Genomic DNA, 57,302 nt, shown 5'->3' with positions numbered 1-57,302 from the left:
CAGGAAGAGCTGGCTGGCCACTTTGCTCGCCGTTGCACCCATGGAGATCGACTGGATATCGAGCGGCAGGTCGGGCTCCAGCGGCAGCGTCACCAGCCCATCCAGACCGTGAAAGGCGGCGGTAAACTCATCGACCACCGCAGAACGCTGCATTGCCAGAACGAGATGGGGTACGGAAACCAGTGTGTTGCCCGTCACCGTATTGTCGAAAGGCAATCCGCGCTCCAGAAGCGCCTCGTTCAGCACACGCCCGATGGGACCGCGCGGGGTCAGTCCCAGCATTGGCACGGAACTCAGATCTTCCAGCCTGACACGGTCCAGCCGGGTCAGCGGCCCGTCCTTCGGGCTGAGCACCACCAGACGGCCACGCCCCAGCGGCTCAGTGGATATGTCGTCAGCCTGAAACCTGCCGATGACGAGCCCGACATCAACCATGCCCGCACGTATCGCCTGAACCTGCTGCTGCGCCGTCCCCACATCCACGGCCACGCGCAGGCCCGGCATCGCATCCAGCACCCTGCGAAGCGCGGTGGGCACGAAATAGGGAGCGAAAAGCCCGACCGACATCACCAGAAGGCGCGTGCCGACGCCCTTTCGCAGCGAGTCGATGCGTTGTTCCAGCCGGCTGATCCCGTCATAGAGAAAACGGCTCTCATTGTAGATGGCGTCCGCCTCGACGGTCGGGATCACGCGCCCCTTGTCGAGCACGAAAAGCGTCAGGCCGATGGCCGCTTCAAGGTCACGCAGATGGCGGCTGACCGTGGGTTGCGACAGGTTCATTTGCCGCGCCGCCGCCGTAATCGACTGCCGCTCGTAGACCGCGCAGAAAACCTGCAAACGCTGCAAAGTCAATGGTTTCATGGCCGCGCTGCCTCCACGTTTTTCCGCCACTCCATAGAGAAATGCTATGGAATAGTGAAAACTTTTCTATTTTCTAACGCAAGCGCTTTCGCCAGATTTGTGTGAGCCATCGGGGAGGGGAACCCAAGAGCCATGCAGGCGCCGCTTATCATCGCATTCACCGTTTTCGGCCTCATGGCCGGCGCCGCCATTGCCTATGTCATTGGCGCTTCCGCGATCCTGACCTTCATTGCGGCCGACCGTCAGATGTATATGGCGGTGCTGCCCCAGCGGCTTTTCAGCCAGCTCGATGTGTTCGCCTTTCTGGCCATGCCGCTGTTCATCTTCGCGGGCGATTTGATGAACCGTGGCGGTCTGGCAACCGCGCTGATCGATTTCTGCATGTCCTTCCTCGGACGCCTCAAGGGCGGCCTGGGCCATGTCAACGTGATGACTTCGGTGTTCTTTGCCGGCGTATCCGGCTCGGCGGTCTCCGACGCCGCCGCACTCGGCAACTCGCTGGTGCCCGAGATGCGCCGGCGCGGCTATTCGCTCGACTACGCCGCGGCCATCACCGGCGCATCGTCGATCATCGGCCCGATCATCCCGCCGTCGTCCATCCTGATCTTCTATGGCGCGCTGATGGAGACGAACGTCACTGCGCTTTTCGCCGCCGGCATTCTGCCCGGCCTGCTGCTGGCCGGCGTTCTGATGGCGATCAACGCCTATTACGCCCATCGCGACAACCACCCCGGCGGCCCGGGCGAGGACGTGCCTGCATTCTTCCCCTCGCTCCTGAGGGCCCTGCCCGCCATGACCCTGCCGGTGATCATTCTCGGCGGCACGCTGTTCGGCTTCATGACGCCGGCTGAAGCGGCAGCGGTGGCCGTGATTGCGGCTCTGGTGGTCGGTTTCACCCATGGCAATCTCACCTGGAGCCAGGTGGGCGCAAGCCTGCAACGCACGGCGGTGATGCTTGGCGGGCTGTTCATCATCCTGTGCGCGATCTCGACCTTTTCCTACATCGCCGCGCTTCTGCAATGGCCGCAGGCCATCAAGGCAACGGTGGAAGACTGGAACCTCAGCCCGCTGCAATATCTGATGCTGATCAACCTGATCTTTCTGGTGGCCGGCATGGCGATGGATGTGAAGGCCGCCGTGGCGTTGTTCGCCCCGATCTTCGCACCTGTCGCAATCGCCATGGGCGTCGACCCCGTACATCTGGGCATCGTGATCTGCTTCAACATCACCACCGGCCTTCTTTCGCCGCCGCTCGGAGGGGTTCTGCTGATCCTCGCGACCACGGTGCGCATGAATTACTGGCGGCTGATACGCGCCACCCTGCCCTTCTTTCTGGCCGAAGTCGCGCTGCTGCTGGTGCTCACCTATTTCCCGGAGATTTCTCTGGCCATTCCACGCCTGTTGGGGCTCGCCTGACGGAAACCGAAACAAAACGGAGGAGAAAAAATGAAGTTTTTACCCAAAGCCCTCGCCATCTCGGCGCTTGCGCTCATGACCGCCGCTGCACAGGCCGCTGACATCAAGATCGCCATGAACGGCGCCGACGATACGGCGACCAACCCGGAAGCAGCCTTCGCCCACGGCTTTGCCGATGCGCTCAAGGGTACCGAATTCGAGGTCTCCATTTTCCCGTCCGGCACGCTGGGCTCGGAAAAAGAGCGTTTCGACCAGGTTGCCCAGGGACTTCTGGAGGTCAATCTCGCCGCCCTTTCCACCGGTTTCGGCATGTCCCCGCTGATGAAGGGCGTCCAGCTTCCGTTCTTCTTCGAGAACCGCGAACAGATCGACGCCGTGCTTTCGGAAACGGACATGCTTGAGCAGATGAACGGTCCGCTTCTCGACAATGGCGTGCGTTTCGTGGACGTCAATTACATCGGCATGGACATCGGCATTCACAATTCCAAGAAGCCGATCGCCAAGGTCGAGGACATGTCCGACCTGCGCTTCCGCGCGCTCAACAGCGAGCAGATCGCACTGCAGGAAGCGCTGGGCGCGACCGGCACGATCGTCTCCTGGTCGGAAGTGGCAAACGCCATCCAGACCGGCGTTGCCGATGGCTATTTCAACCCGCCGAACTCGGCCATCCGCACCGGCCACACAGAGTTTCTGAAGCACTTCACGCCCGCCGACATCACGCCGTCCTCGCGCATCGTTCTGATTTCGGAAGACTGGTACACATCGCTGGGTGATGAGGAAAAGGGCCAGATCGACGCTGCCCTCGCTGCCGGCCAGAAAGCGAACAGGGACTGGGTCAACAACTGGGCCAGCGAAGTGCGCGCAAAGCATGAAGCCGCTGGCGTGACCATCACCGAGCTTGCCGAAGGCGAACGCGGAAAGATGGCCGAGCTGGCCCGCGCCACCTGGGCAACGTCTCTGCCGGACGACCAGCTGAGCATCTGGACCGAAGCCCGCGACTCCGTCGCAGACTAAGCAATGGCCGCCCCCATGAAACACATCGCCAAATCCGTCATCCGCTTCAGCAACGGACTCGATCGTCTGGCCACAGTGATGGCCGGCGTGGCGCTGGTGATCCTCGTGGGGGCCGTCATGCTGCAGGTCCTGGCGCGCTATGTCTTCAACCAGCCGCCGGCCTATACAGAGGAGCTGGCCCGATACGCGATGATCTGGGCCGGCCTCATGGGCGCCACGATATCGTTCAAGCGCCGGTTCGATCCGGCGCTCTTCACCGGGGAAGGTTCACGCAACGCCCTTCTCGGATTAGCCGCCGCGCTGATGCGGTCGGCCGTGGTTCTGATCTATCTTCTGCCGATCCTCTGGTACGTTTTCTACGGTCCCAACATGAACCCGGCGCGCGGTTTTCTGCTGCGCCACAGCCGCACCATGGCCGACGCACTGCCCTTCAGCACCTTCTGGGTGGCCGTGGCCGTTCCAATCATGATCGTCTTCATTCTCGTTCATCTCGCCGCCCGATGGTGCGGCGATGACGGCGTGCCGCCTGCGGACAGCGACGCCACCTGACCTTCGACACAACAATACAGGAGCCTTCCCATGCACGCTGATCTCATCATCCGCGGCGCAGACATCATCGACGGTACAGGCGCCCCCCGTCGCAAGGGTGATGTGGCCGTGTCCGACGACCGCATTGTCGCCACCGGCGACCTGAAACACTGGACCGCCGGACGCGAGATCGAAGCAAAGGGCCGCGTCGTAGCGCCCGGCTTCATCGATCCGCATGTGCACCATGATGCCGCGATGCTCACCCAGCCCGACATGGAGTTCATGACATCGCAGGGCGTCACCTCCGTCATCAACGGCAATTGCGGTTTCTCCATCGCGCCGCTCGTGCCGAAGGGCGAGATCCCCGCCCCTCTGCGCATGATCATCGAAGATGAAGCGCTGCGCTTTGAAACCTACGCCGCCTATCGCGACCGGCTTCTGGCGGAACCGGCAGCGGTCAATGCAGCCTGCCTGATCGGGCACTCCACGCTGCGCGTGAACGAACTGTCCGACCTGAACAAAGCAGCCGATGCGGCGCAGCTGAAAGAAATGTGCCGCAAGCTCGACCGTGCGCTGGGCGAAGGCGCAATCGGGCTTTCCACCGGCCCTTTCTACCCGCCCGCACGCGCCTCCACCACTGAAGAGCTGATCGAGGTGGCGAAGATCACGCAGGCGCACGGCAAGCTCTATGTCACCCACATGCGCGACGAGGGCGACCGCGTGGTTCAGGGGCTTGAAGAGACCTTCACCGTAGGGCGTGAATCCTGCTGCGGTGTGCATGTTTCCCATCACAAATGCGCCGGGCTCGCCAACCACGGCATGTCGGTCACCACGCTTAAAATGATCGACGATGCCATGCAGAAGCAGGATGTGGGCCTCGACACCACACCGTGGATTGCGTCATCCACCATCCTCGATTCCGGCAGGCACAGGCAGGCGACCCGCGTGATCGTAGCTGAAAGCGAGCCCTATCCGCAGATGGCTGGCCGCGACCTGTCCGACATCGCCGGGGAATGGGACACCGACATCGACACCGCGCTGCAGAAGCTTCTGCCCGCGACCGGCATTTTCTTCATCATGAGCGAAGACGATGTTCAGCGCATCCTGTCTTACGAACACACGATCATCTGTTCGGACGGCATCCCCAGCGGCAAGCACCCCCACCCGCGCGTCTGGGGCACATTCCCGCGCGTGCTTGGTCACTATGCCCGCGACCTGTCGCTGTTCTCGCTGGAAGAGGCAGTGCGCCGCATGACCTCCATGCCAGCCGACCGCTTCGGGCTTGGCGGTCGCGGTCGCATCGCCGTTGGCGGCTTTGCAGATCTCGTCATCTTCGATCCCGAGACCATCGCCGAGGGCGCAACCTTCGAGACGCCAATCCGCCCGGCGGTGGGCATCGACCGGGTGTTCGTCAACGGACGCGAAGTCTGGGTCGATGGCGAGAAAACCGGCGCCCGCCCCGGCCGCCCGCTCGAACAGACCGCCCCGTGCATGGTGGTCTGACGACAGAAATACCGGCCCGTCCCTCAGGAGCTTGGACGGGCCAAACGCTTCCGTTCAGCCAACGGAGGCATGGTGGACCTGCCGGCCCGTTGGCCGCATATGGCCTTGACTGCGCATTCGCACGACGTTACGCATATTTCGACAATCATCGAAATAAGGGGCGATGCCGCCTTGCGCGCCCGTGAGAATGCCAATGACCCTTCCAAGCCAGCCCATAGACAACCTCCCCAACCTCGACGAGGAACAGTTTCGGACAATCGATCCGGAAGCCCTGTTCCAGCCGCCCCTTTCGACGCATCCGCCACGCATTCTCATGCTTTATGGCTCGCTGCGCGAACGCTCCTATTCAAGACTGGCCACGGAAGAAGCTGCACGGATTCTGCGCAGGCTGGGAGCGGAGGTTCGCATCTTTGATCCTTCGGGCCTGCCATTGCCCGACGCGACATCAGCGGACCATCCAAAGGTCAAGGAACTGCGCGATCTGTCGATGTGGTCGGAGGGACAAGTCTGGTGCTCGCCCGAACGCCATGGCTCAATGACCGGGATCATGAAGGCGCAGATCGACTGGCTGCCGCTGTCACTCGGTGGCGTAAGGCCGACACAGGGCCGGACCCTTGCCGTGATGCAGGTCTGCGGCGGATCACAGAGCTTCAACGCGGTAAACCAGCTGCGTGTGCTCGGTCGCTGGATGCGGATGGTTACCATCCCCAACCAGTCGTCTGTGGCCAAGGCGTTTAACGAATTCGATGCCGAGGGCCGGATGAAACCCTCGCCTTACTACAATCGCATCGTCGATGTGATGGAAGAACTGATGAAGTTCACGCTGCTGCTGCGCGACCGCACGGAATACCTGACTGACCGCTATTCCGAACGCGTTGAGAGCGCGGAGGAAGTGTCGAAACGGGTCAATCAGCGCTCGCTGTGAAGTCCGCTCTGTTCAACTTGCTGTCAGATGGAAGCGTCTGACAACCGCATGATTGCGAGAAAGCAAAAGACAGACCGACTCCACGGGCCCGAAAAACGCCGGCGAACGGTAGAGAAAACCGCCCGCCGGCATTGAGCTTGGGCTAGTTCATGCCAAGGAGGTCGCGCAGTGTCTCGGCGAGATCCTTGGTCGTTGCTTCAGCGTCCGCACCTTCGGTCACTTCGACCAGCGACGCTGCGATCAGATCAGTCGCCGCCACGCCTTCCGCACCCGGATACGCGTACCAGGGGCCGGCATAGTTTGCGACCTGGGTATGCGCCACGCGGGCATTGGGGTTGCTTGCGTAAAACTCGCCCAGATAGGCTTCGTCCTCGATCACCTTGGCGTTGGCCGGCGCGTAGCCGGTGTTCTCCACGATAATCTTCTGGCCCTCGGGGCCGGTCACGAAGGCCATGTAGTCCCAGGCAGCCTGTTGCTTGGCTTCGTCATCGGTCAGCATGACAATGGCCGAGCCGCCGGTCGGGAAGTAGACTTTGGATTTGTCTTCAGCAGCGACTGGCAGCGGCTTGACCGTCAGGTCGAACTTGTCACCGGCACCCTCGGTGAAGTGCGTCTGCAGTGAGGAGCTTTCGAACATGATGCCAAGCGTACCGGCAGGGAAAGCCTGACGGGCGTCGTTCTCGGAATAGGACTTCATGCCCGCTTCATCGGCAAAGCGCTGATAAAGCCCCGCTGCCGTGATCCCTTCCGGGCCGTCGAAGGTGATGTCGCTTTCGTCCTCGTTCATCGGACGACCGCCATGGGAACCAAGCAGCGACTGGAAACGCCAGTTATGCCGACCGATCCATACGCCATCCGTTGCACCGTCGAGCGCATTGATCTTGGCGGCCAGTTCGATCACGCCATCGAACGTATCCGAGAATTCCTCCATCGAGCCGCCGGCTTTCTCGACAAGCACCGGGTTCACATACATCACCAGTGTCGAGGCCGAGGTGGCCAGCGCATACTGCGTATCCTGGAAACGGCCGAGGGACAGAAGCGCCGGCGTATAGCCCTGCGCGAGCGGCTCGTCTCCGAGGAACCCGTCAAGCGGCTGGGCGAGACCACGGTCTTCCAGAACGCGCCAGAGGTTGAGCCCGACATAGGCGACATCCGGGCCTGTGCCGGCAACCGATTCACGAAGCAGGCGCTGAACACCGTCTTCGTAACCCTCGGCGGCGCCGTCGAGCGTGATTTTGACGTCCGGATGCTTCTCCATGAATGCATCGGCCAGCGTCTTCTGGGTGTCGGCCCAGATCGTGGGGATCGCGTAGTGAACGCGGATCTCGGTTTCCTGCGCGTGCACGCCGGTCACGCCGGCTATGGCAAAGACTGATGCGAGTAGTGTCTTTCTCATGTCGTTTCACTCCTGATTGATGGAAGTCGTCGGCGCGGTTGGATCCGGGCACATTCTGGAATTGCTCGGCTCAACCCTTCAGTCCTCCAGCGGCAATGCCCTGAATGAATTTGCGTTGAGCCAATAGGAAAGCGATCACGAGCGGTGCGGTGACGATAACGGCGGCAGCCATCAGCGGGCCGACATTGTCGCCGGATTCCTGATCGCGAAAATAAAGGATGCCGCGCGGCGGCGTGGCCAGATTCGGGTCCGTCGTCGCGATCAGCGGCCAGAACAGGTCGTTCCAGTGCGCGGTGACCGAGAAGATCGCGAATGCCGTCGCGGCCGGCAGGGCCAGGGGGAAAGCAATGCGCCAGACAATGGCGGTCTCGCTCATCCCGTCCACGCGGGCTGCATCAAACAGATCCGCCGGCAATTGCGCGAAAAACTGCCGGAAGAGGAAAATGCCGAACGCGGTCTGAATGAACGGCAGGATCAGCGCCCACATCGTGTTCAGAATGCCGATTTGGGCAAAGCCCAGAAAAATCGGGATCGCCGTCACATGGAATGGCACCAGAAGGGCGGCGACGACCAGGCCGAAAAGCAGGCCGCGCCCGGCAAATCTGCGCTGGGCAAGCGCATAGGCGCACGGAACGGCGAACAGGATCTGGAAGAAAAGGATGCCCGTCACCATCACAAGCCCATTCCACAGAAACAGGGGAATGTCCGTTTCGGTGAGCGCAAAGGTAAAATTGCTCCATTCGATCTGCGACGGCAGGAACTCGATTGTCGTCGTGAAGATCTCGTCGCGCGGTTTGAACGCCAGTGACAGCATCCACACGAAGGGCAGCAGGATGACGGCTGCACCCGTGAGCAGGAGAACGAGAGGTAGCACGCGGCTGCGGATCGGATGGTTCATCGGTAATGCACCCGCTTTTCGACAAAACGGAACTGGATGAGGGCGAGCGCGAGCAGGAAGGCGAAAAACACCATCGTGATGGCGCTGGCGTAGCCGGCCTTGAAGTAGACGAAACCTTCCCGGTAAAGCGCATAGACAAGCGTGTCCGATGCGAATGCGGGACCGCCCTTGGTCATCGTGGCCACGGTTTCAAACACGCGGAACGCATTGGTCGCGGTTACGACCATCACGAACAGTGTCGTCGGTCCGAGCATCGGCCATGTGACGGTCCAGAAGCGCGACCACCCGCTCCCCGCACCGTCAACTTCGGCGGCGTCATAGAGTTCTGACGGGATTGCCGCGAGGCCGGCCAGAAAAAGCACCATGTTGTAGCCGACACTCTGCCAGATGCCGATCATGGAGAGTGTGTAAAGCACCAGCCCGCGGTCGCTGAGCCAGTTTGGCGTCGGCAGCCCCATCGAGAACAGCGTCTGGTTCACAATCCCGAGCGAGGGGTGCAGAACCATCTGCCAGGCGACGGACATGGCGACCAGCGTTGCCGCCACCGGCAGGAAGTAAACCGTCTTCAACACGTTGGAGAGACGCGGAGCCCAGTTCGACATCTGATGCAGCCCGGCCGCGACAAGCAGGCCGAAGCCGACCGAGAACGGGATCACGATCGCCACATAGATCAGCGTGTTGGTGACCGCGCGCCTTCCGATGCTGGAGGAAAAGAGCTTGATGTAATTGTCCAGGCCGCTCCAGTTGAAGCTCGCAGCGCCGAACTGGTAGTCGGTGAAGGACAGGACGGCGACGATGGCCACTGGCAGGAAGATGAAGAGAAACAGCGCAAGGGTGGCCGGCCCGACGAGCCACAGATCGGTCAGCGCCTGACGCCGTTCGATTGACAGCCTCATGGGGTTGTCCTCCGCCGAACGCCCGTTGCAGCGTCAAACAGGTGCAGTTTGTGCGGCGCGTACCCGAGGCGGACTTCGCTGCCGGGTGCGGGCACGTCGAAATCGGCAGGCGCTATCGCCCGGATCTCTGTGCCTTTCGCGCTGCGCAGGCTGAGAACGATTTCCGAGCCCAGATATTCGGCAGATTCCAGCCGCCCGGTCAGGGCGCCCGTCGCGGCAGGCGCAAGATCTTCGGGCCGCAGGCCGACGATGGCCCCGTCGACATCGATCCCGTCGCCCGGCTCAAGGAAGTTGATGGCGTTGTGTCCGATGAAGGCCGCGACGTCTCGATTTGCCGGGCGCTCATAGAGTTCCCGAGGCGCGCCCGCCTGTGCGACATCGCCGCCGATCATCACCACGATCTGGTCGGCCATGGCCATCGCTTCGGTCTGGTCATGCGTCACATAGACGAACGCCTTGCCGGTTCTGCGATGCAGCGCGCTGATCTCGGAACGCATGCGAATGCGCAGCCGCGCATCGAGGTTGGACAAGGGCTCATCGAGAAGAAACAGTGCAGGATCGCGCACCAGAGCGCGCCCCAGGGCCACACGCTGCTTCTGCCCTCCCGACAGCTGGCCGGGTTTCCGGTCCAGCAGTTCCGCCAGTCCCAGACTTTCAGCCGCTTCGCCAACCTTCGAGAGAATGGTCCGGCGCGCCTCCGCCGCTCCCGGCGCGAGAGAGCCGAGATACGGGATGCGCCCCAGTGTTGAAAGGTGCCGCATGATGAGCGGCAGGGCGATGTTCTGCGCGACAGTCAGATGCGGATAAAGCGCATAGGACTGGAACACCATGGCGACGTTGCGTTCATAGGCGCTCAGACCGCTCACATCGGAGCCGCCGAGAAGCACCTCGCCGGATGTCGGCCGGTCGAGACCGGCCATGATGCGCAGACTGGTGGATTTGCCGCATCCGGAAGCGCCGAGAAGCGCGGTAAAGCTTCCCTGCGCAATCGTGATCGATACCTCGTCCAGCACGGTCTTATCGCCAAAGCGTCGCGTGACGTCGCGCAACTCAAGTATTGCTGACATGGGTGTATGTCGCCCTCTCGAATGTGAGATAGTTTACACGTATCAGGCCAATATGTAACCTTTATGACAATATAGCACTGGCAATGAGGTGCGACGACAAACGCTCGATTGCATCGTCAGCGCCGTTCGCGCGCTCTGTTCCCTCGATATCCGGCGCATCTCCAAGGACGATGACCGGCTTCGAGAAATGCAGCCCGTAGGCGATTTCGCTAAGGGTCCCGTAGGAGCCACCGACCGCAACAAGAACAGCACAGGATTTGGCAATGATCATGTTGCGGGCTTCGCTGAAGCCCGTTGCAATGGGCAGCATGATATCATCATTGGCCTCGCGCCAGTCATGGCCTGGCAACAAACCCACCGTAAGACCTCCGGCAGCGCGGCAACCCTTTGCTGCTGCGGCCATAACGCCAGTGCGCCCGCCGCAGATCATCGTGAGGCCGAGCGCGCCTATACCCGCCCCGACCTGCTCGGCCAGCGCCAGCTTTTCCGCATCGCATTCGCGCGGACCGATGACGCCCACGGGAATCCGGCGCGCTGCCGTAGCTGCAAGCTGCGCAATGGCCTGTCGCGCCGTCGCCTCGCGCGCGCCCTCGGGCGCGGTTGCCGGCTTCCAGGACCAGTCCCAGGGATCCAGACGGCCATTGATGCCGTAGACGGTCCCGTCCGCCAGACGATAGATCGGTTGTGTCATTTTATGCCTCGCTTTTCTTGCGCATGTTCAGTATTGTAAGTTTTCTTACATTACAGCGAACATCTGAACAAGCACATGAAGCATGACGCTCAACGAGCCCAACTGAACACCCGACAAAGCGAGATACTGGCCCGCGCGGAAGCATCCGGCTTTGTGACGATCGAAGGATTGGCCGAAGAGTTTGGCGTGTCGGCGCAGACGGTGCGTCGCGACATCATCCTGCTGTCGGAAGCCGGATTGCTTCAGCGCTTTCACGGCGGCGCAGGTGTCATCGGCAGCACCGAAACCCTGCGCCTGGATCACCAGCACAAGCGCAGCATGGCGGTGGACGACAAATTGCGTGTTGCAGAGGCTGCCGTCGCCCTTCTCTCTGATGGAGCCAGTGTTTTCTTCGATGTTGGCACGACGAGCGAAATGACAGCCAGCGTCCTGAACCAGCGCCCCGGCTTTCGGGTATTCACCAACTCAATGCGCGTCGCCCTCGCTTTCGACCCCGCGCAGCATGACGTCAATGTCCTTGGCCGCAAGGTCGAGGGGCGCGACGGCTCGCTTGTCGGAGAGGAAATCATGCTCTCTCTCGCAGCCCTGCGCTTCGACTTCGCGCTGATCGGGTGCTCCGCAGTGGATGCCGAGGGGCGCGTGATGGATTTCGACCTGTCGAAGATCGCAGTCAAAAAGGCCGCCATGAAGGCAGCCTCCCGCAAGCTCCTGATCGCCGCGCCCAGCAAGTTCGGCCGCACGGCGCTCTCCGCTTTTGCCGAGATTTCGGAGTTCGATGCAGTGGTTGACGGGACCTCGTCATAGGGGCGCTGTCCATCAGCCCGTCCGGGGCGCGAGAATCCACCTCAACCCCGTATGAACCCGCACTGCGGAAGCGCTGAGCGACTTCGCTCAGCGAAAAACGCCCCCCCTTCACGCATCAGGCGAGGCTCCGCACCACCAATAATCAACGACCCGCCCTGAGCAAAAGCGCGCCCTGCAGCGCAACGAAACGCCATTGCGCCGCTGGCGTTACACACCTCCTGAAAATCGACCTCCGACCCACCGAACGACCGCAACGGAATTGATGTTGACTTTATATACGCATCAACGTATATATGCATTTATGAATATTAAACCCACCATCAACCCGGACGAAATGCGCACCGCCGTAGACCAGGCGAGCGAGCTGATGAAGGCGCTGTCGAACCCGCACCGCCTTTTGATCCTTTGCAGCCTGATCGACGGGGAGAAATCCGTTGGGCAACTCGCGGAGTTCCTCGGCATTCGCGATTCCACGGTTTCGCAGCATCTGGCGCTGCTCCGTCGGGACGGCATCATTGCCGGTCGCCGCGACGGACAGACGATCTGGTACCACATTGAGGGAGATATCGCCCGAGAGGTGGTGGGCGTACTCTACAATCACTACTGCCCAGCCGACACTTGATCCCCCGCCGCCTGAAGCGTGCCAACCAGCCAACCAGCGCCGCTAACAAGCAGCGCACAAATCAACCACAAGACAACATCCGCACAGAAACGCAGACAGCATCATTCGACTGTCAGCCGCCTGTCGATCACGAGAATGAGCAAGAGGACGTTTCCATGACAGCCAAGCCCGAAGTTACCGGCTTTTTTGATCCGCGCACCTGGTCGATCCAGTATGTCGTCGCCGACCCTGAAACCGGCAAATGCGCCATCATCGATCCCGTGCTCGACTATGACGAGAAGTCGGCGGCGACAGCGACCACACATGCCGACAACATTCTCAACTTCATTGCCAGCAAGGGCTATGAGATCGAGTGGATTCTCGACACGCATCCGCACGCCGACCACTTTTCCGCCGCTGCCTATCTCAGGGACAAAACCGGAGCGCCGACCGCAATCGGTGAAAAGGTGACAGAGGTCCAGAAGCTGTGGAAGGGGTTCTACAACTGGCCCGATTTCCCGGCAGACGGCTCGCAGTGGGACAAGCTCTTTGCCGACGGCGAGACCTTCAAGATCGGCAACATCCCTGCAAAGGTGATGTTCTCACCCGGCCATACGCTCGCGTCGATCACCTATGTGATCGGTGACGCCGCTTTTGTTCACGACACACTGTTCATGCCTGATGGCGGCACGGCCCGCGCGGACTTTCCCGGCGGCAGTGCGACAGAACTCTGGAAGTCCATCCAGGACATTCTGGCCCTGCCCGACGAAACGCGCATCTTCACCGGCCACGACTATCAGCCGGGCGGGCGAGAGCCCATGTGGGAATCGACCGTGGCCGAGCAGAAGGCGAAGAACATCCATATGTCGGTCTACAAGACTGAATCGGAGTTCGTCACCGCACGGGACGCGCGCGACAAGACGCTTTCCATGCCGAAGCTGATCCTGCACGCCCTGCAGATCAACACCAATGCCGGACGGCTGCCGGAACCCGAGAAGAACGGACAGCGCTATCTCAAGATTCCGATGAACCTGCTGGAAGGCGCCGCCTGGGACGACTGATGGAGGATTGCAGTTCTGGGTGGAGCCCAGCGACAAAAGGGAAAGGGGGCGGAACGGCCGCCTTCCCGGAGAAGCACACCACCTGGAACCGCCCGCCACTTCCCCCGGCCTGAGCACTCCTCAAACCGTCGACATCAAGGACCTAGAATAAATGACTGAATTCACCCCGTGGCTATCGCTGCTGGGCGGCAGCCTGATTGGCCTTGCCGCAGTGCTGCTGATGGCTTTCCATGGCCGCATCGCCGGCATGACCGGGATCCTCTCCGCTCTCATCCCACCCCTTTCAAGCGACTGGGGCTGGCGCGCGGCATTCATTGTCGGAGCCATCGGCGCACCGGCATTGATCGTGGGCCTGACGGGCTACACCATTCCCTTTGAAAGCCCCACCCCCGCGCCCTGGCTCATCATCGGCGGCCTGATTGCGGGCGCCGGCGCTTATTTCGGTTCAGGCTGCACCTCCGGCCATGGTGTGTGCGGCATGGCGCGTGTTTCGCCTCGCTCGATCGTCGCAACGCTCACCTTCATGGCGTCGACCGCCATCACCGTCTTTGTCATCCGTCACGTCATCGGAGGTCTTTAATGACCCGGATCTTCTCCGCTCTCGTCATTGGCCTGATCTTCGGGGCCGGCATTGCACTCTCCGGCATGGCAAATCCGGCAAAGGTGCTGAACTTCTTCGATGTTGCCGGAAGCTGGGACCCTTCCCTCGCCTTCGTCATGGGCGGCGCCCTCGTGGTAACCGCCATCGGATACACATTCGTCCTCAAGCGCAAAGCACCGGTCTTTGACCGGCTGTTCCACCTGCCGACCCGCCGGGATATCGATCTGCCGCTTCTCGCTGGTTCGGCCGTGTTCGGCATTGGCTGGGGCATCACCGGCTTTTGCCCGGGCGGCGCAATCCCGGCGCTGGGGCTGGGCTATTCCGACGCCTGGGTTTTCGTCGGCTCGATGGTCGCCGGCATCGCGCTTGCCAGGCTTGCCCGGCACACCATGGCCGCACGCGCAGCCGGAAAGGCAGTCTGAGAATGTGGCCCTTCAGTCTTTTCTGCAAATCCGGGAAAACGACCGTGCGGAAAATCGACGAACGTTTCGCGACCGCCGGCCAGGTTCGGCCCGAAGACATCGCTCAACTGGCGCAGGAAGGCTATGTCGCCATTCTCTGCGCGCGGCCCGACAATGAAGAGCCGGGCCAGCCCGCATTCGCGGTGATTGCCTGCGAGGCAGAAAACCACGGCATGAAAGCCGTCCACGTCCCGGTCACGGGAGCGCCGTCGGCGGCACAGGCCGACCGCTTCAAGGAAGCTATGATAGCTTTCGACGGGCCGGTTCTGGGATATTGCTGATCCGGCGCACGGGCCGCCGTGCTCTACTCATCCATCAGGCAGTGATCTGCCGTGACCGACCCCACGCCATCGCGCCGGACGCGATGGCGTCCACCCCTTATTCGCGTGACAGACCGATCATGACCAAAGCATCTCGATATTTTCCGTTTCTCCAATGGATCAGGGACTATGACGGAACGGTGCTGACCAGCGACCTTCTGGCTGCGGTCATCGTCACGATCATGCTGATCCCGCAATCACTCGCCTATGCCATGCTGGCCGGCCTGCCGGCGGAAGTCGGCCTCTACGCCTCGATCCTGCCTCTGGTGGCCTATGCGATATTCGGCACCAGCCGCACACTCGCTGTCGGCCCCGTCGCCGTCGTCTCGCTGATGACCGCCTCGGCCGTCGGGCAGGTTGCAGCGCAGGGCACGCTGGACTATCTCACCGCAGCAATCGCGCTGGCGCTGCTGTCGGGCGGCATGCTCATCGTCATGGGCATTTTCAGGCTCGGCTTCCTCGCCAATTTCCTGTCACATCCGGTGATATCGGGCTTCATCACCGCATCCGGCCTGCTGATCGCAGCCGGCCAGCTTCGCCACATTCTCGGGGTGTCGGGTGGCGGCGGCACGCTTCCAGAAATCCTCGGTTCGCTGTCCGGTCAGTTCACCGCCACCAATCCGGTCACGCTCGCCATCGGCGTCAGCGTTCTGGCCTTCCTGTATTTCGCCCGCAAATATCTAAAACCCCTGCTGGTCGCCGCGGGCATCCCCGCGCGCGCCGCAGACATGGTGGCGAAAGCCGCACCCATCCTTGCGGTTGCAGCAACGGTTGCACTGGCTGCCGCCCTTGATCTGGGTGCGCGCGGCGTCGCGCTGGTCGGCGCGATACCGCAGGGCCTGCCAGCCTTCGGCGCACCTGCTCTCTCGCTCGATCTCCTGTCGACGCTTCTTGTACCCGCCTTCCTCATTTCAGTGGTCGGCTTTGTCGAATCCGTTTCCGTGGGACAGACCCTTGCGGCCAAGCGGCGGCAGCGCATCAATCCCGATCAGGAGCTGATCGGACTGGGTGCCGCCAACATTGCTGCCGGTCTTTCATCCGGCTATCCCGTAACCGGCGGCTTCGCGCGCTCCGTGGTCAATTTCGACGCCGGCGCACAGACCCCTGCCGCAGGCGTGTTTACCGCTGTCGGGATCGCGCTCGCAGCTTTGTTCCTCACCCCGCTTCTCGCCAGCCTGCCGCAGGCGACCCTTGCCGCAACCATCATCGTTGCCGTGCTTTCGCTGGTGGATTTTGGAGCGGTGCGCCGGGTCTTCGCCTATTCCAGATCCGACTTCGCAGCCATGGCCGCCACCATCCTCGTCACACTTGGCTGGGGCGTCGAACTCGGCATCGTTGCCGGTGTCCTGCTGTCGCTGCTCCTGCACCTCTACCGCACCAGCAAGCCGCACACGGCCATCATCGGCCAGGTGCCCGGCACCGAACACTACCGCAACATCGAACGGCATTCCGTCCTCACCAGCCCCGAAATCCTGTCGATCCGCGTCGATGAAAGCCTGTACTTTGCCAATTCGCGCTACCTTGAAGACACAATCGCCAAGCATGTCGCCGCCCGGCCGGACCTCAAGCACGTCATCCTGATGTGCTCGGCTGTCAACGCGATTGATGCATCGGCGCTGGAAAGCCTCGAAGAGATCAACCGTCGCCTCGCCGACGCTGGACTCGGTTTTCACCTGTCGGAGGTCAAAGGGCCGGTCATGGACCGCCTCGGGGACACTGAATTCCTGAAACATCTCAACGGCAGGGTCTTCCTCAGCCAGCACGAAGCAGTTTCGGCGCTCAGGGAACCCCGTCAACCTGTAATGGAAAGAGCGACCATCGACGCCTGACACCCGCGCCCGGAGCGTACTATGTCGCCCTCGGCATATCGGTGACATCCTAGGGCCTTGATAGCCGTGCAGAGGTGCAGGCAGTAATGGCGACTGTAGTCATCGCTCTGGGGCGTTTCCTGCGTCGACATCCTTAGGGCGACGCCGAGTTTCCCTAAGGGACCGGCGATAGCCGTGCGCGTGGCAAAAACCCCGCCGCGCCAAGACGATGTTGCTGCGGATCCCGGCAACCTCACCTCCGCTGCCTCCTGCTCAAGGGCATACTCATCAGAATGAACGTCCCCGCCTTTTGCGGGCCGTAAATCGATTCATTGAGCACATCAACTTCATCGCCGCGCGCCCTCTCCCGCCAACGGCCTTATCCACCCTGCGCCGCTTTTCCCATCACCATGCCTGATCCGCTTCACGGTGCAGTGTCCTCAGTCATGGAAGCCGCCGTGCGTGCCGGCGTTCCCGGCATCGAGGCTGAATGCGGCGGGGCCTGCGCCTGCGCAACCTGCCACGTCTACGTAGAGCCGGAATTCATGAACACGGTTGGCGAAGCTGACGGCATGGAAACCGATATGCTCGATTTTGCCTGGGAGCCATCGGCCAATTCGCGCCTCTCCTGCCAGTTGACGGTAACCGACGCGCTTGATGGCCTGGTGGTGCGCGTTCCCGCACGTCAGGGCTAGAGCGGGCCACGAGGCAGCTTTGCGGAAATGCCTGCGGCTGCGTTCCAGCGCGCAGGCTGACGCCGCGCAGACAAGCTATGCAAATCGCCGCCATTTATTATGATAACCACCATCAAGAATAAATTAGATAAAACCTGCCCAGAAATCCCCATTCTCTAAGAGATTCTGATTTTTCTCCTTTTGAATATTTGCATATTCATTGTATTGCTGCGCTTATCCTGATCATTTAAGTGTCTGGAAATTGTGTTGAAATTGGCTGCATAGAATGGGCGGGCGAAAGAAAAATGATCGGCAAACTTGGCAATTTATTCGCGAGCGCCATGTTGGCGCTGTTTGTAGCCAGCCCCCTTCAGGCACAAAATATCTCTTCGAACACAGTCGTTTTTGAAAATGTTCGCATTTTCGACGGGGCTGCCTTGACCGAGCCAATGAACGTGCTGGTCGAAGGAAATCAGATCGCAGAGATATCAGCTGACCCGATCAGTACGGACGCGGCCACCACACGGATCGCGGGCGATGGTCGGACGCTGATGCCAGGGCTGATCGACGCCCACTGGCATACGTTCATGGTCCGCCCCTCGATGATGGTTGCGTCAACTGCACCATTTCCCTTTATCACCCTGCTTGCGGGCGCCGAGGCTGAGGCAACGCTCATGCGCGGCTTCACAAGTGTTCGTGATTTGGGTGGGCCCGCATTCGGCCTGAAGATGGCTATTGACAGAGGCGTGACCCGCGGGCCGCGGATCTGGCCGTCCGGGGCCATGATCTCACAGACTGGCGGGCACGGTGATTTCCGGATGCTTTCCGAAATTCCGGCCACACCGGACACCTTGAGCTATCCTGAACGTATGGGCATGTCCGCCATCGTCGACTCGCCGGACGAGGTTCGCAAGCGCAGTCGGGAGCAATTGCTGCAGGGTGCCAGCCAGCTCAAATTAACCGTTAGCGGTGGGGTCTCGTCCCCCTATGGGCCAATCGACACCATCCAGTTGAGTGTTGACGAGATCCGGACAGCGGTCGAAGCCGCTGCAAACTGGGGCACTTATGTAACAGTGCACGCCTACACGCCAGAAGCCATACGCAACGCCATCGAGGCTGGCGCAAAAGTCATCGACCACGGCCAGCTGGCTGATGAGGCCACCGTCAAGATGATGGCTGAAAACGGTACGTGGTGGAGCCTTCAACCCTTCGTTGGCGATGAGAATGCAAACCAGCATGCGGATGCCGAACGTCAGGCCGCCTCAGCCGAGATTCACGCCGGCACCGACAGGGCATATGAGCTGGCGCGCAAATATGGCGTTAAGGTCGCCTTCGGCACGGATATACTGTTTGATGCCGCACGCGCCGCAAGACAGGGCGCGCAGCTTGAGACAATGACGCGGTGGTACACTCCGGCAGAGGTGCTGAAGATGGCCACGGCAGACAATGCCGAGCTGTTGGCCCTGTCTGACAGGCGTAATCCCTATCCGGGAAAGCTGGGCGTCGTTGAAGTCGGGGCGCTTGCCGACCTGCTTCTGGTCGATGGTGATCCAATCGCTCAGATCGACCTGTTTGCAGATCCCGCCAAGAATTTGCTGGTCATCATGAAGGACGGTCGTATCGAAAAGAACATCGTCGCGGAGAACTGACAAAGCCGGTCGGGCAGCCCTGGTGTTGCTCGCGGGGTTCTTTTCAGGCCGGTGTTCAGGGCCGTTTTTTGATCGTTGGATCAGCCATCGAGCCGCAATGGTCAAGGCAGATCCGCTGGGAGTTTAGGCTGATAATATGAAGTTCCGTTTCGGTTGTGCGATTTCTCTTACTCTTGGCTGTCTGTATCCGGTGGGTGAGCTCCATGCCGCTGAAGGCGGCGCTGGTGTTTATCTGTTGGGGTTGCGCAGCAGCGGTGCTGGTTTCACTCCGCCTCCGGGACTTTTCTTTTCGGATCAGCTCTTCATGTATAACGGGTCGCTTGAAGGGCGTGTTGAGCTGGCCGGCGGCGTGCTGGCCGGTGGCGTCGACGCTGACCTCATCATTAACATTCCAACAGCGCTTTGGGTGACCGAGGCCGAGATATTCGGAGGGCGGCTTGGTTTCTCGGTAACAACGCCGTTTGGCCGCACCAGTGTCAGCGGGTTCGTGAACCCGTTTGGGAGGGCGAGTGACAGTGTGTTGACGTTCGGAGACCCTGCCCTGACCACCTTCCTTGGCTGGAACGTTGGCAACTTCCACATACAGTCTGGCGTCACTGGGTATTTCCCGATTGGTGACTACAGGGAAGCAGCACTGGCGAATGTCGCCCGCCACCGACTTGCCGCAGACGTCTATACGGCTGTCACCTGGCTTGATCCGGAATGGGGCATTGATATCTCGAACACCGTCGGGATCACCTTCAATGCGGAAAATCAGGCGACCAACTACCAGACCGGCATTGAATTCCACTGGGAAGGCGCAATTACCAAGCAGCTGACCGAGAGTTTCTCGGCAGGGCTCGTTGGATATTACTACAGGCAGCTTACAGCAGACAAAGCGCCCCCGGCGATCGCCGCCCTCCTCGGCGATTTTAAGGGCGAGGTAGCAGGTGTAGGCGTGCAGGTTGGTTATAATTTCCGGATTGGCCAGGCACCCGTCTCGACCCGGCTGAGATATTACCATCAGTTCAGCGCCAAAAATCACCTTGAGGGCGATTCAGTCTTCCTGTCACTAAGCCTCCCACTGGCAGTGAACCAGTAGAACAATTTTCAATTGTCTCAATTTTGAAGACGCTTTTCTTCGCAATTAATCCAATCCGTGAGACCAATGATGGATCGTATTTATTCTGCATTTCAGCGCCACTTTTGCGGAACTGGAATTTTAATTGGCGCTTTGTTCTTTTTCGCCTCGCTGACCCCCAGCCTCATCCCGCGCAGCTTTGAAGTACAGGGCGTCCTTGGAGGAGTGGCATTCAGTGCAGGATACGGAATTGGCGTTCTTCTTGTCGCCGTGTGGCGCTATTTGCAACTGCCGTCGTTTCATGAGCGCCTTCTAAAGCTCGCACAATTAATCTTATCCGTACTAATATTAATTATATTAATCATCGGGCTGTACAATTCTGCCGGTTGGCAAAATTCTGTTCGCGGTGTTCTGAACATGGAGCCGGTGGATAGCGCCTATCCTGTAAGCGTCATCATCATCGCCATTCTCACCTTCGCTTTCCTGTTTCTCTTGGCGCGCGGAATCATTGCGCTGGGTCGCGCCGTAGCAAACAGGCTTGATAAATTTCTCCCGCGACGGGTTTCAATCATCGCTGGTGCAGCAGTGACGCTCATCGTCGTTGCCACACTCGCGAACGGCCTTTTGATCGAGTACACGTTTCGTCTTCTGGACAAGTCATTTGCGGAACTCGACGCACTACACGAACCTGAGCGCCCGCAGCCTTCAGTCGTCGAGCGCGCAGGCAATCCGTCTTCGCGGCTGGAATGGCCAAAACTGGGTCGAGCAGGAAGAGAGTTTGTCGCATCGGGCCCGACGGCGGCAGATATCAGCCAGGTTACCCAAAGAGCCGCAGTTGAGCCCATCCGTCTGTATGCCGGTTTGCAAGTCGCAGAGACGCCCGATGAGCGCTCACAGCTCCTGCTTGATGAGCTCATTGAGCTGAATGCCTTTGATCGGGCCGCCCTGGTTGTCGTTACGCCGACTGGCACAGGTTGGGTTGATCCGTCTGCCATCGATGGTCTGGAGTACCTGTATGACGGCGACACTGCCAGTGTCGCTCTGCAGTACTCCTATCTGAACAGCCCGCTCTCATTGGTGTTCCAGTCGGAAAACGGCCTTGAATCGTCGCAAAGCCTTTTCCGAACCATCTACAGATACTGGCAAAAACTCCCTGCCGGTCAGAGGCCCAAGCTTTTCCTGCACGGGCTCAGCCTCGGTGCGTTCAATTCCCAGCGTTCCATAACGTTCCTTGACCTCCTCGGAGACCCGATCGACGGTGCTGTCTGGAGCGGAACGCCTTTTCCAAGCGAGAAATGGCAGACAATCACCGCAGACCGCGATGCAGGTTCCACACAGTGGCTACCGGTTTATCAGGGTGGACGCTTTGTCCGCTTCATGAACCAGAATGGGGTCACCGAGGGCAACACTGCACCGTGGGGCAATGTTCGCATTGTCTATCTGCAGTATGCCAGTGATGCGATCACGTTCTTCGACAAGCACCTGCTCTACAGAGAAGCCGACTGGATGAAGGCTCCAAGAGGTCCTGATGTTTCTCCTTTGCTGAGTTGGTATCCGATTGTCAGCATGCTTCAATTGCTGGTCGACATGCCGTTATCCGATGGTGTGCCGATGGGGTATGGCCATGTCTATGCGCCGGATCATTATCTGGATGCCTGGCTTGAGGTGACAGGAGTGGAAAACTGGAGTTCTGAAGAGATAGATGCGCTTAAAATGCATCTGCATTCGAAAGCCTCAAATGCGGACGGCTACGAGTATCGCGGCGGATGATCGTGAATAAGGCGGCTGAATGCCCCCCCCCGGCAGGGTGGCCCCAAGATTAAGCGTGCTCCGGCGGAAGAGAAATGCTCAGCGAGAGCCCGAACGCACCAGACCTGTCTCAAGCGCAATGCGCGTGGCCTGCGCGCGTGATGTCACCTGCAGCCTTTTGTAGATGCTTTTGACGTAATCGCCGACCGTATGCTCCGACAGGCCCGCGTTTGCTCGAAAGGATGCTGTCGCAACATTTGCGAATGCCGAACGCGTGGCAAGGCAGTGTGCAGCGCAAGAGCGCAGTGTTTGCAGTGACTGGCTCATGGGAGTGAATGACCCAGCGTTTCTTTGGCTCTGTTGCAACGAAACCCTTGGCCGCTATCCCTTCCGGCGAATTTCGGCCCGTTCCAGCATGTAGCACTCCGCTGCTTCCATGTGGTCGCGCATGATCTGCGCGGCCCGCTCGCCGTCGCCGGCCTTGATCGCCCGCATCAGGCTGATCTGATAATGCAGGCCCGCCTCGCGCAGCGCCGGGTTCGGCTCCTTGTAGATCGCCCGGCACACGGTCATGTCGCGTAGAAGGCTGACAAGGAAAACGCAATTGAAGCCGAGCAGCGCGTTTTCTGCGTGGCGCGCAAGCTCGACGTGAAAGTCGAGTTCGGCGAGGCGCTGCCGGTATTCCTCTTCCGCCGTCTCCGGTTCCGCCTCATAGAGTCGGATCTTGGCCTGCAGCGCGGTGAACGCCTCGGGCGAAAGACGCCCGGCGACACTCGCTGCAAGCTGCGGTTCAAGAACCTTGCGGATCGCATAGATCTCCGCGATGGACGGTGGATGGAACAGGAAGAGATTGTCGAGTAGCCGGATTGCCTGATCGGCCCCGACAGTGGAGACAAACACGCCGCCGCCCGGTCCAGTCTTGCTGACAACGAGCCCCTGAAACTCAAGTATCTTCTGGGCTTCGCGCAGCGTTCCGCGTGATGCTTCCTGCGTTTCCGGCAACAGCCATTCATGCGGGATGCGATCGCCGGGTCGGAGCCCGTGCGTGACGATCATCTCGCGTAAGCGGTCGGCGATGATATCCGGCCGCTTGCGACGCTTGAGAACCGTGGAAAGCTGGGAGGGCTCGGGAGCCGGTGGCGGACTGCTGCGGTCAGGCATCCTCGTTCTCTTTGACGGGGTGATGGCACGCCGCCATATGCCCCGGATGACCGGGCGCGGCCTCGAGTGGTGGTTGCTCCGATTTGCATCGGTTGGTTCCGCGCGGGCAACGGGCAAAGAACGCACAGCCCTGCGGTGGATCATACGGATCCGGCAATTCTGTATTCGCATCTTCCGGGATGAGCGACCGCTTTCCCGGAACCGGTGCCGATTTCAACAGAAGATGCGTATAGGGATGCCGCGGCGCAGAGAAGATGCGCTCTGACGCCCCGAGTTCGGCAAGCCGGCCGAAATAGAGCACAGCCACCCGGTCGCTGACGCTTTCGATCACCGAAAGATCGTGGCTGATGAAGACATAGGTGAGGCCGAACGTCTTCTTGAGGTCGTCGAGAATGTTCAGAACCTGCGCCTGCACCGAGACGTCAAGCGCGGAAACCGGCTCATCAAGGACGATCAGTTCGGGGTCGGCGGCCAGCGCACGGGCGATGCCGATACGCTGCGCCTGCCCGCCTGAAAACTCGTGCGGGTAGCGCTCCAGAAACTCCGGCGCGAGATTGACCGCTTCCATCAGCTCACGCAGGCGCTTTTCGCGCGCCCCACGGTCCAGTCCGAGCAGGTGTTTGAGCGGCGCTTCCAGAATGGTGCGGATCGTCTTGCGTGGATTGAGCGATGCGACGGGATCCTGAAAGACATACTGCACGCGCTGCGCAAGCTTCTGCGGATCGCGTCTGGCTTCGGCAACCAGATCCATCCCGTCGAAGGTGATCGCACCGCTGGTGGGCGTATCGAGACCGACGATCAGACGCGCGAGTGTGGACTTGCCGCAACCAGATTCCCCGACAATGCCGAGCGTCTCGCCCCTGCGCACATCGAACGATATGCCCTGCACCGCATGCACCGCCGGCAGGGATTTTCCGAACAATGTGCGGCCACCGCCAAAGACCCGCTCCGCAGTGTCGATTTCCAGAAGGGGCGTGTCAGTCATCGGCGGTCTCCCCGGTCAGTGGGTAGAGGCAGCGCACGGCCTGCGTATCGCCAAGGCTGGAAAGTGCGATATGCCCCCTGCGGCAATCGGGTTTCACCCGGGGGCAGCGTGCTGCGAAGGCGCAGCCAGGCGGCAGATCATTGACCACCGGCGGACGCCCCTCGATGGCGTCGAGCCTCCGGCCGGGTTCGCCCAGAACCGGCACGCAGTCGATCAGCTTGCGGGTGTAGGGATGCGCCGGCGCATTGAGCACCTCTTCCGTCGTGCCCGTTTCGACGATGCGTCCCGCATAAATGACGGCAACCCGGTCGCAGACGGCCGACACGACCCCGAAATCATGGGTGATGAACAGGATCGCCGCGTTGCTTTCCCGCCTCAGCGTGTCCATCAGCGAGAGGATCTGCGCCTGCACGGTCACGTCCAGCGCCGTTGTCGGCTCGTCGGCGATGATGATCTTGGCGTCATTGGCGAGCGCCATGGCAATGCAGACGCGCTGCCGCATACCGCCGGAAAGCTCATGCGGATAGACCTTCAGTCGCTCCGCCGGATTGGTGATGCGCACCAGACGCAGCAGCTCCTCGGCGCGCGCATCCGCCTCCGACCGCCGGATCGGCCGGTGCGCCATGATGGCCTCCGTAAGCTGGTCACCAATGGTGAACAGCGGGTGCAGGGTGGACAGCGGGTCCTGAAACACATGGGAGACATCCGCGCCGCGCAACGCGCGGATGCGCTCATCGCTGACGGCGAAAAGGTCTTCGCCGTCGAGCCAGGCGGCACCGCCCGTGATGCGGCCGGGCGGTGTCGGCACCAGCCCCATCAGCGACATGGCCGTCACCGATTTTCCCGAACCGGATTCGCCGACAATGCCAAGGCATTCGCCCTGCTTCAGGTGCAGATCGATGCCGCCCACCGCGCGATAGACGTCGCCGCCGATGTGAAACTCCGTGTTCAGATCCGCCACTTCCAAAACGCTGTCGCCATGGGTCCGGGTTTCCGGCACCGTGCGGCGCTCAACGGCTGTGCGGGCCACGGGCCGCGTGAGCGCACCCGATTTCAGCCGCGGGTCGAGCACGTCACGCACGCCATCGCCCAGCAGATTGATGCTCATGACCAGCGCAAAAATCATCAGGCCGGGAATGATAGACACATGCGGCGCGGTGAAGAGGATCTTGCGGCCCTCGCCCAGCATTGAGCCGAGATCAGCCTGCGGCGGCTGCGCGCCGAGCCCGAGGAAGGACAGGCCGGCCGTTTCGAGGATCATCCAGCCAATGGTGGTCGACATGGTGATGATGATCACCGGCAGCACGTTGGGCAGGATCTCGCCAAACAGAATGCCCGCATTCGACTTGCCCGAAAGACGCGCTGCATCGACGAATTCGCGCCGCGACAGGCCGATGGTGATGCCGCGAATGTTGCGCGCGAAGAAAGGGATGTTCACCACAGCGATGGCGTAGAGCGCATTGAGCAGACCCGGCCCGAGCGCTGCCACGATGGCAAGTGCCAGCAGGATGTAGGGAAACGCCATCACCATGTCGATGCCGCGCATCAGGAAGGCGTCCACGCGCCCGCCCGCATAGCCTGCAACAAGCCCGATGAGCGAACCGAAGAAGGCGGCGATCAGCGTGGCCGAGATGCCCACGGCAAGGCTGACGCGCGTGCCCCAGACAAGCCGCGAGAGGATATCGCGCCCGAGCGCATCCGTGCCAAGCAGGTGCCCTTCCGTGAGCGGGCGCAACAGCCTGTCGGCAGGCGCTGTCGCGTCGGGGTCGGGCAGCGGCAGGAGCGGCGCCAGAAGCGCGGCCGCGATGATCAACGCCAGCAGCACCAGCCCGGAAGCCGCAAGCGTGTTGTTGAGAAGCAGACGGATCGGACCGGGGCGGCCTACCCCGCGCGCCCTGCCCTTCGCTGCGGTGGAAACGGCTTCACTCATCAGCGCAACCTCGGATCAAGAAGCGTCTGCACCACATCGGCGGCCAGATTGAAGAGAACGTAGGCGGCGGCCACCACCAGAACACCGCCCTGCACCAGAAGCAGATCGCGGGTGGAAATGGCGTTGACCAGCATCGAACCGATGCCCGGCCACTGGAACACGGTTTCGATATAGACCGCACCGCCGAGCACGAACCCGGCCTGAATGCCGATCACCGGAATGACGCTGACAAGTGCGGCCTTGAAGGCGTGACGGTAGATCACGCGCCTTTCGCTCAGCCCCTTGGCGCGCGCGGTGCGAATGTAGTCCTGCCGCAGCACTTCAAGCATGGCCGTGCGGGTCAGCCGCGCGATGACGCCGGTGGCGACGACCGCCAGCGTCAGCGCCGGCAAAAACAGGTGATGAAGCAGGTCCGGCAGATCGCCGCCACCATAAATGGCGTACATGCCACTGGCGGGGAACAGCCGGATCTTGACGGCGAACGCCAGGATGAGAAGCAGGCCGAGCCAGAAGGACGGTATCGAAATGCCGATCAGCACCAGAACGGTGATCACCTTGTCTGCCAGACCATACTGGCGCACGGCCGAGACGACGCCCGCCAGAAGCCCAAGGATCGAGCACAGCACCAGCGCCGTGCCGGCCAGGATCAGCGTGGCCGAGAAACGCTCAAGCACCTCGTCCAGCACCGGTCGGTTGAGCGCATAGGAGCGTCCGAGATCGCCCTGAAGAAGGTTCCCGAGCCAGATCAGATATTGCTGGGGCAGTGGCTTGTCGAGGCCGAGATCGGCATTGATCCTGGCCACGTTCTCCGGCGTCGCATAGGAACCGAGAATGGCCGTTGCCGGGTCGCCGGGGATCATCGCCATGATCAGGAAGACGATGATCGAAAGTCCGAACAGGACAGGGATGGCGGCAAGGAGGCGCTTGGCTATGTAGGCTGCCATGGCTGGGGCCTCGTTTCAGATTCGGTTATGGGCGCGGTTCGCCTTTGGTCCGGTGCCCTGCATGCCACCCTCGCCCTTCGCCTTTCGACAAGCTCAAGAGGCTTGGGATGAGGGCTGTGGAGGCGCAGTGCGTCGTTTGAACATCTTGCATGTGCGCCGTCGCCCCACCCTCATCCTGAGCTTGTCGAAGGACGAGGGTGGGAACCACGTTCACACCCCTAGGGCTTGGCCACGTCCTGCAGCATGAGGAAGAAGGACGGCTGGAGCTTGAAGTTCTCGACATTCGCGCCGGTCACCGCATTCTGCTTCCAGTTGGCGACGAAGACCCACGGTGCGTCGTCCTGAACGATCTCCTGCATCTCCTTGTAGAGCGCAGCGCGTTCGTCCTGATCGGTTGAGGTGCGGGCCTTGTTCAGGAGTTCGTCGACCTTCTCATTGGCGTAGTAGCCGGAGTTGAACCCGCCCTTTTCGGGCCAGGCTTCCGAGCGCAGCGCCAGGAAGGGCAGCGTATCCGGCGAGTTGGTCATCCATGCCATTTCGGCCATGTCCGCCTTGCCTTCCAGGCCCGGATTCACCTTGCCAAGGAACGTGTTCCACTCATAGGTCTCGATGTTGACCTTCATGCCCACGGCCTGCAGATCGGCCTGAATGGCCGTGCCCATGGCGATGGGGTCGAGCATGCCCGAGCCGCCCTCGGTGACGTAGAAGGTCAGTTCCTCACCAGCATAACCGGCCTCTTCCAGAAGCTGTCGGGCCTTGTCCGGATCATAGGGATAGGGCTGCAGCTCTTCATTGTAGGCCCATGCGAAGGCCGGCGGCGTCGGGCCCGCGGCCACGTCTGCCGTGCCCTGTAGGATATTCTCGACCAGCGCCTTCTTGTTGATGGCGTAATTGGCAGCCTGACGCACCGCCTTTTCGGTGAACGGCCCCTCCTTCATGTTGAGGATGAGGAACCAGACATGCGGACCCGCCTGCTCGTAAACGCTGAAATTCGCGTCATCGCGGAACTGCTGCAGGCTGTCCGGCGGCACCTCCACCATCACGTCCAGACCACCGGAGAGCATTTCGGCAATGCGGGTGTTGGTGTCGGTAATCGGACGGTAGATCACGGCCTCGAGCGGCGGCGCGCCATCCCAATAGTCTTCGTTGCGTGTAATGACGACGCGGGAATTGGCCTGCCATTCCTCGAACCTGAAAGCCCCGGTTCCGACCGGGTTGCGGCCGTAGTCCTTGCCGTGTTCCTTCACCGCCTCGGGCGAAACGATCAGGCCTGTCGGATAGGACAGGTTCGACAGGAAGGGCGCGAAAGGCTCTTTCAGCGTGAACTCGACAGTCAGGTCGTCCACCGCCTTCACCGCGTCCACAGACGAGAAATAGAAGGCGAGCGGGAACGGTCCCGTGTCGTGATAGGGGTGATCTTCGTTCAGCATGCGGTCGAAGTTGAACTTCACCGCTTCCGCGTTAAGCGGCGTGCCGTCATGAAACGTCACCCCTTCGCGCAGCTTGAAGGTGTAGGTGATCCCGTCATCGGAAATCTCCCAGCTCTCCGCCAGCGCCGGTTCCGGCTCCAGCGTGCCGTCCTTGTAACGGGTCAGGCCATCATAGACGTTCATCAGGATGCGGAAATCGTTCACGGCTGTCACCGCATGGGGATCAAGCGACTTCGGCTCCGCGATCTGGCCCACAACCAGAACGTTGGGCGGGGTCTGCGCAAAAACCGGCGATGCGAAGAACATCGCACCGGCAGTCATGGCGGCTGCAATCAGTTTCCTCATGGAGGTTCCTCCCTCTGTTGCCCATAATTAATCCTAACAATCTATCCATTGGCAAGCATTTATTATAATAAATAGACGGTGCGTCATTTCTCCGGACTCATCGACGCCGAATAAACGTTTGAAAAACAGGCACGTCTCATGGCCAACACACCCGTCATAAATTCACAGCGCCTGCGCGCCCTGCTCGACGGGGTCAACACATTCGGTCGCAATCCGCAGACCGGCGGCTTCAACCGCGTCGGCTACAGCGACGCGGACATGGCCGTGCGAAACTGGTTTCTGGAACAGATGCGCGCTGATGGGCTGACCGTGCATCGCGACCCGGTCGCCAACCTGTTCGGAAGATACGGCCCGGCGGACGGTCCATGCATCATGGCCGGTTCGCATCTCGACACCGTGCCCGAGGGCGGCGCCTTCGACGGAGCGCTCGGCGTCTGTGTGGCGCTCGAATGCGTGCGCGCCATGAAGGACGCCGGCTTCACGCCGACAACCGCGATCGAAGTGGTCGCCACCGCCGAGGAGGAAGGACGCTTCGGCGGCATGCTGGGCTCGCAGACCATTGCCGGCCTGGTGACCGGCCAGTGGCTGGATGAAGCCCGCGACGCCGACGGTATCCGCCTTGCCGACGCAATGGGCGATCAGGGCCTGAACATCCGTGAGGCGCTCGACGCCGCCCGCCCGCCCCGCGCCGTCAAAGCCTTCCTCGAACTGCACATCGAACAGGGTCCGGTACTGGAACAGGCTGGCATCCCCGTCGGGATCGCCGACAGTGTCGCCGGTGTCATCAATCTCGCCGTGTCGCTGGTCGGCCGCGCCAACCATTCCGGCACCACGCCGATGGCGCTCCGCGCCGACGCCTTCGCCGGCCTCTCGGCGGTCGGCCAAGCGGTGCGTGGCGTGATTGCCGAACACGGCGGAGAGCGCAGCCGCATCACCATCGGCAAGGTGGCGCTTCAGCCCAATTTCATTCACACTGTGCCGGGCCGCGCCGATTTCATCATCAACATCCGTGACACCGATCCCGGCACGATGGCGGCTCTCGCCCAGGCCATGGAACAGGCCGTGCGCGATGCAGCGCAGGTAAACGGCCTCAGTTTTTCCATCGAGGAGCAGAGCCGGATGGCACCGGTCCGTCTCGACGGCACACTCGTCTCACTGTTGAACGGGGAAGCGGACCAGCTCGGGCTGAAAGCCCTCAACATGCCATCCGGCGCCGGCCACGACGCCCAGACGATGCAGACCCTGTGCCCCTCCGGCCTCATCTTCGTACCGAGCCACAATGGCATCAGCCATGCCCCGGAGGAGTGGACCGACTGGGAAGCAATCGAAAAGGGCGCACAGCTGTTGCTGTCAGCGCTCATCAGGCTCAGCGGCTCCGTCGCCGCAAAATAGCGGCACGTATTCCAGGCATTCACCGCATCAAAGAATGCCCCGCACCATCGCGATACAGTTTGCAGATACCAGCCCGGTTGCCGGAGGCAAAATGGTGACCGGGAGGCGCAGTGACTTGCGATTGGCGGCTAACGGGTCCCCAGATTTTCTCCCGGCAGCCCAGTCTACTGTTCTCCGCCCGAAACTCCGACAGATATTTTCTCACTCGAACGGGAACGTCTGCCCTAAAAAAGCTAATGTTCGTCCGGCACGGGGAAACCCAGTGGAACGCCAGTCGCAGGCTGCGAGGGCATGTTGATAGTTCGATCACATCCAATCTGAAGTGGGCCTTTGAAACCGCCAAGTTACTCGGAATGGAGGGCCGGTTTCGACACCATGCGGCGTAAGGGCACAGCGGCGCGCCGAGAGTTGTTTTTGTTTTTATTTCAATTATATAGAGGGCATGGATAAAAAGTCGTTCCTTATATTCCGTCGCGGTTGCCGGATGATGCATGTCATCGCCCGGGGCGGATCTATATAAGTGATGTAACCTTAGTAGTTCGGCTCCGGGTCGTTTTCGTGAAAGAGAGAACGCCAGTTCTTTTGCGCAGTTTTGACAGTGTATCTGGAGTTCGACATGTCCATCCGTTCCACGCTGTCCCTATGCCATGGCTGTACTGCCAGTCTGCCCCGCGCTGCGGTCTGGTGCCCTTGGTGCTCAACCCTGGTAAATACCCTCTCCGGCGGCGTTCCGTTCGCCGATTACAAGGCGCGCCTTCGCGGCTGCGGGCAAATCCGGCCTGGCAGCAAAGTGCACGGTCTGAGGGCTGGCGGGAGATGACAGCCTGCGGCCTGTTGGTCGCAGCCGCCTCTTTGGTCTGACAGTCAGGACTGTCCAGAATTCACAATGGTTTCGCAGGAGCCAAAACGCCATGGCGTTGTCAATCTCATCTCCAATCGAACGTGTGCGCATCCAAATCGGATCGTGACCCTGGCGCTGGCCTAACGGCGCCAGGGAGATGTTCTGCAAAGACTAAGGTTCAGAATTATGGAGAAGAGACATGGCCAAGAGAAAAGGCGACCAAAAGCGGAAGCAGCCAAAGGGCAAGAAGAAGAGCAACCTCAACCAGCCCGATCCAGTGGCCGATCAGCTGATGCCCGCAAAACGCAAGTAGGCGCGCTCATTCATTCAGCGCAGAGAAGCTCGCAGACCCGCCCTGTGGCTGTGGCAGGGTGGGTCTGCGCTCTGCCTACAGGAACAATCCGTCCGGTCCTGCCAAAGGCGGACCCACAATCCTTCTAAATGGGATGAAAGGAGGGCGTGCGATGATACCCGTTCGTGTTTCCTTCGCTGTCGATTTTTCAACTGATAGAACATCAAACACCCGCAAGGCGGCCTTGTGGTCTCTCGCCGCCCGGGTCGCAGAGTTGCTGCCAGAGGCCAGCAAACTCGATATTGCAAGTGCCCTCTACGCGCGCGAAAGGCTGGGAACCACTGCCATGGGCGGCGGTGTCGCCCTGCCGCATACGGTGCTCACTGATGAAGACGCCTCAATGATTGTGGTGCGGCGTCTCGAGAGGCCGGTGGAGTTTGATGCTCCAGACGGCATGGCCGTCGACACACTCGTCGCCCTGATGGGTGGCAAACATGACATCAAGTGGCTGCGCGCAGCCCTGCTGCGGCTCGGCAGACTGGCGCAGCAAGGCCCGCTCAGGCATCAATTGCGCATGGCCGCAACGCAGAACGAGGTCGCAGCCATACTCATCGAGCTCGGTCTTGATGTTCATTTCGATCAGAAACTCTGTGACACAGGGGGCGATTTCCGCTCCGAAGGGAGAGCTGAGTTGGGCCTGATTGGCAGCGCACAACACTTCACCGCCGTTCGGTAAGAATTCAGGGCAAGCTCCAGCCGGGGCCGCCGGATTTTCCGGCGGCAATCCGGTCGGCCATGCACCAATGCATACAAATGATCACCGCAGGCCATCAATCCTGTGCTATCAGCTGGTGCTACGGAAAACCTCAAACAGCGGCTTCTGGCACGTCCCCCGCTCTTGTTACCTTGCGCACTTCCTGGACCTATTCGAAATGCTCAACAAACTGATCTCAAGCCAACGTTACACGGTGTTTGTCTTATGCGGGTTCATAGCCCTGGCTGCACTGGTTGGCACGGTGCTTTACACCCCCTGGTTTCTGCTGCCCGCCGTCATCTCGACCGCACTGTTTCTGGTAGGCGTCCATGATGTTCGCCAGAGGCGGCATTCCATCCTGCGCAACTATCCGGTGGTCGGGCATCTGCGGTTCCTGCTTGAAGGCTTCCGGCCCGAAATCCGGCAGTACATCATCGAAAGCGATCATGAAGAGGTGCCGTTCAGCCGCGAGGCCCGCGCACTTGTCTACCAGCGGGCCAAAGGTGAGGAAGACAAGCGCCCCTTCGGTACGATCGAGAACGTCTATGGTTCAGGCTATGCATGGCTGACGCACTCGGCCACCCCCGTTACCATTGCTGATACCGACTTCCGTGTTCGCATCGGTGGTCCCGCCTGCCGCCAGCCGTATAACTCCAGCCTGTACAATATTTCAGCCATGAGCTTCGGTTCGCTGTCGGCCAATGCCATCCTCGCGCTAAACACAGGCGCCCGGAAAGGCGGCTTTGCCCACGACACCGGCGAAGGCAGCATCAGCCGCTATCACCGCCAGGGTGGGGGCGATCTCGTTTTTCAGGTTGCATCCGGATATTTTGGATGCCGCTCGGATGATGGCAGTTTCTCGCCGGAGAAGTTCGCAGAGCTTGCCGCCGACCCACAGATCAAGATGATTGAGGTCAAGCTAAGCCAGGGCGCCAAGCCCGGTCACGGCGGCATGCTGCCGGCGTCGAAAATTTCCCCGGAGATCGCCGAGGCTCGCGGCATTCCCATGGGCATTGACTGCGTGTCGCCTCCTGCGCACTCCACATTCTCCACCCCCACCGGCCTGATGGAGTTCCTCGGTCAGCTACGCGAGCTTTCCGGAGGAAAACCCGTTGGTTTCAAGCTCTGCATAGGGCACCGCCGCGAATTCATGAGCATGGTCAAGGCAATGCTGAAGACCGGCATTGTTCCCGATTTCATCGTTGTGGACGGTGCAGAGGGAGGAACGGGGGCCGCTCCGGTAGAATTTGCCAACCGGGTCGGCATGCCGATGCTGGAAGGCTTGACGTTTGTGCACAATACGCTGCGCGGCGCCGGCATTCGCGATCAGGTCAAGATCGGTGCTGCAGGCAAGATCATCTCCGCATTCGATATTGCCCGCGCCATTGCGCTCGGTGCGGACTGGTGCAACGCCGCCCGCGGCTTCATGTTTGCCGTTGGATGTATCCAGGCACAGGCATGCCACACCAACAAGTGCCCCGTTGGCATCGCCACCCAGGACCCGGTGCGTCAGCGCGGCGTCGATGTTGCCGACAAGAGCGAACGCGTAGCCCGCTTCCACAAAAACTCCATGAAGGCGCTGGGTGAACTTGCAGGGGCAGCGGGCCTGATCCACCCCAGCAACTTCATGCCTTACCACTTCATGTTCCGGCAGAAAGACAATGAGTTCCTCGATGGCAATGAGGTCTATCCCTATCTCCCCGATGGATTTCTTTCTGCTCAAACGGAAATTCCAGAACTTGCCGAATGGTATAGCCGTTGGGAGCGCGCCAACGCAGACAGCTTCGCTCCACCACTCATCCCGCAAGCCGCATTCGAACGTCGACAGATCAAATCGATGGCCTCGAAGCAGCACGAAGTGGCGAAGTAAGTCACGACCCGGGCTGATCGCTTCGTGACATCAGATGGAGCGGGGTGCGCAGATCCGCCTCAGCGCAGCCCCTCCGTGATAACCACGAGCGCCAGTTGTCCGGGGTCAGGAAGGCCTATGGATTTTTCCGCAAAGATGCGCGCGCGCCCCGCCTGATTTGGCTTTTGCGTAAACTCTTCAACCGTATCCTTCGCAGCCTTGAGGGCAACATCGATCAAAGTGCCGGACGGTGTCGCCTCAAGCGCGCGAACCTGTGCGTCCAGCCCGTCCAGAACGGTTTTCTCGCCAAGGGAAGATTTGCCCCGCGCCGCATTGCGTGGACTCAGGGGCAAAACTCGCCCGGCGCAGCAAATTCCGGCCCGCGCGCACATTCGTAAGCGCTGGCCCCGAACACTGCCGGTTGCCCGTCGATCCCCGAAAACGACGCCAGCCTTTTCCAGATCGCTGCAACCGAGTCATCGAGCAGTCCACCCCAGCGATAGGCGGCATCCATTCCTTCGTCCTGCCCGAGGTTCACATCGATGACGGCTTCAATCGCCCACTCGGGAATCTGCGGGTCGGAAGGAGCCATGTCTGACTCAATACTGTCGATCTCGCCCAGGAGCAGATCGGTGGCCACCACCGAAGTCACGACATTGTCCGAGGGAACCGGCCATGGGTTTTCGGAAACGGCGCTGACAGGCTCCATTTCTCCCCACGCGGCAGCCGCCTCGACCGGCGAACCAAGGTCGAGGCAGGGGGCACCAAAGCAAATCTCGTCCTGTGCGACCTTCGCGTCCATTTCCATACGCCCGGCGGCCAAAATCATGGCCCTGCTGCCCATCACCGGCCTGGTAATCAACCGCCACCCCGCATGTGGGCCAACACCGAATTCACTGGCATTCGCCACGTTTTCACGACCCAGCGTGTCAACGAGGTTTTGGTGAATGGCTGGTCCGAGATTGAAGCGAACCACTTCGATATAGCTGATGGGAAGAGGTGTACCGCCCGGCTCCGCCTCAACCCAGTTCGTCGCGTAACGAAGCCGATAGCGCACTCTTTCCAGCGCTTGTTCAGATATCTCAAGAGCAAAAACAGACAGGGGTATCGGACCAATATCAGCGGCGGGCAAAAAGGCAGATCGCGGATTGGCAGGGGAAAGAGCCCCGTTGATTTCGTCCCGCAACCGGTCCGGGTCAACTGCAGCGTAGCCGCTCTCGTTTACGAACTGCGCATGTGGATCCGCATGTACGGCATGCGGAACAAGGCCCGTCATCATTGCCGCCGAGAAAAGGGCAATTGCGATTGTGGTTTTCATCGTGCCTCCGGAACTGCTCGAAGATAGGTCAGCTTGCTGCATTGCCTCACTTACTCCACATCAATGATGGCGCGACCGAGCACGGCCTGGCCAGAGATGTCAAGATAACGGAACTCGTAGCGACCGGGCTGCTCGGGCATGACGAAGGTCAATGCCCCCTCCGGATCGATCGGTTGTGCGGAGATCCACGCAAACAGCGCCTGATCTTCCCGAGCCAGCGCAATACGCTGATCCGCGCCGTCCGAACCTCCGGTCCATGTAACAGTCACGGTTTCGCCCGGTGCGGCAGCCCGAGGGGCCGACAGGCCCGCGCCTTCATCGAGGCTGGCCGTGGCTTCAACCACCTCAACGACATGCCGACCGAGCGTGACCCCACCTTCATTGAGCACATAGCGCAATTCATAGAGGCCCGGCTCATCGGGAGCAGCTATGTCGCGCTGCGTATCTGCGCCCACGCGGTGGAAAATCGTATAGGCCCCCTCATCGGCCCCCACCGGAACAATGGTCACCCAGTCACGTGGATGGACAGGAACAGACCAGGAGAACCGCAGAGTGTTCCCGGCGCGAACCCTTTCCGGCCCCGTGATGGATGCCTCGGCACCGGTGATTTCTATCGGAGCGCGAGCCAGCGTGACACCGCCTTCATTGAGAACGTAGCGCACCTCGTAGAGACCTGGTTCGGCCGGCGCTACAAGGTCACGCCCATCGTCCGAGCCCACCCGATGGAAAGCCGTGTAGGTCCCCTCATCGGCCCCCACCGGAACAATGGTCACCCAGTCGCGCGGATGAACGGGGTCGGACCAGGTGACACCAAAGCTGCTGCCCGCCATCGCCGTTTCCGGCGCGCTTATCGACGCCTCAGCCCCCATGACTTCGATCGGCGCGCGGGCCAGCGTGACACCGCCTTCATTGAGAACGTAGCGAACCTCGTAGAGACCCGGATCAGCCGGGGCAACAATGTCACGCCCATCGTCCGAGCCAACGCGATGGAAGACCGTGTAGGTTCCCTCATCGGCGCCCACCGGAACAATGGTCACCCAGTCGCGCGGATGAACGGGGTCGGACCAGGTGACGCCAAAGCTGCTGCCCGCCATCGCCGTTTCCGGCGCCCTTATCGACGCCTCAGCCCCCATGACTTCGATCGGCGCGCGGGCAAGCGTGACACCGCCTTCATTGAGCACGTAGCGAACCTCGTAGAGACCCGGATCAGCCGGGGCAACAATGTCACGCCCATCGTCCGAGCCAACGCGATGGAAGACCGTGTAGGTTCCCTCATCGGCGCCCACCGGAACAATGGTCACCCAGTCGCGCGGATGAACGGGGTCGGACCAGGTGACGCCAAAGCTGCTGCCCGCCATCGCCGTTTCCGGCGCCCTTATCGACGCCTCAGCCCCCATGACTTCGATCGGCGCGCGGGCAAGCGTGACACCGCCTTCATTGAGCACGTAGCGAACCTCGTAGAGACCCGGATCAGCCGGGGCAACAATGTCACGCCCATCGTCCGAGCCAACGCGATGGAAGACCGTGTAGGTTCCCTCATCGGCGCCCACCGGAACAATGGTCACCCAGTCGCGCGGATGAACGGGGTCGGACCAGGTGACGCCAAAGCTGCTGCCCGCCATCGCCGTTTCCGGCGCCCTTATCGACGCCTCAGCCCCCATGACTTCGATCGGCGCGCGGGCAAGCGTGACACCGCCTTCATTGAGCACGTAGCGAACCTCGTAGAGACCCGGATCAGCCGGGGCAACAATGTCACGCCCATCGTCCGAGCCAACGCGATGGAAGACCGTGTAGGTTCCCTCATCAGCGCCCACCGGAACAATGGTCACCCAGTCGCGCGGATGAACAGGGTCGGACCAGGTGACGCCAAAGCTGCTGCCCGCCGTCGCCGTTTCCGGCGCGCTTATCGACGCCTCAGCCGCCATGACTTCGATCGGCGCACGTGCAAGCGTGACATCCCCATCGTTCAGCACATAGCGCACCTCGTAGAGACCCTGTTCGGCCGGGGCTACAAGGTCACGCCCACCGTCCGAACCGACGCGATGGAAAGCCGTATAGGTGCCCTCATCAGCGCCCACGGGAACAATGGTCACCCAGTCGCGCGGATGAACAGGGTCAGACCAGGACACGGCGAAGCTGCTGCCCGCCATCGCCGTTTCGGGCGCGCTGATCGACATTGCCGGCAATTCAGCTTCCGGTTCGGGGAGCGGTTCCGGTTCAGGGGCCGGTTTCGCTATGGTTTCTCCAACCTGCTTGACGGCGGCGGCGAGTTGGGCGGCATCTTGAGCAGGCAGGAACATTCCTCCCGTGTTCTTGGCGATGCAGGCGAGGTGTTGGTGCTCGTCAGTGGCCAGATCGAAGCCGATGACATGGGTGGTGAACGCCACGCCCTGCCTGGCAAGCTGCTCCGACAACGCGCACGGATCTGCGTCACAGTTTTCGACCCCATCAGAAATCAGAACCACGGTCGCTGGCGCGTCACGCCACGAGAGTTCCTCGGCAGCGTGCTGCACCGCTGCCGAAAGAGGCGTGCGTCCCAAGGGCATGATCCCGTTGACGACCTGCTGGAAAGCATCGCGATCCACCGGGCCCACAGGCATCGCCGTTTCGATGTCCGAGCAGAGGCCCTTCTCACGATGGCCATAGGCGACAAGCCCCAGATTCGTGGAAGCTGGCCAGGTAGCCAGTAAATCGCTCATCGCCTCCCGGGCGATCTCGATCTTGGGCACGCCGTCGATCTGGCCCCACATGGAACCCGAGGCATCATAGACGACCATCACATCGCCGGCTTGCAGTGTTGTGGTGGCCAGAAGCGAGATGCCCAGAGCCGAAACAGCCATTAGCGCTTTCATATTGGTTCCCCGATTTTGCTTTTGCTGGCTCGTTGCCGGCAGAAGACGCTGAAGGGCGCCCTCCCCGAGCCAACGAGTGTTCCTTGAGTTTCCCATTCGAAGCTGGGCGCGCGGCTCTCTGTGATCTCGAAATGGAGTTGCACCAGTCACGTCACAGCGAGCACAACGAACCGATTGCATCGCTTCGCTTGTGTCTCCTGATGCAGCTCAGTCCGCGAGATGAAGCACGGTATCGAAGGTTCCTTCGACAGTGATGCAATCTTCGGTATCGATCTCAGACATCATGCCTTCGCGCTTGCACAGAAGTGAAGAAAACGTGCCGCGTGCATTTCCCTGCGCGCCGTCGATGAGCAGGCTCTCCAGGGTAACCGAGGCATGAGCGGGCTCTTCATCGCTGACATAGAAGTTCCGCATCCCTTCGGGAAAATAACTCACCGACGCGTCGGTGGCTGATGCATCTGCGCCGCTGATGAGACCAAACTCCACACTCAGCACGCCGCGCATAATACTCGCGGCGTCGGGGTCATGCGCCTGGATATCCACCATGCGGAGGGGGCCAAAGTCGCGCACCTCCGCAGTAGCCGTCCCCTCCGAGGGCACATGCAACGTTTCCCCGCGATAGGACGCGCCATCGATGTTGGCCTCGACCGTACCGATCGGCACCGTAGTCTGGGCCCACGCCGCGCCTGAAAGAAAAAGAGCTGTAAAAAAAGTACAGGCAAACCGCCCGAACGCTCTTTGCGATGAACTCATCGTCGCTGCCCTTCTGATGCCAGTGTTCGAGACGGAAGGCTCTAACACCGGTTCTGGTACGCCGCCCCGTTCGTTTAGTCGGGTCGACGCCAAAACTTGCGTGATAGTGTGATTTTTCTAAAAACAGGCCACCCTTGTGAAGTAATTCACATCGAGAAGGGCTGGTGACACACAGAAGCGTCAGGCGGGTTGGCGTGCATGGACGTGGCGCTGCCATGGTGTATCACTCAGACGCTTCCACCCGTCTGGTTTCGATGAAAACCCGATGAACTAAAGCAGCTGAAGTTGGCCTTTGGCAATCCGCAGGTTACGCGGCGGATCGGGATCGTCTCACCGCGTGCTGAAGTCGTCGCCCGCCTTCACGAAGTCCTCGTCGGACTTTGCGATCCACACGGGGTACGCCGACTGGAAGACGGATAGTCATAAGCAAGAAAGAGCTTCGTGGCTCTCCATAGTCAGACCGCCCGGCACGTCTCTCGTTGCATCTCTGTGCCCATAGCTCACCAATCAGACAGGTTTGGCGGGCCCTGCCTCTGACGTTCAGACAATTTGTCCGAGATGAGCCACCAGTACTGCAAGTGGGATGCTCAGAAGAACGCGGATGATCCAGATGAGCACCAGATGCGGAACTTTGACCGGGATCTCGGTGGCCAGAATGCAGGGGATGGAACCTGCAAAGAACAAGACACCCGAGACCGATGTTACACCGAAGATGTAGCGAGACAGCATCGGCGCATCGCCCAGCATCCCGGTAGGAAAAAACATCTGGGCAAGCGCTGCCGCCATGGCTTTGGCCGTCAGCATCGCCTCTGGCACCTGCAGAACGGCAAGCAGCGGGTAGAAAATCATGCCCAGCCAATCGAAGACAGGCGTATACGCACTGAGCAGAAGACCGAGCAGGCCAACCGACACACCGGTCGGCAGAATGACCGAAGTCATCTTCAGTCCGTCCTTGATGTTCACCAGCAGCAGGCGTGCGAGGGTTGGATTTTCTTCAACCCGGCTCAGTCCGGCATTCGACGCGGACCTGGAATAGCCTTGAGGAAGAACTTGCCGTGATCCGCAGTGAGAAACGTCTTGCGGGATTGGTCCAGGATCTCATCACTCACGCTGACTTCCTGAATGTCGAATTCGAGCAGGTCGTCGTCGCGCTCGAGCGCGGAACAGCCGATCACGGCCAGATCGAATTTGAACTTACGAATGGCCTCTGCGGCCAACGTCCCGACCAATCCGCAACCCGCTCCAGACGCCCCTCTCGACCAGTTCAGACACGGGCGCGGCGAAAAGGCGTTGGTCACGATGTTCGGTTTTCTTCGTTTTTCGCCCCCCCGAAAAACACCAAAACACGCGTCAAATCCTGAATAATTATCGCGATTGCCGTTCTTGTGTCGTGAGCATTTTTCCAAAGCGGCAGAAAATCGTAGGCTAAGTCACTGATTTTGAATATTCGAAAATAATTCGCTTGCTTTTCGCTTTGTTTCGTTTTTACGTTGGGACGATAACTCGGGAGGTTGTCTGTGCGCGGAAACGAGAGTGTTTATCCGGTCGCTCTTTTTGCGACCGGCGGCGGCATCCATGGCTGCCGGATTGTGCATGACACAACGGGATGCGGCCATTTCGTAACGTTTGCTGAAAAGGGCGACCTTGCGTTTGCGTCCCCTTCTTTCTCTTCGAAACGGTTCTATGGCAGGCTGCGCCTGGGTGACTGGATGAACAACCACCGTGCGGGAGAATACCGCAGCTGAATAAAGCCAGTGGCCAAATTCAATAAAGCGCGGGGAGGAGGGCCTTATGACGCTGGAACTGAAGGGCGTGTCGAAGATCGTGGAGGGGCAGACCCATATTGCCACGACCGATCTGACGCTCGAAAAGGCGACCATGAACGTTCTGCTGGGGCCGACCCTGTCGGGCAAGACCTCGCTGATGCGTCTGATGGCAGGGCTCGATCAACCGAGCACAGGGCGGATTTTCTGGGACAGCAAAGACGTGACCGGGATGCGGGTGCAGGATCGCAAGGTCGCGATGGTGTACCAGCAATTCATCAACTACCCGTCGATGAGCGTTTATGAGAACATCGCCTCTCCGATAAAGCTCATGGGAGTGGACAAGGCGGAGATCGACCGCCGGGTGCGGGAAACGGCGGAGTTGATGAAGCTGACGCCGATGCTGGACCGCAAGCCTCTGGAACTCTCGGGCGGGCAGCAACAGCGCTGTGCTCTGGCACGGGCTTTGGTCAAGAACGCCGGGCTTGTGCTGCTGGATGAGCCCTTGGCGAACCTTGACTACAAACTGCGCGAAGAGCTGCGGGTGGAGATCCCGAAGATTTTCGCGGCTTCCGGATCGATCTTTGTCTATGCGACGACGGAACCCGAAGAAGCGCTCTTGCTGGGAGGCAACACCGCGACGCTCTGGGAGGGACGCATCACGCAGTTCGGGCCGACGCCCGAGGTCTATCGCCAGCCAGTCGATGCGACAACGGCGCGGGTTTTCTCCGATCCACCGATGAACTTCCTGCAAATCTCCAAGACCGGTGATCGATTGATGTTCGGCGACGGACAAAGCGCTGTTGCGACCGGCAAGCTCGCTGAACTGGCGGATGGGCGTTACACGGCGGGATTCCGTCCGAACCATCTCGAGATCGCACAGCATTCCGAAAACGCGATGAAATTCACCACACAGCTGCATGTGACAGAGCTGACCGGTTCGGAGACCTTTGTCCATCTCGACCACGACCGCGCGCGTTGGGTGGGGTTGATTCACGGAGTGCATGATCTTGAGATCGGCGCCGCGCTCGATGTCTGGCTTGATCCCCGTCATGTCTATGTATTCAGCGAAGATGGCGGGCTTGTTGCGCCTGCTGCCTACGCAGCGGCGGCGTGAGGAGGCGCGATCATGGCCAGGATTACACTCGACAACCTTGCGCATTCCTACAATCCGAATGCCGCTTCGGAACGTGACTATGCGCTCAAGGAACTCAATTACGAATGGGAAGACGGCGCGGCCTATGCGCTTCTGGGCTCGTCGGGCTGCGGCAAGTCCACGCTTCTCAATATCATTTCGGGTCTGTTGATGCCGTCACAGGGGCGTATCTTGTTCGATGGCATCGACGTCACCGGCGCCCCCACGGCAGAGCGCAACATCGCGCAGGTTTTCCAGTTCCCGGTGGTCTACGACACGATGACCGTGCATGACAATCTGGCCTTTCCGCTCAGGAATCGGGGCCATAATGAGACCTATGTTGCAGAGCGCGTACAGGAAATCGCGCGGATGATCGGCATGGAGGACATGCTGCGCAAAAAGGCACGGGGCCTTGGCGCTGACGCCAAGCAAAAGATTTCTCTGGGCCGCGGCATGGTGCGCAAGGACGTGAACGCACTTTTGTTCGATGAGCCTCTGACCGTCATCGACCCCCATATGAAGTGGGAGCTGCGCACCCAGCTGAAGAAACTGCATCACGATTTCGGTCACACCATGATTTATGTGACCCATGACCAGACGGAGGCGCTGACCTTCGCTGACAAAGTGGTGGTGATGTATGACGGCCGCGTGGTTCAGATCGGCTCGCCAGAGGAGCTGTTCGAACGTCCCGCGCATACCTTTGTGGGCTATTTCATCGGCTCGCCAGGCATGAATGTCATCCCGGCCAAGGTCGAGGGCGCCAAAGCCTATATCAACGGCTGCGAAATCGCGCTTGGCGCAGGTTATGCGCCCCTGGACGGCAAGGTGGAGATCGGCGTGCGACCCGAGTTCGCGCGGCTTAGCGAGACGGACGGCCTTCCTGTGAGAGTGCGACGCGTAGAGGATGCGGGGCGTCACAAGATCATACGCGCCGAGTTCTTTGGACAGGACATCAACATCATCGCGGACGAGGACGATCCGGTGCGCGCGGACATGACACGCGTCACCTTCGACCCATCGCGGGTGAATGTCTATGCGAATGATTGGCGCGTGGCGCCCGAAAGCGCGGAGGCCGCGTGATGCAACAGAAAACAACCAATCACAAAGCATGGTTCCTTGTGCTGCCGATGCTGGTGCTCGTTGCCTTTTCGGCCGTGATCCCGCTCATGACGGTGGTCAACTATTCTGTACAGGACACGTTCGGCAACAACCAGTTCTTCTGGGCGGGGCTCGAGTGGTTCGAGGAAATGCTCTCCGACGAACGCATGTGGAATGCGCTGCAACGTCAGTTGATGTTCTCTGGCATCATCCTTGCCATCGAAATTCCGCTGGGCATTCTCGTGGCTCTGAACATGCCGAAATCGGGCTTTTGGTCCTCTTTCTGCCTCGTGGTCATGTCCCTGCCTCTGCTGATCCCCTGGAACGTGGTCGGCACGATCTGGCAGATATTCGGTCGCGTCGACATCGGTCTGCTGGGCTACACGCTCGACGCGCTGGGCATTCATTACAATTACACCCAGGACACGATTTCTGCGTGGATCACCATCATCGTGATGGATGTCTGGCACTGGACCTCGCTGGTAGCGCTTTTGGCCTTTGCCGGTCTCAAATCCATCCCCGACGCCTATTATCAGGCCGCACGGATCGATCAGGCCAGCCGCTGGAAAGTGTTCCGGTTCATCGAACTGCCCAAGATGACGGGCGTGTTGATGATCGCGATCTTGCTGCGCTTCATGGACAGTTTCATGATCTACACCGAACCCTTCGTGGTGACGGGCGGTGGTCCGGGAAATGCGACGACGCTTTTGTCCATCGACCTCGTGAAGATGGCTCTGGGCCAGTTCGATCTTGGACCAGCTGCGGCCTTTTCGCTGATGTACTTCCTCGTGATCCTGTCGATCTCCTGGGTCTTCTACACCGTGATGGTCAACCTCGACAAAAAGGGCGCCTGAGATGACGGATGCAGCCGCACAGTCCCCCGCCGCCGTCAAATCCCGCAGCTTCCCGAAGGTGAAGGGCGGCACCGTGGTGATGACGCTCTATCTTCTGTTCCTCATGTTGCCGATCTACTGGCTGTTGAGCATGAGCCTCAAGACCAACGCAGAAATTCTTGGGGGCTTCTCGCTTTGGCCGCGCGATCTGACATTTGCCAACTACATCACGATCCTCACCGATGAGGCGTGGTATATGGGCTATGTCAATTCGATGATCTACGTGGTGATGAACACGGTGATCTCGCTCGCCGTGGCTTTGCCTGCCGCCTATGCGTTTTCGCGCTACAACTTCCTGGGCGACAAGCATCTTTTCTTCTGGCTTTTGACCAACCGAATGGCGCCGCCTGCGGTATTCGCGCTGCCATTCTTTCAGCTCTACTCCTCGATCGGGCTCTTTGACACGCATATCGCCGTGGCATTGGCGCATTGTCTCTTCAACGTGCCGCTCGCCGTTTGGATCCTCGAAGGTTTCATGCGTGGCGTGCCGAAAGAGATCGACGAGACCGCCTATATCGATGGCTACAGCTTTGGGCATTTCTTCGTAAAAATCTTCATGCCGCTGATCGCCAGCGGGATCGGTGTGGCCGCATTCTTTTGCTTCATGTTTTCGTGGGTCGAGCTCTTGCTGTCACGTACGCTGACCTCTGTGGAAGCCAAGCCCATCGCCGCCACCATGACCCGCACGGTGGGTGCGGCAGGTGTGGACTGGGGCGTGTTGGCCGCCGCAGGCGTGCTCACCATCGTACCGGGCGCGCTCGTTATCTACTTCGTGCGCAACTACATCGCCAAGGGCTTCGCGCTCGGCCGGGTCTGACAGGAGGATCTAGACATGGACTGGATGGCATGGACGTGGCCGACTGCCGCCTTTTTCGGAACCATTGCAACGCTTTTGGTGATCTTCACCATTCTGGCGATCAAATTCCCCGAAACGCCGCGGGTTGGTGTTCTGGGCATTGAGACCACGCGGGGGGATCGTTTGTTCATCACCCTTCTTGGCTCAGCCTTCATCAATCTTGCGTGGCTCGGCCTGGTCAGCGCGAACCAGGCGCTCGCACTTGTCGTCTGCCTGATTTTTGCAGCCGTCGTATTTCGCTGGGTCTGAGGAGGCCCCGCGACTGATCGAAACCCAAAACCAGAGGTTCACTTAGGGAGGAAACCAATGAACCAACGTCTCAAGACAACCACCGCACTGGCGCTGTGCCTCGGCCTTTGGTCGGTGCCGGCTTCTGCCGACATGGATGCCGCGAAGGCCTTCCTGGATGCTGAAATCGGCGATATGTCCGCGCTGTCTCGCGCTGATCAAGAAGCCGAAATGCAGTGGTTCATCGACGCGGCCCAGCCCTTTGCGGGCATGGAGATCAAAGTGGTCTCCGAGACCATCACCACGCATGAATATGAATCTCAGGTGCTTGCGCCGGCGTTCGAGGCCATCACCGGCATCAAGATCACGCACGATCTAATCGGCGAAGGCGACGTCGTCGAGAAGCTTCAGACCCAGATGCAGTCGGGCGAGAATATCTATGACGCCTATGTCAACGACTCCGACCTTATCGGCACGCACTGGCGCTATCAACAGGTGCGCAACCTGACGGACTTTATGGCGAACGAAGGTGCGGATGTGACCAATCCTGGTCTCGATCTCGATGATTACATCGGCACCCAGTTCACCACCGCGCCCGATGGCAAGCTCTATCAGCTTCCCGACCAGCAGTTCGCGAACTTATACTGGTTCCGCTACGACTGGTTCAACGATCCCGCGATCATGGCCGAGTTCAAAGAGAAATACGGGTACGATCTCGGTGTTCCGGTCAACTGGTCGGCCTATGAGGACATCGCCGAATTCTTCACCGGGCGCGAGATCGACGGTGTCAAAGTCTACGGTTCGATGGATTACGGCAAGAAAGACCCCTCGCTCGGCTGGCGTTACACCGACGCATGGATGTCCATGGCGGGTATGGGCGACAAGGGCGAACCCAACGGCCTTCCGGTTGATGAATGGGGCATCCGCGTGAACGAGAACTCCCAGCCGGTCGGCGCCTGTATGGCGCGTGGCGGTGCGGCGAACTCTCCGGCGGCAGTCTATGCGGTGGAGAAAGCCATCGATTGGCTGAACAAATACTCCCCGCCATCCGCCATGGGCATGACCTTCTCCGAAGCTGGCCCGGTTCCGGGACAGGGCAACATCGCTCAGCAGATGTTCATGTACACCACCTTCGTGGCGCCTCTGGTCGACAGCCCGGCGGTGATGAACGAGGACGGCACGCCGAAATGGCGTCTCGCACCCAGCCCGCATGGGGTTTACTGGGAAGATGGCATGAAGGTCGGCTATCAGGATGTGGGCTCCTGGACGCTGATGAAATCCACCCCAGAGGACCGCGCCAAAGCCGCATGGCTCTACGCGCAATTCGTGGGCTCCAAGACCGTCGACGTGAAGAAATCCCACGTTGGTCTGACGTTCACCCGAGAATCCTCCATCCAGCATGAGAGCTTTACGGATCGTGCGCCGAAACTTGGCGGTCTCGTCGAGTTCTACCGCTCCCCGGACCGTGTGCGTTGGTCGCCCACAGGCACCAACGTCCCGGATTACCCGAAGCTCGCTCAGCTGTGGTGGCAGAACATCGGTGATGCCATGTCCGGTGCGAAGTCGGCTCAAGATGCGCTCGACAGCCTCTGTGCCGATATGGAGCGTGTGATGGAGCGTCTGGAACGCGCTGGCATCCAGGGCGACCTTGGCCCGGTCATGAACGAAGAAACCGACGCTGCGGATTGGATTGCGGCAGAAGGCGCACCAAAACCGGCTATCGAGAACGAGCGCGAGGCGCCCAAAACCGTCTCTTATGACGAACTCGTCGCCTCCTGGCAGTAAGCTTTTCAACGCAGAGGGGGCGGGATATTCCCGCCCCCTTCTTCAATATCCTATGGGGCCTTGTCGTGAGAGGCCGGTATTGCCAGGCTATTTGGGCGCTCTGATCAGTGTAAGCGGCTGTCGCGTTGACCTCATATCTGGTCGGTTCTGTTGCAAACTTTTCGCTTGCTGCGACCGTGCCATTGGTCGCGGCGTCTTGCCGGAGAGTTCGTCATGTTCAAGGGCCACCAGTTCTCTTTGATCGCTCTGTCCTCACCGGCCGTCTCGGAGACGAGTGGTGGCTGGAGCAGTACTATCTGAAGCCCTATGCATGCTGCCGCTACATGCACGCTGCTGTGGACGCGATCGTCGACATGCGCCGGCCGGGCAAGCCCGTCCGCAGCCTCCGCATAGAAACCTTCCCGCAGGGTCTGAAACTCTCCAACGCCCGCGCGCCGCGCACGCTCGAGGCCGGCCAGTACAGCTACTATTTCAGTTGCGCGCTCGCAGCCCTTCATGGCGCAGCGGCGCTGCAACCGGTGGATCCGGCGATGCTGTCTGATCCCGCCGTTCTGGATCTCGCCAGCCGAATCGAACTCATGGAACACGAGGACTTCGCGGCCTCCTTCCCAGAGAAAACCCCCTGTCGTGTCGTCCTCGATCAGGGCGACGGCCCCGAGACACGAACAGTCTTTCATCCGCTCGGTGATGTCACCAACCCCATGTCTCGCAATGCGATTTCCGAGAAATTCCGCCGTATCGGCGCGGCCAATATGAATCCTGCCTGGCAGGACGAAATGCTCTCAGCCCTGAACGGGCTTCTGGATGGCGGTTTCAGCCGTTTGTTCGCGGCACAAAACAACCAGACACACCGTCTCGTCCAAAAAATGCATCAATAGAGGAGGTAACGAAGATGGCGTTCACTTTACCAAAGGCCCAGGTTCTCGCGGCAATACTGGCAGGCGCGGTGCTTGCGCCATTGTCCGCTCATGCGGCAAAGACCGAACTGACGCTTGGTGCGGCGGCTGCCGATATTGGCAGCCTCGATCCGCATTACTCGGCAAGCACCACGGATCGGACGCTGGTCGCTTGGATCTATGGCGGACTTGTCCGGTTTGCGCCCGGCACCACTGACCCTGCCCAGATCGAACCGGACCTGGCCGAGAGCTGGGATGTCAGTGAAGACAATCTCGTCTGGACATTCAAGCTGCGTCCGGGTGTTCAATGGCATCACGGCTATGGCGAAGTCACGGCGGATGACGTTGTGTTCAGTCTGCAGAAATCAGCGGACGCGAACCGCTCGGCCTTCTCCAGCGATTACGCCGTCATCGAAACCGTCGAGGCCCTTGATCCACACACGGTCAGGATCACTCTGAAGCAGTCCATTCCCAGCATGCTAGGCCTACTCGCGAACTATGCCGGCGGCTTCATCATCAGCAAGGACGCCTATGAAGAGCGCGGCGAGGCGTTTTCACGGCAACCCGTCGGTTTCGGTCCGTTCCAGCTCGATTCGATTGAGCCGGGTGTCGCAGTTATTTTCTCTGCCCACGAAGAGTACTTCCGCGGGGCACCGAAACTCGAAAAAGTGACCTACCGCTTTCTGGCTGCTGCTGCTGCGCGCGACCTGGCTTTCATGGCAGGCGAAGTGGACGCGGCTACGGGCATCGCAGATCCCCGCTGGCTTCAGCGCACCAAAGCGATTGACGGAGCAACCGTCGATATCTTCGACCCGGCGGAACTCTCGATTCTGCACATCAACACCAATAAGGCGCCGTTTGACGACATCCGTGTGCGTCAGGCCCTAGCCTATGCTGTCGATCCATCCCGCATCGCACAGCATCGCGGCGCCGATTTCACCCGCGTCGCCAAGTCAGTGATACCGTCCAACAATCTCGGCTACACGGAAGACAACGGTCATATGACCTTCGACCCGGATAAAGCGAAAGCCCTGCTGAGCGAGGCCGGTATCCAGATGGGCTGACCGTCAAGATGATCTCCAGTCAGTTGCCGAGCTACGAGTCCTCCAACCAGATCCTGCAGGCCCAGTTGAAGGAAGGCGGCTTCACGCTCGAGCTCCAGCCCGTCGAGCACGCAACGTGGCACCAAATGATCCGACAAGACCTGAGCCCCATCGTAACCTACGGCGCGGCACGTTTTCCGGTCGCCGACGTCTATCTGTCGCAGTTCTTCCATTCAGACAGCGCCATCGGAAAACCAGGCGCCGTTACGAACTTCAGCCATTGCGATGTGGCCGACGAGCAGATTGAGGCAGCGCGCACCGAAAGCGACCCCGAGAAGCAGGCGGCGCTATGGCAAGAAGCACAGCAACTGATCATCAAGGAAGTGTGCGGCATTCCGGTGACTGAAACGGCCGGTGTCTGGGCACGGCGCGAAAATCTTGACTGGGGCTTTGAGTTCGAAGGTTCCATGTCACTGGGACCGTTGTTGACCGAGAAAACCCACTTCACCGACTAGGTCGAATATGGGCCGTGGGCTACCCACGGCCCTCTCTCCGAAGAAAAAATCATGTCCAGACAAACTTTTCCGACCTATTCTTCTTCGTGTGGCTGGAACGCAATGCTTCCGTCACGAACGCCCCGGCCCGCGCTCGGCACGGATCTGAGCGTTGACTATGCGATAGTCGGCGCCGGCTTCACCGGGCTCGCCATCGCCCGCCGCCTACAGGAACTGGAGCCGCAGGCGCGCATTGTGGTGCTGGAAGCGACCACGGTTGGAGAAGGTTCCTCCGCCCGAAACTCCGGCTTTACCGGCTCTGACGTGCTTCCACGTACTGCAACCCTGGAAGGTGCGCAGAAAGCGCGCCGTCAGACCGAGTTGATGACAGCTTCGTTCACCTGGCTGACCGATATCATCCGGGAACATGGAATTGCCTGCGATCTCACCAAGGCAGGCTCGATCCGCGCTGCTGCGACCGAGGCCGGCGAGACGTCTCTGCGTCAGGTCGTCGAGGTCGCGAAGGCCAACGGCATCGCCCACACCGTTCTGGATCGTGACAACATCGCCCAGAGGATCGGCTCGCATTATTACCGTTTCGGCGTCTATCTGAACGATACATACCTGTTGCAACCGGCAGCCCTGATACGCGGACTTGCGGATGCCCTGCCTGACAGCATTGCCCTGCATGAGACAACCCCCGTCCGCAAACTCGTACGATCCGGAGATCGGTGGAAGCTTCAGACCGATGGCGGTGTAGTGACCGCAAAACGCGTCGCGTTGGCCAACAACGGTTTCATTCCCAGGTTCGGCTACCTTAAACTGCGCATGGCGACCATCTACACCTATGCGGCGGTAACCAAATCAATCCCCGAACACCTGCGGGACTACCTTGGCAAGAACCCGGCTTGGGGTCTTCTGCCATCCCATCGCCTGGGCACGACACTGCGCCGAATAGGCGCGGACCGACTGATGGTGCGTTCTCTGTATTCGCACGAAATGGAAGAACACCCGCCTGAAGCCGAGGCGAAGCTGCGCGACCGCTTCGAGCGCCGCTGGTCGGAACTCAAACACGTCGATTTTGAATATGTCTGGGGTGGAACAACCGCATTCACGATGAATGGCGCTCCATGGTGGGGACAACTGGACAAGGAGCTTTATGCCTCGGGCGGCTGCAATGGCAGCGGCATCGCCAAAGGTACGATGCTCGGGCGACACCTGGCGGACCTTATGCATGGTACCGGCCGTGCAAATGAAATCGCCGACACCATGGGAACCGCAAGTCTCATTGCACCCGAGCCATTCCGAAGCATCGGGTTTCACATCGTCTCGAGCCTGGAAAGTCGGCGGGCGGGACTGGAATCCTGATTAGGACGGGCATAGCCAAAATGTTTGCAGTTTGATGACTGGTTGGCCGTTTCATATGAACATCTGAGAATGGCGGTGGCAATTTTGACCCCGGTAGTGGCGACCTTGTCCTGCTGCTAGTGTCGCAGGAGTCGTCCACTCTTTCCCTTTGCTGCGCGGCGCAGAGAGGTACGAGGGATCTACAATGGGAATAACTCTACAGTTTCGGGTGGCAGGCATGACTATGCTGCTGGCGCAGCGAAGGACCGAAAAGCAGTCGCCCGCATCGCCTAAGGCCCGCATCAATGGTGCTGACCGCCACTCCCTTCGGTTAACCTGATAAACTCCCTGTCAGCCTATCTCGGAAACACCAGCCGCGTCGTTAACGTGACAAGCCTGCCCTGATGCAAAAAGGCCGCGCTCAGGGAACGCGGCCTCCTTTAAATTTCCTCAGCAGGTATCACCAACTGGGGATCACAGCGCCCTTGAACTCTTCGGCGATGAAGGCCTTCACGTCGTCATTGTGGTAGGAAGCGATCAGCGTCTTCAGCCACTCGGTATCCTGGTCTTCCAGGCGAACTGCGATGACGTTCACGTAGGGAGCCTTCTCGCCTTCCAGCGCAATCGAGTCCGTCTTCGGGTTCATCCCGGCTTCGATGGCGTAGTTGGTGTTGATGGCAGACGCGTCGACATCATCGAGAGAGCGCGGCAGTTGGGCGGCGTCCAGTTCGATGATCTGGATGTTCTTGGGGTTTTCGGTCACGTCGGCAATGGTGACCTTAACGCCCTTGGCCTCGTCCACCTTGATGAGCCCCTTGTCCGCGAGCAGCAGCAGCGCGCGCCCACCGTTCGTCGGGTCGTTCGGAATGGCGACGGAAGCGCCATCCTCGAGTTCGTCGAGGCTCTTCACCTTCTTGGAATAGATGCCCATCGGGAAATTGACGTTCGAGGCGACGCTGACGATGCCGAAGCCGCGATCAGTGACCTGATTGTCGAGATAGGGCTGGTGCTGGAAGGAATTGGCGTGGAGGTCGCCATCGGCCAGCGCCTGGTTAGGCACGACATAGTCGGAAAATTCGAGGATCTCGATGTTCAGACCCTTGGTCGCGGCGATTTCCTTGACCTTTTCCATGATCTGGGCATGCGGGCCGGGGGTGACGCCGACCTTGATGTCCTCTGCAAGCGCTGAGCCGGCGGCAAAGACAGTAAGCGCAGCCGCAAGTATGATCTTCTTCATGGTTCTTTCCTTCTCAAGGTTCACGAAATTCAGTTTTTGCGGGTCCGCTTGTCGAAGTGGCGGGCGAGCATGTCGCCTGCGCTCTGGATCGCCTGGACGACCACGATCAGCACGACCACGACAGCAAGCATGACTTCCGGCATGAAGCGCTGGTAACCGTAGCGGATGCCGAGGTCACCGAGACCACCACCGCCAACCGCACCGACCATGGCGGAATAGCCCACAAGGCTTACGAGCGTCAGCGTAAGGCCGAGGATAATTCCCGGACGGGCTTCCGCCAAAAGGACCTTTGTGACGATCTGGAACGGCGTCGCGCCCATGGCCCTTGCCGCCTCGATCAAGCCCTTGTCGACTTCGCGGATCGAAGTTTCGATCAGCCGCGCTACGAAGGGAATGGTCGCGATCGTCAGCGGCACGATTGCCGCAGCGGTTCCGATCGAGGTCCCGGCGATCAGTCGCGTGAAGGGAATGATCGCCACAACGAGAATAATGAACGGCGTGGACCGTGCAGCGTTGACGATCGCGCCGACGATCTTGTTGACGGTCGGCGCAGGGAACAATTCGCCCTTCCCGCTGGTCGCAAGAAAGATGCCGATCGGCAGGCCAATGAGCGAACCGATGAAACCCGCAGCAGCCACCATGTACATGGTCTGCAGGAAAGCCTTCCAGAGAAGGGAAACGAGCATGTCAGGCGCCATAGCCGAGCACCTCCGTGTAAAGTCCGGTCTGCCGATAGAAATCACCGGCCCTTCTGAGCGTATCCGGATCGGCTGGATAGGAAACGACAAGAGATCCGTAGGGCTCACCGGCGATCTCGTCGATCGCGCCGGCCAGGATGTTCACGTCCGGTCCGATCTCGGCCACCAGACGCGCGGTCAGCGGCTGGAAGGCCGTCTCCCCGAAGAAGACCAGCCGCACCAGCGCGCGCGCACCTTCTGCCGGCGCCTGTTTCAGATCGGCGCTGATCCATTCAGGCAGCTTGGCGCCGATCACAGCCGACAGGAGCGAACGGGTGGTCTCGTGTTTGGGCGCGGTGAACACGTCGAATGTGCTGCCATTTTCGACAATCTTGCCCTTGTCGATTACCGCGACCTGCGAGGCAATCGTCTTCACCACCTCCATCTCATGTGTGATGAGGAGAACGGTGAGGCCGAGGTCACGATTGATTGTCTTGAGGAGCTCGAGGATCGACTGCGTCGTCTCCGGGTCGAGAGCTGATGTTGCCTCATCCGACAGCAGGAGCTTCGGTTCCGTCGCGAGCGCCCGGGCAATTCCGATACGCTGTTTCTGTCCACCGGAAAGCTCTGCCGGATAGCGGTCGGATTTGTCACCAAGACTGACGAGGTCGAGGAGCGGTGCGACGCGATTGCGGATCGTCTTGCGGTCCATCCCCGCGATTTCGAGCGGCAGCGACACATTGTCGAAGGCGGTACGCGACGAGAGGAGATTGAAGTGCTGGAAGATCATTCCGACCTGGCGGCGCAGATCGCGCAGGCCCGTTTCCGGAAGATCGCCCACGTCGACGCCGTCAACGACGACCCGTCCCGAAGTCGTTTTCTCCAGACCATTGACCAGCCGGATAAGCGTCGACTTGCCAGCGCCCGACCTGCCGATGATGCCGGTGATCGCGCCACGGGGGGCAACCATGTTCACGCCGTCAAGCGCGGTAAATTCGGGCTGGTTCCCCGTTCCGCCGAAGCGCTTGATGACGTTCTCGAACGTGACCATGGGAACGGCAACCGGAGTCTGAGGGGGGGCGACGCGGTTCATCGGAGGCCTCGCAGGGAAGCTTCACGGGGTGTGAGCGGGTAGGTCATTTAATTCTCTGTGGTGAATGCCGCACATGCGGAAACGACGCACAAGCGCCGGTAAGTCAGCTCAAAGTCCACATTCGGACGGTTTGGCACCACATTAGCATCTTTACATTCACCTGATCAAACCCCTGCCTGCTGCGGCATGACAACTTGCCCCGTGCTTATCGCACCGCATGCCGGGGAGGCCTAGGAATGGAATTCCAGTTGTCGTGAGAAAAGAGGAATAACCGTGCCGCAGTATCAGGCCACGAGGTCCAACTTTGGTGGCGAGAAGACCTCGGGGGCGAACCGCCGAACAGGTAGCTCTGCACCCGGATCGCGCCCGGGTGCAGGACACATTGAATTGAAGAAATGGTTGTGATTCAGACGGGCGTATAGGAGCCTGACTGATGAGTAATTCGTTTTGGCTGACGGACGAGCAAATGGCCCGTCTTCAGCCTGCTTTCCCATGAGCCATGGTCGCCAGCGCGTTGATGATCGCCGCGGTCTGAGCCTAAGCCAACAGGGGGCCTCTCACCTTTGTCGGTTCAAACGGTGCCCACCACTCGTGGGCGAAGCCCTTCGTCCCTTCGAGGCAAACAGTCGGCGATGTGGCAATGATATGACCTGACAGCAAAGCGGAGCCCGGCCGCACGAACCGGGGACCCGGCGGTGTTGTCTGGTGCGATTGCGGCGCATCAATGTGATAGGGATCGGCTCAGGCGGACAACATCAGGGCCAGCGGTCATATCGAGCCGCCAACAAAGGTCGAAGACATGACTGCACCCGACCCGCCGAGCTTCAACATCTCAGAAATCCAGCTCTGCCCAACGGCGCCATCCAGACATGACAACACCGTATTAAGAACACGGGAGGCATCGCTAAACACGCAGGTGAAAGCCGACAAACTCCGCTGTCTTCAGGCGCAAACCACGCAGCCGGCACTCTTTTCGCGAGGGTAGTTGTAAGAATTCACTTTCGACGTCGTGTAACCTGCAACGACAAGCGCTTCAGCAACCTTCATTGCCGCCGTCACACCATCGATCACGGGCACGCCCGATACCTCCGTCAATCGGTCACAAAGCGTGCTCATGCCAGCACAACCCAGGATAACCGCTTCGGCTCCATCCTCCAGGGTGGAGCGCTCAATCTCCCGGAGGAGCAGCGCTTCTGCCTCAACCGGACTTTCCTCCAGGCTCAAGACCGGCAAGTTTATGGATCGCACCTTGCGGCAATGGCGATCAGCACCGTATGCGCTGACCAGTTCCTCAATAATCGGTACTGAGCGCGGCAAAGTGGTGATGACCGAGAAGCGCCTGCTGATGGTCATCGCGACCTGCACCGCAGCCTGACAGATGCCCAGGACCGGGCCTCGCGCAACTTCACGGGCTGCATGCAGGCCCGGATCGTCGAAACAGGCGATTATGTAGGCATCCACCCCCAGAGCCTCGCCCCTGATAATTTCGGACAGAAGACCGGGAACGGCCATGGCCTCGTCGGCGCCGCCCTCGATGCTCAATGGCGTATCGAGCGGGTTGACGGCGGAAACCTGCGTATCCGCATTCTTGACGACCAGCGCGCGCTCCAGCGCTTGTCTGGTCATCGACGCCGTGGAGTTTGGATTGATGATGCGAATATGCATTACGGCAACCTTCGGAAGGGATTAATCGCAAGGCGGTTTTGAAAAGTCGTCAATGTCTGGCGCCTTCAAAACGAACTGACGATCGGAAACGATGTAATTATCGGCATGGAGGCGGGCGATGGGTTGATATCGTTCCGGGTCCACATAGCGGCTTTCGGCGTCGAGACAGTCCTGGCGCACATGCATGTGAACAACCTCGCCCAGAACGAGCGTACGCCGGGGATAGTCGATCAGACGCTCCACCCGGCATTCGAAAACGCACGGCGCCTCCTGCGCGTAGCTCGCCTCCACCTTGCGGCATTCAACCGCCGTAAGCCCGGAGACCTCCAGCTCATCCACCCCGCTTTCAAAGCCCAGGCCACAGACCAGCATCTGCCGGGAAATGGCCATATCCACCATATTGACAGCAAAAGCGCCGGTGCGGCGGATGTTGACCATCGTGTCCTTCTCCGCCCCGCCAAGGCGCGGCTGAATGCCCAGCACGACAATGGCCGGATCGTGCGAGAAGACATTGAAGAAGCTCATGGGAGCGGCATTGTTCCGCCCCGTTTCAGAGCGGGTCGAGACCAGCGCGATCGGTCGCGGCCCAATGAAATTCGTCAGCAGCCGGTAACGGCTCTGCGGCTCCAACTGCTCGAAATCAAATTCCATACCGCTCTCGATGGGTGTCATTATAATATACAATATTATCCAACATTGTTGACAATATTGCAATGAAAAACACGCTCACAAGTTGACTTTTTGCTCCGCATCACGCTTGTCTACCCGCACATGGAGGGAGCGGCATGAGTGAGCAGACTGGAGTATCGACGCATCAGATCGTTGAACGAATCTGGCTGTCGATCGCCGAGCGCAGACTGCGGCCCGGCGTTCAGTTGAAAGAAGGTCAACTGGCTTCGATCTTCAGCGTAAGCCGTGCCCGCATTCGCCAGGCGTTGACGCTTCTGGAGCGTGACGGGCTTGTGACGATCATCCCCAACCGGGGGGCGTTCGTCTACAAACCGACCGTAGACGAAGCCAAAGACGTCTTCTTCATACGCCGCACCGTCGAGCACCGGATCGTCGAACGGCTTTGCAGCCACATCAGCAAGGCCGACACCAAGCGCCTGCGCGACCACGTCGCCCTGGAGCGCGAAGCGAATGCAAAGGACCAGACGACGGATATCATCAAACTGTCTGGCGGCTTTCACTTGCTGCTCGCCGAAATCACCGGCTCCGACTTTCTCTTCACGACCATGCGGGACCTCATTGCTCGGTCCTCGCTGATAACCGCCGTCTACCGCAACACCTCCCGTTTCAATTGCGGCCCGGACGAACATATCGAGATCGTGAAGGCCATTTCAAAAGGTGACACCCGCAAGGCCTCGGACCTGATGGGGCATCATCTGGAACACGTCGAATCCGAACTCGACCTGACTGAGATCCGCGACCTGTCACACGATCTGAAAGCTGCGCTTTCATAATTCACCGTACGGATCGCTCTGCCCAGCAGACCGCGCGGCAAGGGCTCCCCCTACTCCTCAACATCGACCATATGGCAGGCTATGCGCGCTCCACTCGAAGAGGTCCTGATCTGCGGAGCCTCGCTTGAGCACTGGGCGGTCGCAAGCGGGCAGCGCGGGTGAAACGTGCAACCGGACGGCGGATTGAGAGGGCTTGGCACCTCGCCATTCGCCGGCTCGCGATCCCGGTTCGGGGTTCGCACGTTCGGGATCGTCTGCAACAGAAGCTGCGTGTAGGGATGCAGGGGACGCGCGAAAATTTCTTCCGTATCGCCCTCCTCCACGATGCGCCCCAGATACATCACGGCCACCCGGTCGGACATATGATGGACCACACTCATATCGTGGCTGATGAACAGGTAAGTCAGCCCCAGCCGATCCTGCAACTCGCGCATCAGGTTCAGAACCTGCGCCTGCACCGAAACATCGAGTGCCGATGTCGGCTCGTCGCAGACCAGGAATTCGGGCTCACTTGCAAGCGCACGTGCAATGGAGATGCGCTGCCGCTGGCCGCCGGAAAACTCATGCGGGTACTTTTCGCCATCCGACGGTGAAAGACCGACAATCCGCAGGAGTTCCTCAACACGCTCGGTGATTTCCGCAGCGCCGGTGCGCAGCTTCAGTTCCCGCAACGGCTCCGCAATGATGTTCTTCACCGACCAGCGTGGATTGAGCGAGGCGTAGGGATCCTGAAAGATCATCTGCGCTCTGAGGGTCTGATCACCAGCAATCTGCCCTTCGATGAATGGACCGAGACGTTT

Annotated in this window: 53 protein-coding genes and 3 pseudogenes (1 of these 56 running past the window's edge); 32 read left to right on the top strand and 24 right to left on the bottom strand. The window is 60.2% G+C overall.

Annotated elements, in window-relative coordinates; all coding sequences use genetic code 11:
* On the bottom strand, positions 1-861 hold the 5' portion of the coding sequence (locus tag NDI72_RS20160) for a LysR family transcriptional regulator (RefSeq protein WP_206549310.1). Its footprint begins 54 nt before the window's first position; 861 of the gene's 915 nt are visible here — the first part of the coding sequence; the start codon lies at positions 859-861; its stop codon lies off the left edge, out of view.
* Positions 862-993: 132 nt separating this feature from the next.
* Between NDI72_RS20160 and NDI72_RS20155 the strand changes: the two genes are divergently transcribed.
* The 5 genes from NDI72_RS20155 (at position 994) to arsH (ending at position 6,247) form a co-directional block, all read left to right on the top strand.
* Positions 994-2,277: a TRAP transporter large permease gene (locus tag NDI72_RS20155; protein WP_113156654.1), complete on the top strand. Its 1,284-nt coding sequence runs from the start codon at positions 994-996 to the stop codon at positions 2,275-2,277.
* A 30-nt stretch (positions 2,278-2,307) separates the two neighbouring features.
* Entirely contained in the window at positions 2,308-3,291 is a 984-nt protein-coding gene (locus NDI72_RS20150; protein ID WP_283801603.1) for a TRAP transporter substrate-binding protein, read from the top strand.
* A 15-nt stretch (positions 3,292-3,306) separates the two neighbouring features.
* Positions 3,307-3,840 carry a TRAP transporter small permease gene (locus NDI72_RS20145; RefSeq protein ID WP_246747111.1) on the top strand — a complete coding sequence of 178 codons (534 nt, stop codon included), beginning with the start codon at positions 3,307-3,309 and terminating at the stop codon, positions 3,838-3,840.
* A 30-nt stretch (positions 3,841-3,870) separates the two neighbouring features.
* Complete coding sequence (locus NDI72_RS20140) at positions 3,871-5,322, top strand: N-acyl-D-amino-acid deacylase family protein (RefSeq protein WP_283801602.1); 1,452 nt, start codon at positions 3,871-3,873, stop codon at positions 5,320-5,322.
* A 193-nt stretch (positions 5,323-5,515) separates the two neighbouring features.
* The gene (gene arsH / locus NDI72_RS20135; protein WP_113156650.1) at positions 5,516-6,247 is read left to right on the top strand and encodes an arsenical resistance protein ArsH; all 732 of its coding nucleotides are present in this window, start codon (positions 5,516-5,518) and stop codon (positions 6,245-6,247) included.
* 142 nt (positions 6,248-6,389) lie between these two features.
* Here arsH and NDI72_RS20130 read toward each other — a convergent pair whose 3' ends face one another.
* The 5 genes from NDI72_RS20130 to NDI72_RS20110 form a co-directional block, all read right to left on the bottom strand.
* A complete protein-coding gene (locus NDI72_RS20130; protein WP_283801601.1) occupies positions 6,390-7,643 on the bottom strand; it encodes an ABC transporter substrate-binding protein in 1,254 nt (417 codons plus the stop codon).
* A 70-nt stretch (positions 7,644-7,713) separates the two neighbouring features.
* Entirely contained in the window at positions 7,714-8,541 is an 828-nt protein-coding gene (locus tag NDI72_RS20125) for a carbohydrate ABC transporter permease (protein ID WP_113156648.1), read from the bottom strand.
* Positions 8,538-9,437, bottom strand: a complete 900-nt coding sequence (locus NDI72_RS20120; RefSeq protein WP_206549305.1) for a carbohydrate ABC transporter permease — start codon at positions 9,435-9,437, stop codon at positions 8,538-8,540. The genes NDI72_RS20125 and NDI72_RS20120 overlap by 4 nt, the downstream gene beginning before the upstream one ends.
* Positions 9,434-10,504 carry an ABC transporter ATP-binding protein gene (locus tag NDI72_RS20115; protein ID WP_283801600.1) on the bottom strand — a complete coding sequence of 357 codons (1,071 nt, stop codon included), beginning with the start codon at positions 10,502-10,504 and terminating at the stop codon, positions 9,434-9,436. The genes NDI72_RS20120 and NDI72_RS20115 overlap by 4 nt, the downstream gene beginning before the upstream one ends.
* A gap of 61 nt (positions 10,505-10,565) precedes the next feature.
* Positions 10,566-11,195 carry a TIGR00725 family protein gene (locus NDI72_RS20110; protein WP_283801599.1) on the bottom strand — a complete coding sequence of 210 codons (630 nt, stop codon included), beginning with the start codon at positions 11,193-11,195 and terminating at the stop codon, positions 10,566-10,568.
* A gap of 75 nt (positions 11,196-11,270) precedes the next feature.
* On the opposite strand from NDI72_RS20110, the gene NDI72_RS20105 reads away from it, so the two are divergent.
* The 11 genes and pseudogenes from NDI72_RS20105 to NDI72_RS20055 all read left to right on the top strand — a co-directional run bounded on the left by NDI72_RS20105 (position 11,271) and on the right by NDI72_RS20055 (position 22,004).
* Positions 11,271-11,999, top strand: coding sequence for a DeoR/GlpR family DNA-binding transcription regulator (locus NDI72_RS20105; RefSeq protein ID WP_283801598.1), 729 nt, complete (start codon positions 11,271-11,273; stop codon positions 11,997-11,999).
* Between the two features lie 301 nt (positions 12,000-12,300).
* Complete coding sequence (locus NDI72_RS20100; protein ID WP_283801597.1) at positions 12,301-12,621, top strand: ArsR/SmtB family transcription factor; 321 nt, start codon at positions 12,301-12,303, stop codon at positions 12,619-12,621.
* 155 nt (positions 12,622-12,776) lie between these two features.
* Positions 12,777-13,661 (top strand): MBL fold metallo-hydrolase, encoded by an 885-nt coding sequence (locus NDI72_RS20095; RefSeq protein WP_113156642.1) that lies wholly within the window; start codon positions 12,777-12,779, stop codon positions 13,659-13,661.
* Between the two features lie 151 nt (positions 13,662-13,812).
* Positions 13,813-14,241, top strand: a complete 429-nt coding sequence (locus NDI72_RS20090) for a YeeE/YedE family protein (protein ID WP_206552970.1) — start codon at positions 13,813-13,815, stop codon at positions 14,239-14,241.
* Positions 14,241-14,684, top strand: coding sequence for a YeeE/YedE family protein (locus NDI72_RS20085; protein ID WP_283801596.1), 444 nt, complete (start codon positions 14,241-14,243; stop codon positions 14,682-14,684). The genes NDI72_RS20090 and NDI72_RS20085 overlap by 1 nt, the downstream gene beginning before the upstream one ends.
* Positions 14,685-14,728: 44 nt before the next feature.
* Positions 14,729-15,004: a protein tyrosine phosphatase family protein gene (locus NDI72_RS20080; RefSeq protein WP_283801595.1), complete on the top strand. Its 276-nt coding sequence runs from the start codon at positions 14,729-14,731 to the stop codon at positions 15,002-15,004.
* 119 nt (positions 15,005-15,123) lie between these two features.
* Positions 15,124-16,872, top strand: coding sequence for a SulP family inorganic anion transporter (locus NDI72_RS20075; protein WP_283801594.1), 1,749 nt, complete (start codon positions 15,124-15,126; stop codon positions 16,870-16,872).
* A 416-nt stretch (positions 16,873-17,288) separates the two neighbouring features.
* Positions 17,289-17,546, top strand: a pseudogene (locus tag NDI72_RS20070) (2Fe-2S iron-sulfur cluster-binding protein); the annotation flags it as partial.
* Between the two features lie 284 nt (positions 17,547-17,830).
* Positions 17,831-19,174, top strand: coding sequence for a metal-dependent hydrolase family protein (locus tag NDI72_RS20065; RefSeq protein WP_283801592.1), 1,344 nt, complete (start codon positions 17,831-17,833; stop codon positions 19,172-19,174).
* Between the two features lie 136 nt (positions 19,175-19,310).
* Positions 19,311-20,255, top strand: a complete 945-nt coding sequence (locus NDI72_RS20060) for a SphA family protein (RefSeq protein ID WP_283801591.1) — start codon at positions 19,311-19,313, stop codon at positions 20,253-20,255.
* A 69-nt stretch (positions 20,256-20,324) separates the two neighbouring features.
* Positions 20,325-22,004: an alpha/beta hydrolase gene (locus tag NDI72_RS20055; protein ID WP_283801590.1), complete on the top strand. Its 1,680-nt coding sequence runs from the start codon at positions 20,325-20,327 to the stop codon at positions 22,002-22,004.
* Positions 22,005-22,082: 78 nt separating this feature from the next.
* Here the strand turns inward: NDI72_RS20055 and NDI72_RS20050 are convergent, their stop codons facing one another.
* The 6 genes from NDI72_RS20050 to NDI72_RS20025 form a co-directional block, all read right to left on the bottom strand.
* A complete protein-coding gene (locus NDI72_RS20050; protein WP_283801589.1) occupies positions 22,083-22,310 on the bottom strand; it encodes a LuxR C-terminal-related transcriptional regulator in 228 nt (75 codons plus the stop codon).
* A gap of 54 nt (positions 22,311-22,364) precedes the next feature.
* Entirely contained in the window at positions 22,365-23,144 is a 780-nt protein-coding gene (locus NDI72_RS20045) for a FadR/GntR family transcriptional regulator (protein ID WP_283801588.1), read from the bottom strand.
* Positions 23,137-24,129 carry an ABC transporter ATP-binding protein gene (locus NDI72_RS20040; RefSeq protein WP_283801587.1) on the bottom strand — a complete coding sequence of 331 codons (993 nt, stop codon included), beginning with the start codon at positions 24,127-24,129 and terminating at the stop codon, positions 23,137-23,139. The genes NDI72_RS20045 and NDI72_RS20040 overlap by 8 nt, the downstream gene beginning before the upstream one ends.
* Complete coding sequence (locus NDI72_RS20035) at positions 24,122-26,059, bottom strand: dipeptide/oligopeptide/nickel ABC transporter permease/ATP-binding protein (protein ID WP_283801586.1); 1,938 nt, start codon at positions 26,057-26,059, stop codon at positions 24,122-24,124. The genes NDI72_RS20040 and NDI72_RS20035 overlap by 8 nt, the downstream gene beginning before the upstream one ends.
* Positions 26,059-27,003 (bottom strand): ABC transporter permease, encoded by a 945-nt coding sequence (locus NDI72_RS20030; protein ID WP_113156568.1) that lies wholly within the window; start codon positions 27,001-27,003, stop codon positions 26,059-26,061. Before NDI72_RS20030 ends, NDI72_RS20035 begins: the two co-directional genes overlap by 1 nt.
* 218 nt (positions 27,004-27,221) lie before the next feature.
* Complete coding sequence (locus NDI72_RS20025; protein WP_283801585.1) at positions 27,222-28,778, bottom strand: ABC transporter substrate-binding protein; 1,557 nt, start codon at positions 28,776-28,778, stop codon at positions 27,222-27,224.
* Between the two features lie 138 nt (positions 28,779-28,916).
* Between NDI72_RS20025 and NDI72_RS20020 the strand changes: the two genes are divergently transcribed.
* The 4 genes from NDI72_RS20020 (at position 28,917) to NDI72_RS20005 (ending at position 33,927) form a co-directional block, all read left to right on the top strand.
* Positions 28,917-30,170 (top strand): Zn-dependent hydrolase, encoded by a 1,254-nt coding sequence (locus NDI72_RS20020; protein WP_283801584.1) that lies wholly within the window; start codon positions 28,917-28,919, stop codon positions 30,168-30,170.
* Between the two features lie 236 nt (positions 30,171-30,406).
* Positions 30,407-30,556, top strand: a complete 150-nt coding sequence (locus NDI72_RS20015) for a histidine phosphatase family protein (RefSeq protein WP_206549169.1) — start codon at positions 30,407-30,409, stop codon at positions 30,554-30,556.
* Between the two features lie 919 nt (positions 30,557-31,475).
* Positions 31,476-32,039, top strand: a complete 564-nt coding sequence (locus tag NDI72_RS20010; RefSeq protein ID WP_283801583.1) for a PTS sugar transporter subunit IIA — start codon at positions 31,476-31,478, stop codon at positions 32,037-32,039.
* 196 nt (positions 32,040-32,235) lie between these two features.
* On the top strand, positions 32,236-33,927 hold the full coding sequence (locus NDI72_RS20005) for an FMN-binding glutamate synthase family protein (RefSeq protein WP_283801582.1): 1,692 nt from the start codon (positions 32,236-32,238) through the stop codon (positions 33,925-33,927).
* A gap of 59 nt (positions 33,928-33,986) precedes the next feature.
* Here NDI72_RS20005 and NDI72_RS20000 read toward each other — a convergent pair whose 3' ends face one another.
* The 6 genes and pseudogenes from NDI72_RS20000 to NDI72_RS19975 all read right to left on the bottom strand — a co-directional run.
* The gene (locus tag NDI72_RS20000) at positions 33,987-34,259 is read right to left on the bottom strand and encodes a DAK2 domain-containing protein (protein ID WP_283801581.1); all 273 of its coding nucleotides are present in this window, start codon (positions 34,257-34,259) and stop codon (positions 33,987-33,989) included.
* Positions 34,250-35,224 carry a hypothetical protein gene (locus NDI72_RS19995; protein ID WP_283801580.1) on the bottom strand — a complete coding sequence of 325 codons (975 nt, stop codon included), beginning with the start codon at positions 35,222-35,224 and terminating at the stop codon, positions 34,250-34,252. Before NDI72_RS19995 ends, NDI72_RS20000 begins: the two co-directional genes overlap by 10 nt.
* Positions 35,225-35,274: 50 nt before the next feature.
* Positions 35,275-38,064 (bottom strand): vWA domain-containing protein, encoded by a 2,790-nt coding sequence (locus NDI72_RS19990; RefSeq protein ID WP_283801579.1) that lies wholly within the window; start codon positions 38,062-38,064, stop codon positions 35,275-35,277.
* A gap of 219 nt (positions 38,065-38,283) precedes the next feature.
* Positions 38,284-38,829 (bottom strand): hypothetical protein, encoded by a 546-nt coding sequence (locus NDI72_RS19985; RefSeq protein ID WP_206996017.1) that lies wholly within the window; start codon positions 38,827-38,829, stop codon positions 38,284-38,286.
* Positions 38,830-39,369: 540 nt separating this feature from the next.
* Positions 39,370-39,768, bottom strand: coding sequence for a hypothetical protein (locus NDI72_RS19980; protein ID WP_283801578.1), 399 nt, complete (start codon positions 39,766-39,768; stop codon positions 39,370-39,372).
* Positions 39,769-39,875: 107 nt separating this feature from the next.
* Positions 39,876-40,061: pseudogene (locus NDI72_RS19975) on the bottom strand (DeoR family transcriptional regulator); the annotation flags it as partial.
* 559 nt (positions 40,062-40,620) lie between these two features.
* Here NDI72_RS19975 and NDI72_RS19970 point away from each other — a divergent pair.
* The 10 genes from NDI72_RS19970 to NDI72_RS19925 all read left to right on the top strand — a co-directional run bounded on the left by NDI72_RS19970 (position 40,621) and on the right by NDI72_RS19925 (position 50,388).
* Positions 40,621-41,709: an ABC transporter ATP-binding protein gene (locus NDI72_RS19970; protein ID WP_283801577.1), complete on the top strand. Its 1,089-nt coding sequence runs from the start codon at positions 40,621-40,623 to the stop codon at positions 41,707-41,709.
* 12 nt (positions 41,710-41,721) lie between these two features.
* Positions 41,722-42,807 (top strand): ABC transporter ATP-binding protein, encoded by a 1,086-nt coding sequence (locus tag NDI72_RS19965; RefSeq protein WP_113156548.1) that lies wholly within the window; start codon positions 41,722-41,724, stop codon positions 42,805-42,807.
* Positions 42,807-43,679 carry a carbohydrate ABC transporter permease gene (locus NDI72_RS19960; protein ID WP_206545134.1) on the top strand — a complete coding sequence of 291 codons (873 nt, stop codon included), beginning with the start codon at positions 42,807-42,809 and terminating at the stop codon, positions 43,677-43,679. The genes NDI72_RS19965 and NDI72_RS19960 overlap by 1 nt, the downstream gene beginning before the upstream one ends.
* A 1-nt stretch (position 43,680) precedes the next feature.
* Entirely contained in the window at positions 43,681-44,535 is an 855-nt protein-coding gene (locus NDI72_RS19955; protein ID WP_283801576.1) for a carbohydrate ABC transporter permease, read from the top strand.
* A 15-nt stretch (positions 44,536-44,550) separates the two neighbouring features.
* Positions 44,551-44,823, top strand: coding sequence for a DUF2160 domain-containing protein (locus NDI72_RS19950; protein ID WP_113156545.1), 273 nt, complete (start codon positions 44,551-44,553; stop codon positions 44,821-44,823).
* A 57-nt stretch (positions 44,824-44,880) separates the two neighbouring features.
* On the top strand, positions 44,881-46,587 hold the full coding sequence (locus NDI72_RS19945; RefSeq protein WP_283801575.1) for an ABC transporter substrate-binding protein: 1,707 nt from the start codon (positions 44,881-44,883) through the stop codon (positions 46,585-46,587).
* A gap of 125 nt (positions 46,588-46,712) precedes the next feature.
* Positions 46,713-47,465, top strand: coding sequence for an MmgE/PrpD family protein (locus NDI72_RS19940; protein WP_283801574.1), 753 nt, complete (start codon positions 46,713-46,715; stop codon positions 47,463-47,465).
* 14 nt (positions 47,466-47,479) lie between these two features.
* A complete protein-coding gene (locus NDI72_RS19935; RefSeq protein WP_283801573.1) occupies positions 47,480-48,547 on the top strand; it encodes an ABC transporter substrate-binding protein in 1,068 nt (355 codons plus the stop codon).
* 8 nt (positions 48,548-48,555) lie between these two features.
* Positions 48,556-49,041 carry a periplasmic substrate-binding domain-containing protein gene (locus NDI72_RS19930; RefSeq protein ID WP_283801572.1) on the top strand — a complete coding sequence of 162 codons (486 nt, stop codon included), beginning with the start codon at positions 48,556-48,558 and terminating at the stop codon, positions 49,039-49,041.
* Between the two features lie 51 nt (positions 49,042-49,092).
* Positions 49,093-50,388: an NAD(P)/FAD-dependent oxidoreductase gene (locus tag NDI72_RS19925; RefSeq protein ID WP_283801571.1), complete on the top strand. Its 1,296-nt coding sequence runs from the start codon at positions 49,093-49,095 to the stop codon at positions 50,386-50,388.
* 439 nt (positions 50,389-50,827) lie between these two features.
* Here NDI72_RS19925 and NDI72_RS19920 read toward each other — a convergent pair whose 3' ends face one another.
* From NDI72_RS19920 to NDI72_RS19910, 3 genes are read right to left on the bottom strand one after another with little or no spacing between them, the layout of a single operon-like run.
* Positions 50,828-51,604, bottom strand: coding sequence for a MetQ/NlpA family ABC transporter substrate-binding protein (locus tag NDI72_RS19920; protein WP_206545142.1), 777 nt, complete (start codon positions 51,602-51,604; stop codon positions 50,828-50,830).
* A gap of 29 nt (positions 51,605-51,633) precedes the next feature.
* Positions 51,634-52,302, bottom strand: a complete 669-nt coding sequence (locus NDI72_RS19915; RefSeq protein WP_113156532.1) for a methionine ABC transporter permease — start codon at positions 52,300-52,302, stop codon at positions 51,634-51,636.
* Positions 52,292-53,332: a methionine ABC transporter ATP-binding protein gene (locus NDI72_RS19910; protein ID WP_283801606.1), complete on the bottom strand. Its 1,041-nt coding sequence runs from the start codon at positions 53,330-53,332 to the stop codon at positions 52,292-52,294. The genes NDI72_RS19915 and NDI72_RS19910 overlap by 11 nt, the downstream gene beginning before the upstream one ends.
* A gap of 475 nt (positions 53,333-53,807) precedes the next feature.
* On the opposite strand from NDI72_RS19910, the pseudogene NDI72_RS19905 reads away from it, so the two are divergent.
* A pseudogene (locus NDI72_RS19905) lies at positions 53,808-53,911 on the top strand (IS5/IS1182 family transposase); the annotation flags it as partial.
* Positions 53,912-54,316: 405 nt separating this feature from the next.
* On the opposite strand, the gene NDI72_RS19900 reads toward NDI72_RS19905, so the two are convergent.
* Both NDI72_RS19900 and NDI72_RS19895 read right to left on the bottom strand, forming a co-directional pair.
* Entirely contained in the window at positions 54,317-55,039 is a 723-nt protein-coding gene (locus NDI72_RS19900; RefSeq protein WP_283801570.1) for an aspartate/glutamate racemase family protein, read from the bottom strand.
* A gap of 21 nt (positions 55,040-55,060) precedes the next feature.
* Entirely contained in the window at positions 55,061-55,690 is a 630-nt protein-coding gene (locus tag NDI72_RS19895) for a flavin reductase family protein (RefSeq protein WP_206545144.1), read from the bottom strand.
* A 134-nt stretch (positions 55,691-55,824) separates the two neighbouring features.
* Between NDI72_RS19895 and NDI72_RS19890 the strand changes: the two genes are divergently transcribed.
* The gene (locus NDI72_RS19890) at positions 55,825-56,502 is read left to right on the top strand and encodes a GntR family transcriptional regulator (RefSeq protein ID WP_113157101.1); all 678 of its coding nucleotides are present in this window, start codon (positions 55,825-55,827) and stop codon (positions 56,500-56,502) included.
* A 50-nt stretch (positions 56,503-56,552) separates the two neighbouring features.
* Here NDI72_RS19890 and NDI72_RS19885 read toward each other — a convergent pair.
* On the bottom strand, positions 56,553-57,302 hold a 750-nt coding region (locus tag NDI72_RS19885; protein ID WP_283801569.1), incomplete at its 5' end, for an oligopeptide/dipeptide ABC transporter ATP-binding protein.

Source organism: Nitratireductor sp. GZWM139, from assembly GCF_030068685.1.
Lineage (GTDB): Bacteria > Pseudomonadota > Alphaproteobacteria > Rhizobiales > Rhizobiaceae > Nitratireductor > Nitratireductor aquimarinus.
This window is presented reverse-complemented; position numbering and strand designations above follow the sequence as displayed.

Coding starts and splice junctions, on each gene's coding strand:
- NDI72_RS20040 (WP_283801587.1), bottom strand. CDS start 24,129: ATGACTGACACGCCCCTTCTGGAAATCGACACTGCGGAGCGGGTCTTT.
- NDI72_RS20150 (WP_283801603.1), top strand. CDS start 2,308: ATGAAGTTTTTACCCAAAGCCCTCGCCATCTCGGCGCTTGCGCTCATG.
- NDI72_RS19895 (WP_206545144.1), bottom strand. CDS start 55,690: ATGGAATTTGATTTCGAGCAGTTGGAGCCGCAGAGCCGTTACCGGCTG.
- NDI72_RS20025 (WP_283801585.1), bottom strand. CDS start 28,778: ATGAGGAAACTGATTGCAGCCGCCATGACTGCCGGTGCGATGTTCTTC.
- NDI72_RS20115 (WP_283801600.1), bottom strand. CDS start 10,504: ATGTCAGCAATACTTGAGTTGCGCGACGTCACGCGACGCTTTGGCGAT.
- NDI72_RS19965 (WP_113156548.1), top strand. CDS start 41,722: ATGGCCAGGATTACACTCGACAACCTTGCGCATTCCTACAATCCGAAT.
- NDI72_RS20110 (WP_283801599.1), bottom strand. CDS start 11,195: ATGACACAACCGATCTATCGTCTGGCGGACGGGACCGTCTACGGCATC.
- NDI72_RS20055 (WP_283801590.1), top strand. CDS start 20,325: ATGGATCGTATTTATTCTGCATTTCAGCGCCACTTTTGCGGAACTGGA.
- NDI72_RS20125 (WP_113156648.1), bottom strand. CDS start 8,541: ATGAACCATCCGATCCGCAGCCGCGTGCTACCTCTCGTTCTCCTGCTC.
- NDI72_RS19915 (WP_113156532.1), bottom strand. CDS start 52,302: ATGGCGCCTGACATGCTCGTTTCCCTTCTCTGGAAGGCTTTCCTGCAG.
- NDI72_RS19925 (WP_283801571.1), top strand. CDS start 49,093: ATGTCCAGACAAACTTTTCCGACCTATTCTTCTTCGTGTGGCTGGAAC.
- NDI72_RS20090 (WP_206552970.1), top strand. CDS start 13,813: ATGACTGAATTCACCCCGTGGCTATCGCTGCTGGGCGGCAGCCTGATT.
- NDI72_RS19900 (WP_283801570.1), bottom strand. CDS start 55,039: ATGCATATTCGCATCATCAATCCAAACTCCACGGCGTCGATGACCAGA.
- NDI72_RS19980 (WP_283801578.1), bottom strand. CDS start 39,768: ATGACTTCGGTCATTCTGCCGACCGGTGTGTCGGTTGGCCTGCTCGGT.
- NDI72_RS20015 (WP_206549169.1), top strand. CDS start 30,407: ATGTTCGTCCGGCACGGGGAAACCCAGTGGAACGCCAGTCGCAGGCTG.
- NDI72_RS19945 (WP_283801575.1), top strand. CDS start 44,881: ATGAACCAACGTCTCAAGACAACCACCGCACTGGCGCTGTGCCTCGGC.
- NDI72_RS20155 (WP_113156654.1), top strand. CDS start 994: ATGCAGGCGCCGCTTATCATCGCATTCACCGTTTTCGGCCTCATGGCC.
- NDI72_RS19950 (WP_113156545.1), top strand. CDS start 44,551: ATGGACTGGATGGCATGGACGTGGCCGACTGCCGCCTTTTTCGGAACC.
- NDI72_RS19930 (WP_283801572.1), top strand. CDS start 48,556: ATGATCTCCAGTCAGTTGCCGAGCTACGAGTCCTCCAACCAGATCCTG.
- NDI72_RS19995 (WP_283801580.1), bottom strand. CDS start 35,224: ATGAAAACCACAATCGCAATTGCCCTTTTCTCGGCGGCAATGATGACG.
- NDI72_RS19985 (WP_206996017.1), bottom strand. CDS start 38,829: ATGAGTTCATCGCAAAGAGCGTTCGGGCGGTTTGCCTGTACTTTTTTT.
- NDI72_RS20045 (WP_283801588.1), bottom strand. CDS start 23,144: ATGCCTGACCGCAGCAGTCCGCCACCGGCTCCCGAGCCCTCCCAGCTT.
- NDI72_RS19970 (WP_283801577.1), top strand. CDS start 40,621: ATGACGCTGGAACTGAAGGGCGTGTCGAAGATCGTGGAGGGGCAGACC.
- NDI72_RS19960 (WP_206545134.1), top strand. CDS start 42,807: ATGCAACAGAAAACAACCAATCACAAAGCATGGTTCCTTGTGCTGCCG.
- NDI72_RS20035 (WP_283801586.1), bottom strand. CDS start 26,059: ATGAGTGAAGCCGTTTCCACCGCAGCGAAGGGCAGGGCGCGCGGGGTA.
- NDI72_RS19890 (WP_113157101.1), top strand. CDS start 55,825: ATGAGTGAGCAGACTGGAGTATCGACGCATCAGATCGTTGAACGAATC.
- NDI72_RS20085 (WP_283801596.1), top strand. CDS start 14,241: ATGACCCGGATCTTCTCCGCTCTCGTCATTGGCCTGATCTTCGGGGCC.
- NDI72_RS20140 (WP_283801602.1), top strand. CDS start 3,871: ATGCACGCTGATCTCATCATCCGCGGCGCAGACATCATCGACGGTACA.
- NDI72_RS20065 (WP_283801592.1), top strand. CDS start 17,831: ATGATCGGCAAACTTGGCAATTTATTCGCGAGCGCCATGTTGGCGCTG.
- NDI72_RS20060 (WP_283801591.1), top strand. CDS start 19,311: ATGAAGTTCCGTTTCGGTTGTGCGATTTCTCTTACTCTTGGCTGTCTG.
- NDI72_RS20130 (WP_283801601.1), bottom strand. CDS start 7,643: ATGAGAAAGACACTACTCGCATCAGTCTTTGCCATAGCCGGCGTGACC.
- NDI72_RS19955 (WP_283801576.1), top strand. CDS start 43,681: ATGACGGATGCAGCCGCACAGTCCCCCGCCGCCGTCAAATCCCGCAGC.
- NDI72_RS20100 (WP_283801597.1), top strand. CDS start 12,301: ATGAATATTAAACCCACCATCAACCCGGACGAAATGCGCACCGCCGTA.
- NDI72_RS20075 (WP_283801594.1), top strand. CDS start 15,124: ATGACCAAAGCATCTCGATATTTTCCGTTTCTCCAATGGATCAGGGAC.
- NDI72_RS20010 (WP_283801583.1), top strand. CDS start 31,476: ATGATACCCGTTCGTGTTTCCTTCGCTGTCGATTTTTCAACTGATAGA.
- NDI72_RS19990 (WP_283801579.1), bottom strand. CDS start 38,064: ATGGCTGTTTCGGCTCTGGGCATCTCGCTTCTGGCCACCACAACACTG.
- NDI72_RS19935 (WP_283801573.1), top strand. CDS start 47,480: ATGGCGTTCACTTTACCAAAGGCCCAGGTTCTCGCGGCAATACTGGCA.
- arsH (WP_113156650.1), top strand. CDS start 5,516: ATGACCCTTCCAAGCCAGCCCATAGACAACCTCCCCAACCTCGACGAG.
- NDI72_RS20020 (WP_283801584.1), top strand. CDS start 28,917: ATGGCCAACACACCCGTCATAAATTCACAGCGCCTGCGCGCCCTGCTC.
- NDI72_RS20095 (WP_113156642.1), top strand. CDS start 12,777: ATGACAGCCAAGCCCGAAGTTACCGGCTTTTTTGATCCGCGCACCTGG.
- NDI72_RS20145 (WP_246747111.1), top strand. CDS start 3,307: ATGAAACACATCGCCAAATCCGTCATCCGCTTCAGCAACGGACTCGAT.
- NDI72_RS20005 (WP_283801582.1), top strand. CDS start 32,236: ATGCTCAACAAACTGATCTCAAGCCAACGTTACACGGTGTTTGTCTTA.
- NDI72_RS20030 (WP_113156568.1), bottom strand. CDS start 27,003: ATGGCAGCCTACATAGCCAAGCGCCTCCTTGCCGCCATCCCTGTCCTG.
- NDI72_RS20050 (WP_283801589.1), bottom strand. CDS start 22,310: ATGAGCCAGTCACTGCAAACACTGCGCTCTTGCGCTGCACACTGCCTT.
- NDI72_RS19920 (WP_206545142.1), bottom strand. CDS start 51,604: ATGAAGAAGATCATACTTGCGGCTGCGCTTACTGTCTTTGCCGCCGGC.
- NDI72_RS20105 (WP_283801598.1), top strand. CDS start 11,271: ATGAAGCATGACGCTCAACGAGCCCAACTGAACACCCGACAAAGCGAG.
- NDI72_RS19910 (WP_283801606.1), bottom strand. CDS start 53,332: ATGGTCACGTTCGAGAACGTCATCAAGCGCTTCGGCGGAACGGGGAAC.
- NDI72_RS20120 (WP_206549305.1), bottom strand. CDS start 9,437: ATGAGGCTGTCAATCGAACGGCGTCAGGCGCTGACCGATCTGTGGCTC.